Origin of the sequence: Mycobacterium sp. SM3041 (assembly GCF_039668335.1) — a bacterium.
In the GTDB taxonomy this organism is placed as follows: Bacteria; Actinomycetota; Actinomycetes; order Mycobacteriales; family Mycobacteriaceae; genus Mycobacterium.
Genome location: NZ_JAYXBQ010000076.1, coordinates 229,416 through 285,246, shown reverse-complemented (window position 1 = coordinate 285,246; position 55,831 = coordinate 229,416). Strand labels below are relative to the sequence as shown.

Annotated in this window: 56 protein-coding genes, 1 tRNA gene, 1 other RNA gene and 1 pseudogene (1 of these 59 running past the window's edge); 29 read left to right on the top strand and 30 right to left on the bottom strand. The window is 66.6% G+C overall.

The window, feature by feature from the left end; genetic code table 11:
- The 4 genes in view from ftsE to VXD91_RS26920 are tightly spaced (at most 2 nt apart) and all read left to right on the top strand, a layout consistent with a single transcriptional unit that may run on beyond the window.
- Positions 1–541: the 3' portion of a cell division ATP-binding protein FtsE gene (ftsE, locus tag VXD91_RS26935; protein WP_020102687.1), read on the top strand. 149 nt of this gene lie to the left of the window's left edge; the window shows 541 of its 690 coding nt (coding positions 150–690); its start codon lies off the left edge, out of view; the stop codon is at positions 539–541.
- Positions 542–1,438, top strand: coding sequence for a permease-like cell division protein FtsX (ftsX, locus tag VXD91_RS26930; protein WP_212813641.1), 897 nt, complete (start codon positions 542–544; stop codon positions 1,436–1,438).
- Positions 1,439–1,440: 2 nt separating this feature from the next.
- Entirely contained in the window at positions 1,441–1,938 is a 498-nt protein-coding gene (gene smpB, locus VXD91_RS26925) for an SsrA-binding protein SmpB (protein WP_212813643.1), read from the top strand.
- A complete protein-coding gene (locus VXD91_RS26920; RefSeq protein ID WP_346416874.1) occupies positions 1,935–2,780 on the top strand; it encodes a DMT family transporter in 846 nt (281 codons plus the stop codon). The genes smpB and VXD91_RS26920 overlap by 4 nt, the downstream gene beginning before the upstream one ends.
- 9 nt (positions 2,781–2,789) lie before the next feature.
- On the opposite strand, the gene VXD91_RS26915 is transcribed toward VXD91_RS26920, so the two are convergent.
- Both VXD91_RS26915 and VXD91_RS26910 read right to left on the bottom strand, forming a co-directional pair.
- Positions 2,790–3,197 (bottom strand): VOC family protein, encoded by a 408-nt coding sequence (locus tag VXD91_RS26915; protein ID WP_029119569.1) that lies wholly within the window; start codon positions 3,195–3,197, stop codon positions 2,790–2,792.
- Between the two features lie 20 nt (positions 3,198–3,217).
- Complete coding sequence (locus VXD91_RS26910; protein ID WP_020102682.1) at positions 3,218–3,652, bottom strand: helix-turn-helix transcriptional regulator; 435 nt, start codon at positions 3,650–3,652, stop codon at positions 3,218–3,220.
- 81 nt (positions 3,653–3,733) lie between these two features.
- On the opposite strand from VXD91_RS26910, the gene VXD91_RS26905 reads away from it, so the two are divergent.
- Together VXD91_RS26905 and ssrA are read left to right on the top strand one after the other, a co-directional pair.
- Positions 3,734–4,588: a maleylpyruvate isomerase family mycothiol-dependent enzyme gene (locus VXD91_RS26905; protein ID WP_346416829.1), complete on the top strand. Its 855-nt coding sequence runs from the start codon at positions 3,734–3,736 to the stop codon at positions 4,586–4,588.
- Between the two features lie 114 nt (positions 4,589–4,702).
- Positions 4,703–5,074: a transfer-messenger RNA gene (gene ssrA / locus VXD91_RS26900) on the top strand.
- 76 nt (positions 5,075–5,150) lie between these two features.
- Here the strand turns inward: ssrA and VXD91_RS26895 are convergent.
- Positions 5,151–5,576, bottom strand: coding sequence for a PPOX class F420-dependent oxidoreductase (locus VXD91_RS26895; RefSeq protein WP_346416828.1), 426 nt, complete (start codon positions 5,574–5,576; stop codon positions 5,151–5,153).
- A 140-nt stretch (positions 5,577–5,716) separates the two neighbouring features.
- Between VXD91_RS26895 and VXD91_RS26890 the strand changes: the two genes are divergently transcribed.
- Positions 5,717–6,187 (top strand): nuclear transport factor 2 family protein, encoded by a 471-nt coding sequence (locus tag VXD91_RS26890; protein WP_346416827.1) that lies wholly within the window; start codon positions 5,717–5,719, stop codon positions 6,185–6,187.
- A gap of 19 nt (positions 6,188–6,206) precedes the next feature.
- On the opposite strand, the gene VXD91_RS26885 is transcribed toward VXD91_RS26890, so the two are convergent.
- Positions 6,207–6,707 carry a hypothetical protein gene (locus VXD91_RS26885; RefSeq protein WP_346416826.1) on the bottom strand — a complete coding sequence of 167 codons (501 nt, stop codon included), beginning with the start codon at positions 6,705–6,707 and terminating at the stop codon, positions 6,207–6,209.
- A gap of 203 nt (positions 6,708–6,910) precedes the next feature.
- Between VXD91_RS26885 and VXD91_RS26880 the strand changes: the two genes are divergently transcribed.
- The 3 genes from VXD91_RS26880 (at position 6,911) to VXD91_RS26870 (ending at position 9,433) form a co-directional block, all read left to right on the top strand.
- Positions 6,911–7,933 (top strand): linear amide C-N hydrolase, encoded by a 1,023-nt coding sequence (locus VXD91_RS26880; protein WP_212813654.1) that lies wholly within the window; start codon positions 6,911–6,913, stop codon positions 7,931–7,933.
- Positions 7,934–7,988: 55 nt separating this feature from the next.
- On the top strand, positions 7,989–8,606 hold the full coding sequence (locus tag VXD91_RS26875) for a hypothetical protein (protein ID WP_346416825.1): 618 nt from the start codon (positions 7,989–7,991) through the stop codon (positions 8,604–8,606).
- A gap of 80 nt (positions 8,607–8,686) precedes the next feature.
- Complete coding sequence (locus VXD91_RS26870; protein ID WP_346416824.1) at positions 8,687–9,433, top strand: alpha/beta fold hydrolase; 747 nt, start codon at positions 8,687–8,689, stop codon at positions 9,431–9,433.
- Positions 9,434–9,452: 19 nt separating this feature from the next.
- Here the strand turns inward: VXD91_RS26870 and VXD91_RS26865 are convergent, their stop codons facing one another.
- Positions 9,453–10,949 carry a DUF4185 domain-containing protein gene (locus VXD91_RS26865; protein WP_318986041.1) on the bottom strand — a complete coding sequence of 499 codons (1,497 nt, stop codon included), beginning with the start codon at positions 10,947–10,949 and terminating at the stop codon, positions 9,453–9,455.
- A gap of 167 nt (positions 10,950–11,116) precedes the next feature.
- On the opposite strand from VXD91_RS26865, the gene VXD91_RS26860 reads away from it, so the two are divergent.
- Complete coding sequence (locus tag VXD91_RS26860) at positions 11,117–11,740, top strand: TIGR03085 family metal-binding protein (RefSeq protein ID WP_318986042.1); 624 nt, start codon at positions 11,117–11,119, stop codon at positions 11,738–11,740.
- Positions 11,741–11,809: 69 nt separating this feature from the next.
- Here VXD91_RS26860 and VXD91_RS26855 read toward each other — a convergent pair whose 3' ends face one another.
- On the bottom strand, positions 11,810–12,142 hold the full coding sequence (locus VXD91_RS26855; RefSeq protein WP_020102663.1) for a hemophore-related protein: 333 nt from the start codon (positions 12,140–12,142) through the stop codon (positions 11,810–11,812).
- Positions 12,143–12,381: 239 nt separating this feature from the next.
- Here VXD91_RS26855 and VXD91_RS26850 point away from each other — a divergent pair, with 239 nt between their 5' ends.
- Positions 12,382–12,990, top strand: coding sequence for a GNAT family N-acetyltransferase (locus VXD91_RS26850; protein WP_318986043.1), 609 nt, complete (start codon positions 12,382–12,384; stop codon positions 12,988–12,990).
- Between the two features lie 28 nt (positions 12,991–13,018).
- Entirely contained in the window at positions 13,019–13,711 is a 693-nt protein-coding gene (locus VXD91_RS26845) for a YceI family protein (RefSeq protein ID WP_318986044.1), read from the top strand.
- Here VXD91_RS26845 and mbtN read toward each other — a convergent pair.
- The 6 genes and pseudogenes from mbtN to crcB (VXD91_RS26815) all read right to left on the bottom strand — a co-directional run bounded on the left by mbtN (position 13,701) and on the right by crcB (VXD91_RS26815) (position 18,597).
- On the bottom strand, positions 13,701–14,870 hold the full coding sequence (gene mbtN / locus VXD91_RS26840) for a mycobactin biosynthesis acyl-ACP dehydrogenase MbtN (protein WP_318986045.1): 1,170 nt from the start codon (positions 14,868–14,870) through the stop codon (positions 13,701–13,703). The genes VXD91_RS26845 and mbtN overlap by 11 nt on opposite strands.
- Entirely contained in the window at positions 14,867–16,444 is a 1,578-nt protein-coding gene (gene mbtM, locus VXD91_RS26835) for a long-chain-fatty acid--ACP ligase MbtM (protein WP_318986046.1), read from the bottom strand. The genes mbtN and mbtM overlap by 4 nt, the downstream gene beginning before the upstream one ends.
- Positions 16,441–16,707, bottom strand: a pseudogene (locus VXD91_RS26830) (acyl carrier protein); the annotation flags it as partial. The pseudogene VXD91_RS26830 and the gene mbtM, both read right to left, overlap by 4 nt.
- 41 nt (positions 16,708–16,748) lie before the next feature.
- Positions 16,749–17,840, bottom strand: coding sequence for a DUF190 domain-containing protein (locus VXD91_RS26825; protein ID WP_318986047.1), 1,092 nt, complete (start codon positions 17,838–17,840; stop codon positions 16,749–16,751).
- On the bottom strand, positions 17,837–18,202 hold the full coding sequence (crcB, locus tag VXD91_RS26820) for a fluoride efflux transporter CrcB (protein WP_318986048.1): 366 nt from the start codon (positions 18,200–18,202) through the stop codon (positions 17,837–17,839). Before crcB (VXD91_RS26820) ends, VXD91_RS26825 begins: the two co-directional genes overlap by 4 nt.
- Positions 18,199–18,597: a fluoride efflux transporter CrcB gene (crcB, locus tag VXD91_RS26815; RefSeq protein WP_226518952.1), complete on the bottom strand. Its 399-nt coding sequence runs from the start codon at positions 18,595–18,597 to the stop codon at positions 18,199–18,201. Before crcB (VXD91_RS26815) ends, crcB (VXD91_RS26820) begins: the two co-directional genes overlap by 4 nt.
- A gap of 70 nt (positions 18,598–18,667) precedes the next feature.
- Here crcB (VXD91_RS26815) and pgm point away from each other — a divergent pair, with 70 nt between their 5' ends.
- The 6 genes from pgm (at position 18,668) to VXD91_RS26785 (ending at position 24,983) form a co-directional block, all read left to right on the top strand.
- Entirely contained in the window at positions 18,668–20,302 is a 1,635-nt protein-coding gene (pgm, locus tag VXD91_RS26810; RefSeq protein WP_318986049.1) for a phosphoglucomutase (alpha-D-glucose-1,6-bisphosphate-dependent), read from the top strand.
- Positions 20,299–21,561: an MFS transporter gene (locus VXD91_RS26805; protein WP_318986050.1), complete on the top strand. Its 1,263-nt coding sequence runs from the start codon at positions 20,299–20,301 to the stop codon at positions 21,559–21,561. Before pgm ends, VXD91_RS26805 begins: the two co-directional genes overlap by 4 nt.
- Before the next feature lie 56 nt (positions 21,562–21,617).
- A tRNA-Ala gene (locus tag VXD91_RS26800) sits at positions 21,618–21,690 on the top strand.
- A gap of 123 nt (positions 21,691–21,813) precedes the next feature.
- On the top strand, positions 21,814–22,269 hold the full coding sequence (cynS, locus tag VXD91_RS26795) for a cyanase (protein WP_318986051.1): 456 nt from the start codon (positions 21,814–21,816) through the stop codon (positions 22,267–22,269).
- 82 nt (positions 22,270–22,351) lie between these two features.
- A complete protein-coding gene (locus VXD91_RS26790; RefSeq protein ID WP_318986052.1) occupies positions 22,352–23,227 on the top strand; it encodes an alpha/beta hydrolase in 876 nt (291 codons plus the stop codon).
- 52 nt (positions 23,228–23,279) lie between these two features.
- Positions 23,280–24,983: a patatin-like phospholipase family protein gene (locus VXD91_RS26785; RefSeq protein ID WP_318986053.1), complete on the top strand. Its 1,704-nt coding sequence runs from the start codon at positions 23,280–23,282 to the stop codon at positions 24,981–24,983.
- Here VXD91_RS26785 and VXD91_RS26780 read toward each other — a convergent pair.
- Together VXD91_RS26780 and VXD91_RS26775 are read right to left on the bottom strand one after the other, a co-directional pair.
- Positions 24,925–25,656, bottom strand: coding sequence for a DUF998 domain-containing protein (locus tag VXD91_RS26780; protein WP_346416823.1), 732 nt, complete (start codon positions 25,654–25,656; stop codon positions 24,925–24,927). The genes VXD91_RS26785 and VXD91_RS26780 overlap by 59 nt on opposite strands.
- Positions 25,657–25,721: 65 nt before the next feature.
- Positions 25,722–26,420 (bottom strand): lycopene cyclase domain-containing protein, encoded by a 699-nt coding sequence (locus tag VXD91_RS26775; RefSeq protein ID WP_346416822.1) that lies wholly within the window; start codon positions 26,418–26,420, stop codon positions 25,722–25,724.
- A 131-nt stretch (positions 26,421–26,551) separates the two neighbouring features.
- Between VXD91_RS26775 and VXD91_RS26770 the strand changes: the two genes are divergently transcribed.
- Positions 26,552–26,854, top strand: coding sequence for a DUF4333 domain-containing protein (locus VXD91_RS26770; RefSeq protein WP_318986056.1), 303 nt, complete (start codon positions 26,552–26,554; stop codon positions 26,852–26,854).
- 58 nt (positions 26,855–26,912) lie between these two features.
- Here VXD91_RS26770 and VXD91_RS26765 read toward each other — a convergent pair whose 3' ends face one another.
- On the bottom strand, positions 26,913–27,647 hold the full coding sequence (locus VXD91_RS26765; protein ID WP_318986057.1) for a TetR/AcrR family transcriptional regulator C-terminal domain-containing protein: 735 nt from the start codon (positions 27,645–27,647) through the stop codon (positions 26,913–26,915).
- A 40-nt stretch (positions 27,648–27,687) separates the two neighbouring features.
- Entirely contained in the window at positions 27,688–28,341 is a 654-nt protein-coding gene (locus VXD91_RS26760; RefSeq protein ID WP_318986179.1) for a TetR/AcrR family transcriptional regulator, read from the bottom strand.
- 164 nt (positions 28,342–28,505) lie between these two features.
- Between VXD91_RS26760 and VXD91_RS26755 the strand changes: the two genes are divergently transcribed.
- Entirely contained in the window at positions 28,506–29,096 is a 591-nt protein-coding gene (locus tag VXD91_RS26755; protein WP_346416821.1) for a helix-turn-helix domain-containing protein, read from the top strand.
- Positions 29,097–29,109: 13 nt separating this feature from the next.
- Here VXD91_RS26755 and VXD91_RS26750 read toward each other — a convergent pair whose 3' ends face one another.
- The 3 genes from VXD91_RS26750 to VXD91_RS26740 all read right to left on the bottom strand — a co-directional run bounded on the left by VXD91_RS26750 (position 29,110) and on the right by VXD91_RS26740 (position 33,498).
- Positions 29,110–30,585: a mechanosensitive ion channel family protein gene (locus tag VXD91_RS26750; RefSeq protein ID WP_346416820.1), complete on the bottom strand. Its 1,476-nt coding sequence runs from the start codon at positions 30,583–30,585 to the stop codon at positions 29,110–29,112.
- A gap of 3 nt (positions 30,586–30,588) precedes the next feature.
- A complete protein-coding gene (locus VXD91_RS26745; RefSeq protein WP_346416819.1) occupies positions 30,589–32,787 on the bottom strand; it encodes an adenylate/guanylate cyclase domain-containing protein in 2,199 nt (732 codons plus the stop codon).
- Positions 32,788–32,913: 126 nt separating this feature from the next.
- Positions 32,914–33,498, bottom strand: coding sequence for a TetR/AcrR family transcriptional regulator (locus tag VXD91_RS26740; protein ID WP_318986061.1), 585 nt, complete (start codon positions 33,496–33,498; stop codon positions 32,914–32,916).
- A 112-nt stretch (positions 33,499–33,610) separates the two neighbouring features.
- Here VXD91_RS26740 and VXD91_RS26735 point away from each other — a divergent pair, with 112 nt between their 5' ends.
- Positions 33,611–35,386, top strand: a complete 1,776-nt coding sequence (locus VXD91_RS26735) for an acyl-CoA dehydrogenase (protein WP_346416818.1) — start codon at positions 33,611–33,613, stop codon at positions 35,384–35,386.
- 67 nt (positions 35,387–35,453) lie between these two features.
- On the opposite strand, the gene VXD91_RS26730 is transcribed toward VXD91_RS26735, so the two are convergent.
- From VXD91_RS26730 to VXD91_RS26710, 5 genes are all read right to left on the bottom strand, one after another.
- Positions 35,454–37,754, bottom strand: coding sequence for an alkaline phosphatase family protein (locus VXD91_RS26730; protein WP_346416817.1), 2,301 nt, complete (start codon positions 37,752–37,754; stop codon positions 35,454–35,456).
- Positions 37,755–37,953: 199 nt separating this feature from the next.
- Positions 37,954–38,367, bottom strand: a complete 414-nt coding sequence (locus VXD91_RS26725; protein ID WP_318986064.1) for a hypothetical protein — start codon at positions 38,365–38,367, stop codon at positions 37,954–37,956.
- 136 nt (positions 38,368–38,503) lie between these two features.
- Complete coding sequence (locus VXD91_RS26720; RefSeq protein ID WP_346416816.1) at positions 38,504–38,866, bottom strand: GerW family sporulation protein; 363 nt, start codon at positions 38,864–38,866, stop codon at positions 38,504–38,506.
- A 56-nt stretch (positions 38,867–38,922) separates the two neighbouring features.
- Positions 38,923–39,420, bottom strand: a complete 498-nt coding sequence (locus VXD91_RS26715) for a TspO/MBR family protein (protein ID WP_346416815.1) — start codon at positions 39,418–39,420, stop codon at positions 38,923–38,925.
- An 89-nt stretch (positions 39,421–39,509) separates the two neighbouring features.
- Positions 39,510–40,880: a deoxyribodipyrimidine photo-lyase gene (locus VXD91_RS26710; RefSeq protein WP_346416814.1), complete on the bottom strand. Its 1,371-nt coding sequence runs from the start codon at positions 40,878–40,880 to the stop codon at positions 39,510–39,512.
- Positions 40,881–40,962: 82 nt separating this feature from the next.
- Here VXD91_RS26710 and VXD91_RS26705 point away from each other — a divergent pair, with 82 nt between their 5' ends.
- A complete protein-coding gene (locus tag VXD91_RS26705; RefSeq protein ID WP_346416813.1) occupies positions 40,963–41,730 on the top strand; it encodes a DUF2127 domain-containing protein in 768 nt (255 codons plus the stop codon).
- An 11-nt stretch (positions 41,731–41,741) separates the two neighbouring features.
- On the opposite strand, the gene VXD91_RS26700 is transcribed toward VXD91_RS26705, so the two are convergent.
- Together VXD91_RS26700 and VXD91_RS26695 are read right to left on the bottom strand one after the other, a co-directional pair.
- A complete protein-coding gene (locus VXD91_RS26700) occupies positions 41,742–43,214 on the bottom strand; it encodes an AMP-binding protein (protein ID WP_346416812.1) in 1,473 nt (490 codons plus the stop codon).
- 93 nt (positions 43,215–43,307) lie between these two features.
- Positions 43,308–44,324 carry an NADP-dependent oxidoreductase gene (locus VXD91_RS26695; RefSeq protein WP_346416811.1) on the bottom strand — a complete coding sequence of 339 codons (1,017 nt, stop codon included), beginning with the start codon at positions 44,322–44,324 and terminating at the stop codon, positions 43,308–43,310.
- Positions 44,325–44,468: 144 nt separating this feature from the next.
- On the opposite strand from VXD91_RS26695, the gene VXD91_RS26690 reads away from it, so the two are divergent.
- From VXD91_RS26690 to VXD91_RS26670, 5 genes are all read left to right on the top strand, one after another.
- Positions 44,469–44,984, top strand: coding sequence for a WXG100 family type VII secretion target (locus VXD91_RS26690; protein ID WP_318986071.1), 516 nt, complete (start codon positions 44,469–44,471; stop codon positions 44,982–44,984).
- Positions 44,981–46,162, top strand: coding sequence for a type VII secretion target (locus VXD91_RS26685; RefSeq protein ID WP_346416810.1), 1,182 nt, complete (start codon positions 44,981–44,983; stop codon positions 46,160–46,162). The genes VXD91_RS26690 and VXD91_RS26685 overlap by 4 nt, the downstream gene beginning before the upstream one ends.
- Positions 46,159–47,166 carry a hypothetical protein gene (locus VXD91_RS26680; RefSeq protein ID WP_346416809.1) on the top strand — a complete coding sequence of 336 codons (1,008 nt, stop codon included), beginning with the start codon at positions 46,159–46,161 and terminating at the stop codon, positions 47,164–47,166. The genes VXD91_RS26685 and VXD91_RS26680 overlap by 4 nt, the downstream gene beginning before the upstream one ends.
- Positions 47,167–47,230: 64 nt before the next feature.
- Positions 47,231–47,881, top strand: coding sequence for a nucleoside/nucleotide kinase family protein (locus VXD91_RS26675; RefSeq protein ID WP_346416808.1), 651 nt, complete (start codon positions 47,231–47,233; stop codon positions 47,879–47,881).
- Positions 47,882–48,034: 153 nt separating this feature from the next.
- Positions 48,035–49,450, top strand: coding sequence for a DUF222 domain-containing protein (locus tag VXD91_RS26670; RefSeq protein WP_318986075.1), 1,416 nt, complete (start codon positions 48,035–48,037; stop codon positions 49,448–49,450).
- 56 nt (positions 49,451–49,506) lie between these two features.
- On the opposite strand, the gene VXD91_RS26665 is transcribed toward VXD91_RS26670, so the two are convergent.
- From VXD91_RS26665 to VXD91_RS26655, 3 genes are all read right to left on the bottom strand, one after another.
- On the bottom strand, positions 49,507–50,631 hold the full coding sequence (locus tag VXD91_RS26665) for an acyl-CoA dehydrogenase family protein (protein ID WP_318986076.1): 1,125 nt from the start codon (positions 50,629–50,631) through the stop codon (positions 49,507–49,509).
- Positions 50,632–51,864, bottom strand: a complete 1,233-nt coding sequence (locus tag VXD91_RS26660; protein ID WP_346416807.1) for an acyl-CoA dehydrogenase family protein — start codon at positions 51,862–51,864, stop codon at positions 50,632–50,634. It lies immediately after the preceding gene.
- Positions 51,865–51,935: 71 nt separating this feature from the next.
- Positions 51,936–52,604 (bottom strand): ScbR family autoregulator-binding transcription factor, encoded by a 669-nt coding sequence (locus VXD91_RS26655; RefSeq protein ID WP_346416806.1) that lies wholly within the window; start codon positions 52,602–52,604, stop codon positions 51,936–51,938.
- Positions 52,605–52,789: 185 nt separating this feature from the next.
- On the opposite strand from VXD91_RS26655, the gene VXD91_RS26650 reads away from it, so the two are divergent.
- Complete coding sequence (locus tag VXD91_RS26650) at positions 52,790–53,698, top strand: hypothetical protein (RefSeq protein ID WP_346416805.1); 909 nt, start codon at positions 52,790–52,792, stop codon at positions 53,696–53,698.
- 11 nt (positions 53,699–53,709) lie between these two features.
- Here the strand turns inward: VXD91_RS26650 and VXD91_RS26645 are convergent, their stop codons facing one another.
- Positions 53,710–55,596, bottom strand: a complete 1,887-nt coding sequence (locus VXD91_RS26645; protein ID WP_346416804.1) for an EAL domain-containing protein — start codon at positions 55,594–55,596, stop codon at positions 53,710–53,712.
- Positions 55,597–55,831: the final 235 nt, after the last annotated feature.

Sequence of the window (55,831 nt, the reverse complement as noted above, 5' to 3'; positions counted from 1 at the left end):
CGGTGCCGAGGTGCCGACCTCGGGCGACATCCGCGTCTCGAAGTTCCACGTCAACAAGCTGCCCAGCCGGCATATCCCGAGCCTGCGCCAGGTCCTCGGCTGCGTGTTCCAGGATTTCCGGCTGCTGCAGCAGAAGACGGTGTTCGAGAACGTGGCCTTCGCGCTGGAGGTGATCGGCAAGCGTCCGGACACCATCAACCGCATCGTGCCCGATGTGCTGGAGATGGTGGGCTTGTCGGGCAAGGCCAACCGGCTGCCCGGCGAGTTGTCCGGTGGCGAACAGCAGCGGGTCGCGATCGCCCGGGCCTTCGTCAACCGGCCGCTGGTGCTCCTGGCGGACGAACCCACCGGCAACTTGGACCCCGAGACGAGCAACGACATCATGGACCTGCTGGAGCGGATCAACCGCACCGGTACGACGGTCGTGATGGCCACCCACGACCATCACATCGTCGACTCGATGCGTCAGCGCGTCATCGAACTCGAACTCGGCCGCCTCATCCGTGATGAGCAGAGCGGCGTCTACGGAATGGATCGCTAAGTGCGCTTCGGCTTTCTCGTCAATGAAGTCCTGACTGGATTTCGTCGCAACGTCACCATGACGGTCGCCATGATCCTGACGACCGCCATCTCCATCGGCCTGTTCGGCGGTGGTCTGCTGATCGTCCGCCTGGCCGACCAGTCCAAGCAGATCTATCTGGACCGCGTGGAGAGCCAGGTCTTCCTGACCGACGACGTCTCGTCCAACGACCCCAACTGCGACGCCGACCCGTGCAAGTCGCTGCGGAAGCTGATCGACGACCGCAAGGACGTCAAGTCGGTGCGGTACATGAACCGGGACCAGGCGTACGACGACGCCGTCCGGCGCATCCCGGCGTTCAAGGACTACGCGAGCAAGAAGGCGTTCCCGGCGTCGTTCGTCGTCAAGCTCGACAATCCCGAGCAGCACAAGGGATTCGAGGACGCGCTGCGCGGCCGTCCGGGCGTGCGCCAGGTGACCGATCAGAAAGAACTGGTCGACCGGCTGTTCGGCATCCTCGACGGCATCAGTGCGACAGCCTTCGCGGTGGCGCTCGTGCAGGCCATCGCCGCGACCTTGTTGATCGCCAACACGGTGTTGATCGCCGCACGCACCCGCAGCACCGAGATCAGCATCATGAGGCTGGTGGGCGCCACCAGGTGGTACACCCAATTGCCGTTCTTCGTCGAAGCGTTGATCGCCGCGTTGGTCGGTGTGGTGCTCGCCGTCGTCGGGTTGATCATCGTGCGGGCGATGTTCCTCGAGGACGTGCTCAACCAGTTCTATCAAGCCGGCCTGATCGCCAAGGTCGACTACGCCGACGTCCTCGTGTTCTGCGCGCCGTGGATGCTGCTGCTGGGGCTCGGCATGGCGGGCCTCACCGCGTACGTCACGCTGCGCGCGTACATCCGGCGGTAGCGATGGCAAAGAAGAAGGACGACAAGGACAAGTCGGGCAACAACTCCGTCGTCGCCACCAACCGCAAAGCGCGACACAACTATTCGATCATCGACACCTACGAGGCCGGCATCGCGCTTGTCGGTACCGAGGTGAAGAGCCTGCGCGAGGGGCTGGCATCGCTGGCGGACGCGTTCGCCACGGTCGACGACGGCGAGGTGTGGCTGCGCAACCTGCACATCGCCGAGTACCACCACGGCACCTGGACCAACCATGCACCGCGGCGCAACCGAAAGTTGTTGTTGCACCGCAAGCAGATCGACACGCTGGTCGGCAAGCTGCGCGACGGCAACTTCACGCTGGTGCCGCTGAAGCTGTACTTCTCCGACGGCCGGGTCAAGGTGGAATTGGCGTTGGCCCGCGGTAAGGAAGCGCACGACAAGCGCCACGACATCGCCAAGCGCGATGCGCAGCGCGAGATCACCCGTGAGATGGGCCGTCGTTTCAAGGGCAAGATCTGACCGGGGTTCTGCTCGCGCTGCTGTCGGCGCTGGGCTATGGCATCAGCGATTTCGTCGGTGGTATCGCGGCGCGGCGCGTCGCGGCACTGCGGGTGGTGTTGGTGTCGTACCCCATCGCCGGGGTACTGCTGACGGTGATGGCATGCGTTGTCGGCGGCCAGGTTTCGTCGAATGCGGTGCTCTTGGGTGTGTCGTGCGGCGTGCTGCAGGCGTTCGGAATCTGGTGGTTCTACGCCGCGCTGGGTTCCGGACCGATATCCGTCGTCTCGCCGTTGACCGCGATCCTGGTATCGGCAGGGCCGATCGCCGTCGGCGTCGCCATGGGGGAGCGGCCCAGCGGGCTGGCGATCGCCGGGATCGCGCTGGCGTTGGTCGCCGTCGCGCTGGTGAGCGCGCAGGCCACCGATGAGGACGAGACGCCGCACCGGTTCACGGCCAAGGTCGCCTGGCTGACCGTCGGCTCGGGGTTGACCTTCGGGCTCAGCTTCGCGGTGATCCATCAGGTGCCGCACGACGCGAAGCTCTGGCCGTTGGTGTTCGCCCGCTTCGCGGCCACCGCGGTCGTGATGATCGCCGCGGTGGTGACCCGGAATTTCGCTCTGCCACGCGGACTTCCGCTGAAGCTCGCCCTCGTCGCGGCGGGACTCGACGTCATCGCGAACGTCGGGATGCTGCTGGCGCTGCAGGCCTCGATGCTGTCGTTGGCGAGTGTGCTGATCTCGCTGTATCCCGCGGCGACCGTCGCCCTGGCCATGGTGGTGCTCAAAGAGCGGGTTCGGGCCTGGCAAGCCGTCGGCATGGTGCTGGCGTTGGGCTCGGTCGCGATGATCGCCGCGGGATAGCCGACAGGACTACAGCTGATTGATTCGGATCAGGTTGCCGGACGGATCGCGAAATGCGCAGTCGCGCACGCCATAATCCTGGTCGGTGGGTTCCTGCAGCACGTCGGCCCCCGCCGCTTCCAGGCGCGCGAACAACGCGTCCAGGTCGTCGGTGGCCAGGGTGACGGCGCCGTAGGAGCCCTTTGCGATGAGCTCCAGGATGGTGCGACGCTCGTCGTCGGTGATGCCGGGGTCGGCGGCCGGCGGGTGCAGCACGATCGACGTGCCGGGCTGTCCGGGCGGGCCGACCGTGATCCACCGCATGTCTTGGTAGCCAACGTCTTTGCGCACCTCGAAACCGAGGTCGTCACGGTAGAACTTCAGCGCGGCCTCGGCGTCGGTGTGGGGCAGGAATGCGTAGTGAATCGAGATGTCCATGCCCGTCACGGTAGTGGCGGTCAGTGCGGCGGTGCTTCTTGATTCCTGATCGGTCTGGTGACCTGCCGGGCCAGACAGGCGGGAATGCCGTCGGCCGCCTGCGAATGGTCGCGGCGATACACGCTGGGCGCCACCCCGACGAGCTCGGTGAACCGCGTGCTGAACGTGCCCAGTGACGAAAAGCCAACGGCGAAGCAGACATCCGTCACGCTGAGGTCGCCGCGCCGCAGCAGCGTCATGGCCCGCTCGATGCGCCGTGTCATCAGGTACGAGTAGGGCGATTCCCCGTAGATGCGCCGGAACTCGCGGCTCAGGTGACCGGCCGACATGTGCGCGCCACGGGCCAGGTCTTCGACGTTGAGCGGCTTGGCGTACTCCCGATCGATCCGGTCGCGCACCTTGCGGATCACCGTGATGTCCCGCAGGCGCTGTGCCTCGGCCCGGTCGTCCCCCATATGGCCATCGTCGCATGACCGAATTGGGACGCATCGCGCAATTCCCGGTGCGGACGGGTCCGCTCGTCGTACGGTCAGCCGGTGAGCAGCTCAACGCGCCCCGTGACCGTCCTGGAAAAATCCGACGTCTTGCCCGCCCTCTTCGGGGTGTGGGACGACCTCGACAACCTGCTGGCCACCATCTCCGAAGCAGAGCTGCTGACCACGCAGACCGAGCTCCCCGGCTGGCATGTCCGTGATGTCGTCGCGCACATCATCGGCACCGAGCTCATGCTCAAGGGCGAACCGGTGCCGGAGGCCGACATGGACGTGTCCGAACTCGACCACGTGCACAACCCCATCGGTGTGATGAACGAATGCTGGAACCGGTCGATGGCCGCGCTCTCGAGCGCCGAGCTGTTGGAGAAGTTCCGCGCCGTCACCGACGAGCGGCGGGCCACCTTGACCGCGATGTCGGACGAAGAGTGGAACACCCCGACGATGACGCCGGCCGGACAGGACAGCGTCGGTCGCTTCATGCGGATTCGGACGTTCGACTCGTGGATGCATGAGCAGGACATCCGGGAATCCGTCGCCCGCCCGGCGCCGGACGCGGCATTGCAGAAGCCGGAAGCGCAGCTGTCGCTCGACGAGATCGAGACGATGATGGGCTTCGTCGTCGCCAAGCGCGGGGGAGCGCCGGCCGGATCGCGGATCGCCATCGAGCTGACCGGACCCATGGCGCGCACCATTCGGGTCGCTGTAGGTGAGCGGGCGGCCGTCGTCCAAGACTTCGGCGGCGCCGAGCCGACCACGGTGATCCGGATGGACGGCTGGCAGTTCACGCGGCTGTGTGGCGGGCGTCCGCTGGGCGCGGTGCGGCCGGTCGCCATCGAGTTCGAGGGCGACGCCGAGGTCGGCCGGCGCATCGTCGAGAACCTCGGTTACGTCATCTGACCTGGTCGGACGGCGGCACTCGGCCTCGTCCACGCGCTCGGAATAATGACTTGGCGTTCGCTGTTGGGTCTGGCGTAAGATTGTTGGTCCTGCCGAAAGTCGGCGGGGGTGCGAGGGGCTGAACGGTTTCGACTTCGCGCATCGAATCAAGGGAAGCGTGCCGGTGCAGGCAAGAGACCACCGTAAGCGTCGTTGTAACCAATTAAGCGCCGATTCTCATCAGCGCGACTACGCCCTCGCTGCCTAAGTAGCGACCGCGTGTCTGTCAGACCGGGAGCGCCCTCGGCCCGGACCCTGGCATCGACTAGAGGGACCCACCCACGGGGCCGGTCGCGGGGCCCGTGGGGACATCAAACAGCGACTGGGATCGTCATCTCGGCTTGTTCGCGTGACCGGGAGATCCAAGTAGAGGCATAGCGAACTGCGCACGGAGAAGTCTTGAGGGAATGCCGTAGGACCCGGGTTCAATTCCCGGCAGCTCCACCAGAAAGGCCCGGCTCGAATACGAGCCGGGCCTTTTCGTTTGGCTGCGTCGCTGGGGTCTTGCCGGCAAGCCCTGGGTTCAGACGTTACGGATATCGGGTTTGAGCAAGTGGGGTTCGGTATCGGTGTCGTCGATGCCGAAGCTGATGATGCGACGCGGCGTGATGCGGATGATCGCCGAATCGAGAGCATCTCCGGCGGGGCCATGCTGCCCTGACGCTGTCACGGCCTGCTCTGCGGTGCCGCGTATCTCGAGGCAACGCACACGCCACGGGTCGCGAGAGGCGATGTCGTCGACGACGAAGGCGACCTTGTCGTGGTGGGCGAGGTTGCGGAACTTCCGGCTCTTGGCCATGTTGTAGCCAGAGATGTCGATGGTGCCGAGTTCTTCGTTGTAGGTGAAGCCCACCGGGCTGACCTGCGGTGTGCCGTCGGGCTGGATGGTGGCGAGTCGCCCGAGGTCTGCCGCCTTCATGAATTCGATTTCGTGGCGTTTGAAGGACATGCATGCCACGCTAGAACCTCAACTTAGGTTCAGGTCAAGCCCCGCATCACCGCACGCTTCGTAGTTTCGATACCGCCATGTGGCGACCTGCATTCCGTATTTCCGTGACAGAAACTGAAACACGTTCTAGTCTCTGGGGCATGGGTAACCTGGAGGCGATCGCTGACATTCAACGGCTCAAGTACCGGTACTTCCGGTCCTTGGACCTCAAGGAGTGGGACACCTTCGGGGACTGCCTCACGGCAGATGTCGTCACCCGCTATGGCACACATGCGATGGGTGAGCCTGTGCACTACGAGGGACGCGACGCCGTCGTCGACTTCATGCGGACCAACCTCGACAACGGCATCGTCACGACCCATATCGCCAGCCACCCCGAGATCGACCTCGACTCCGACACCACGGCGCACGGGTCGTGGGTTTTCGAGGACACCGTGATTGTGCCGGGGCACGCGATGATCCGCGGCTCGGGCTACTACTCGGATACCTACCGCAAGGACGAGGACGGTGTGTGGCGGATCGCCAGCACTGGATACCAGCGCATCTACGAGGCGCTCACGTCGCTGGAAGATATGCCGAGTTTCAAGTTGTTGGCGAACCGCTGGGCCTAGTGCTCGCGCGCCTCGGCGCCTAGTTCGTCACCACGTTCAGCACGAAGTTGGCGTCGGTCTGATTGGGCACCTCGGGCGGCACTTGCGCGGTGCCGTCGCCGCGGGCCTTGCTGTACTTGCCGCTGCCTCCGACGATCGAGACAGGCAGGGTTTCGCCCTTGCTGAACACGGCGGCGCGGTCGGCCAGCATCTGGATCGAAATCTGACCACCCTCGAGGATGAAGGTCTCGGTGCACGAGACGTCACCTGCCGTGGCATCGCCGCTGACGGTTGTGCACACTCCTGCCGTCCGCCCGAGCTTCGTGCCACCCTGGCGATCGAAAACGTCGCCGGAGAAGATGAACTGGTCGCCGGGACCCTCGCCGGGGGTTCCGAGATCCACGCTGGTCTGCCCGGTGTCGTGCTCGTAGAAATGCAGCGTCGTGACCGCCGATGCCGGGTCCTTCCCATTTCCTCCGGAGGAACAGGACATCGTCAGCAGCAGGACCGGGATCAGCACGGCCGTCGTAGTACGCAACATGTTCATGTCGCTTCCGCTCGGAGGGGTGAATAGCTACCGATGTCCGCAAACCATCGGCTGACCGGCGAGACCTCCTCACCCATGCAATCAGCTGCGAGTTCCCTGTGAGGAACAGTTGCCTGCTGAGCATCCCACGCGCGGCGGGCAATTGATAGCAAACGATTCAGCATTCGACGCGCGCGGGCAAAGTTAGGCTTGCTCCGATGTGCACTCGAGTCATCTGGCCTGACGCAGGCGATGCGGTCCTGGTCGGCCGCAACATGGACTTCCACCGCGACCTCATGACCAACCTGTGGAAGCAGCCGCGCGGCGTGAGCCGTGACGACGGCGTCACCGGCAAGCTCACCTGGACCTCGAAGTTCGGCAGCGTGATCGCGACCGCCTTCGACATCATCTCGGTGGACGGCATCAACGAAGCCGGACTGGCCGGGCACGTGCTGTGGCTGGCCGAATCCACCTACGGCACACCGGATGACACCCGGACCCAGTTGAGCCAGGCGATCTGGCTGCAGTACTTCCTCGACAACTTCGCGACCGTGGCCGAGGCCGTCGCGTGGATCGACGAGACCGACGTGCAGGTGGTCCAACTGGACGACCCCACCGGTGGCGACCCGCCCACGATTCATCTGGCACTCGACGACGCCACCGGCGACTCGGCGATCATCGAGTACCTCGACGGCCGGCCGAAGGTCTACCACAGCAAGGATTTTCGGGTGATGACGAACTCGCCCACCTTTGATCAGCAGCTCGAGCTGGTGAAGAAGTTCGAGGGCCTGGGCGGTTCGGAGCCGCTGCCGGGTTCCACGTTGGCGTCCGACAGGTTCGCGCGCGCCAGCTATTACGTCGGCCGGCTGCCCACTCCGTCCGGTCAGGTCGAAGCGATCGCGAGCATGTTCTCGGTGATCCGCAACGCCGCCCAACCCTTCCGGATACCGGATCCGGGCAAGCCCGACGCGTCGCAGACCATCTGGCAGGTGGTCATGGACCTCACCAACCGGCGCTACGTCTACGAATCCACCACGCGTCCCAACATCGTGTGGGTCGACCTGGCGGACCTCGACTTCAGTGTGGGCAGCCCGCAGCTCAAACTCGATCTGATCGGCGACCTCGCCGTCGAGGGCGGTATCGCGGGAAACGTCAGCAGCAAGTTCAAGGACGTAGGGCCCATGACCTTCCTGTCGTTGCCACTACTGCGCGAACTCGAGAAGGCGAACACGGCGGATTGACCGGCACGTCCGCTATTGCCATGACGTGCCGTTGACGCTCTGACACGCTGTCCGGATGGACCTCGTGTGGGGTGTCGTCGCGCTGACCGTCGCGACGTTAACGGTGCTGCTGGCGGTGCGCCGCGTTGTGATGGCCGTCAGCGGCCTGGTGTTCGCGCGCTATGTCGCCGTCGGCGGGCTGGCGGCGTTCACCGTGCACCGCGACGCCGTGGCCGATGACACCTACCGCGTGCGGTTCGAGGTCGGTGGGCCCGCGGTGTTTCACAACGTGACGGTGCAGCTGTTCGGTAGGCCCGAAGGCGCGGCACCACCACCACCGGCGTTGCGCCACACCATGATTGCCGGCGACGATCCGATCGACTGGACCTTCCGGCTTCCCGACGCTGCGGCCGCGCAGACGTGGGTGGTTGTCACCTGGGTCCGGCCGTACCTGCAGGGCGTCGAATCCGAGGCGCTCGCGCACTGGCTGCAGGCCGGCCGGCTGTACGAATGGCGTTGGTACTCAGAGACGAACCGCTATGTGCGGACGGTCCTGCGATTCGTCGCTCGACGGTGGTCCGTGGGCGGGGAGTCGTTGCGCGAGTTACCGCTGTACGGGCGGTGGCGGCGTACCTCGTCGAACAACAGCGCCGATCTGTTGGGCCCGGCGGCCACCGCGCCACCGAGAACCTAGACATCGCGGCAACTGCTCGAGTACCGACGCCATTGACGAATTCGTGGCGATGACGATCGCGCCAGTGCCAGGATGGCCTCATGACCGTCGTTCTGGTGCATGGCAACCCGGAGACCGATGCGATCTGGGGACCGTTGGTCGATGCGATCGGTCGCGACGACGTGGTGCGCTTGTCGCCACCGGGATTCGGTGCTCCGCTGCCCGCCGACTTCTCGGCCACCTACCTCGCGTACCGGGACTGGCTCGAGGCCGAGCTGGACGCCATCGGGGAGTCGGTCGACCTCGTCGGCCACGACTGGGGCGGCGGCCACGTCCTGACTGCCGTCATGCACCGGCCCGAACTCGTCCGCAGTTGGGTGACAGACGTCGTCGGGATACTTGACCCGGACTACGTCTGGCACGACCTGGCCCAGGTGTGGCAGACGCCGGGGGAGGGCGAGCAGCTGGTCGAAACGATGCTCGGCGGCAGCGTCGAGGACCGTGCCTCCCAGATGGTCGCCCTGGGCATGCCGCTGGATGTCGCGACGGCCCTCGCCGCTGCGCAGGGCCCGGAGATGGGCCGGGCGATCCTGGCGCTGTACCGCTCGGCGCGCCAACCCGCGATGGCGGAGGCCGGGCGTCACATCGAGACGTTGCGGGCCAGGCCGGGCCTTGCGCTGCTGGCCACCGATGACCCGTACATCGGCTCCGACGAAATCCGTTACCGCGCAGCCGAACGCGCGGGCGCACGCACCACGGTGCTCAACGGGCTCGGGCACTGGTGGATGTTACAGGACCCGGCGCGCGGCGCGGCCGCGCTCACCGAATTCTGGGCCACGCTCGACTGAACGCCAAAACCCAACCGGCTCAGGGCAGTACGGTGTGCAGCAGCATCACGTTGTACGCCGACCACAGCGACAGCGTGAAGTACAGGTCCCGACCGGTGGACCACGGGTGCAGGTACGGCGCGTAGACCCCGCCCGGGAACTGCTGCGACGACACCACCAATTGCTCTGGGCCCCAAGGCCCTTGGGGTGTCGGGGCGGTACGGATCACCACGTCGGACAGGTTGTTGCAGTACATCACCAGGTATTGCTTGAGATAGGTGTTGTACTGCACCGACATCTCACCGACCGGGCCGGGAATGATCGGCGAGGCCGCAGCGGGGTTGTTGGGCACCCACGACTGGCTCTCGTTGTTCCAGTATTCGTACTTGCTCATGTCCGGCAACAGGTTCTGGGGCACCCGGGACACGTAGGCGTTTCCGACTCGGCCAGAAGGGGTTCCGTAGGAATAGATGTAGCCGTCGCTGCCCTTCAGGAAGGCGCCCTGCTGGAAGTTCTCATTCCCCGGCAGGTACGCCACGCGCGACACACTGTCGGGTGCCATCGGCCGGACGCTGCTGGGGTACACACCCCAGTTCTGGCCGTTGTCGTTGGAGACGGCGATCGCCGAGTAGTTCGTCGTCCACGCGCCGGCGCTGTCCCAGTTCTTGATCGACATGAAGCTGGCGTACTGCGTCTTGCCCACGGAGACACCGGAAGTCGGGATGATGCCCTTCTCGACAGGCGCCCACCGGATGGTCGGGATGGTCTGCTTGGCCAGATTCGGCTGCCACTCGGGTGAGCCCGAATAGGGGTTGGTCACCGAGCCGGGTGGGATGTGGATGCCGTGCGACAACGTGCGGTCGTTGGTGCGGAACATGGTGTTGTAGCGCCATTGCTGATTCGGGGTGGCGCAGTAGCCGTAGGTGTCCCCGAACATCATCAGCACCTGGTTGTTCACCGGGTCGCCGTTGTCCCACATGATGCCGAGGTCGGTGCCGGAGATGCCGAACCGCTGCAGGGTGTCGCCACCCGCGCTCTGGTCGCCGGTCACCCAGCCCACCAACGACGTGGTGCCCGCGTCGATGGCGGGCGCCGGCTCCGCTCCGGGCTGAGGTTGCGCCGCGGCGGGGGCGGGTTGTGCCGCGCGCGGTTGGACCGGCGGCTGCGGCACGCGGGGCTTGCCGGGCAGTACGCCGGCCTGCTGTTGCACGGTGCCCTGGGTGAAGGCGCTGAGCAGCGACCGGGACAACTTGCCCAGGGTCGGCAGCGGGGCCTTGTCGTTCGCGTTGCTCGGTCGGTGGCCGCCCGATGGCGGCCGCATGACGCCGCTCGAGGGCACGCCGTTCGGCGGCAGGACGCCCGCATTCGGGCCGGTGCACGGTTCGGCGGCTGCGCGCGGCGGCGCGATGCCGACTGCTCCACCGAGAACGACGGCAGCCGTCAAAGCCACCGATGCAATGCGAGGACGCGGCGACACGGTCACACCTTTCGGATGGCAGGCGGCGCTCGGACGCCAGCGAGGGGCTGTTGTGACCATAGTTAGCAATGAGGCTGTTGAGGCCCCCGCTGTGCGGATGGGTACCCATCTGTAACCACGTCGCGATCGTTCACCTGGCGTTTGCCTGGCGAAGGTGACCCGCGTCGCAGCCTGAACGCAGCGCTGGTGCCGCGCCGCCTGGGCACCGGCCGACCTAGACTCCAGCCATGACTGTCGCCCAACGGGAACGCGCCGCACTCGTCGAATCGCTCCGCGAGCACGGCCCCGATGCACCCACATTGTGCGAGGGCTGGACCGCTCGTGATCTGGCCGCGCACCTGGTGGTACGGGAACGTCGGCTCGACGCTGCGCCCGGAATTCTGGTGCCGCAACTGGCCGGCTACACCGAACGAGTACAGGCGCAGGTGGCCGCATCCACCGACTGGGAGAAGCTGGTCGACATGATTGCGGCGGGCCCGCCGCTGTACTCGCCGTTCAAGCTGCTCGACCCGTTCGTCAACGTGGCCGAGATGTTCATTCACAACGAGGACGTGCGCCGGGCCCAGCCGACGTGGGAGCCGCGGGAGCTCGACGACCGGCTGGTGTCCGCGTTGGCGGGGCAGGTCGCGACCATGGCGCGCATGGGGATCAAGAACGCCCCGGCGCGGATCGTGCTGGTGACACCGGACGGTCGCCGCCTGGCCGCGGCCGGCCGCGGCGCCGAGGTGACGGTGACCGGCGCGCCCGGCGAGCTGCTGCTCTTCGCGGCAGGCCGCGGCCCGGCTCAGGTGGCCTTCACCGGACCTGACGACGCCGTCGCCGCGGTCCGGGGTTCGAACCGCGGATTCTGACGTTCAGCGTCCAGAAAGCACAACGCGGCTCGATCCCGAAGGATCGAGCCGCGTCGAGTTGGCTTCTGCTCAGAAGTTGTTGCAGGTGTTGGCCACGTTCAGCACCAGGTCGGTGTACTGAGCGGCACCCGGGGTGTTGTACGCCCGCGTGATCAGGGCCTTGCGCTGCTGCGGACCGGAGGCGATCAGCTGGTGCAGGTAACCGACGCCGATCGGGTTCGCCTGCAGCTCGGCGGCCGCACCCGGGTCGAGGGCGGTCAGAGCGGCGATCACCTGCGGGTAGGTGCAGGTCGAGTACATGATCGGGGTGGGGTCCGGCTGAGCGGTGGCGACTGCGCCGCTGGCCATGACAGCGACCAGTGCCGAGCCCGCGCCGACCATCATCCGAGTGGTGAAAGACATTGTGTATTCCCCTCCCGCACCAGCTAACCGATGCGACCAAAGTGATTGATGACTACGTTAGCAGTTCTATCGACCGTCTGTGGCTGAGCGTTACAGCGTCCGAACAAGCAGTCCGCACGGGTTCTGGATGTGTCGGCGGCCGTAGCGGTGACGTCCGGTGGGCAGGTAATCGACCAGGTGCCGACACCCTGATGTAGGCAAACCTAACCTAAACAAAATCGGGTAGGCTCCCCGCTGAAATGACCGAGATTGATCAGGGGCCGGTGCTACCGCGCGAGTTGACCTCACTGTCCGCTGAAGTGCGAGCGGTGGGCGCACCACCCGTGCCGCGGCTGGCAAGCCCGTGGGCGGTGCGCCTTGTCGACGCCGATGCCGACGCCGAGATGCTGTCCGAATGGATGAACCGGCCGCATCTGGCGGAGGCCTGGGAGTACGACCGACCGCCCGAGTGGTGGCGGCGGCACCTGCAGGCGCAACTCGACGGTGAGTACTCGCGGCCGCTACTGGTCAGCTACCAGGACAAGGCCATGGGCTACCTGGAGCTGTATTGGGCCGCCAAGGATTCCATCGCGCCTCGATACGATGCCGATCCCTACGATCTGGGGCTGCACGCCGCGATCGCGGACGAGCGCTTCGTCAATCGTGGGCTGGGACCGCTGTTGATGCCCCAGGTGTTGGCGAGTCTGTTCGAACTGGTGCCGTCGTGCCGTCGGGTGATGTTCGATCCCGACCATCGCAACACCGGCGCGCGACGGCTCGTCGAGCATGGCGGCGCCGAATTCCTCGGCGAACATGACATGGCCAACCGCAGGATGGCGCTGTACGCGTTGGCGCGCCCATCCAGCTGACGCCGAACCCGCCCTGTATATAGAGGGAGTGGCAAAAAGGCTTCTGCTGTTGCTGGCAGTGCTCGCCGTTGTGGGGGTGTGCGCGGGACCGTGGTTCTACCGAACCCAGATGGAAGGCGCACCGGCGCCGGCCCTGAGCCTGCCGTCCACGCACCGTCCGGCCAGCACGAACCTCGACGGTAAATGGATCGTTGCCGCGGGCCCCGACGACGAGGCCAACCGTTCCCAGGCGGGTTACCGCGCCCGGCAACAACTGCTGTGGGAAACCGTGACCGTGACCGGACGGACCAACTCGGTCAGGGGTGACGCCACGGTTACCGGTGGCACGCTGCAGGCGGCGAGCTTCGTCGTCGACGTGGCAACCATGCAGTCGCCGCACCGCGGCCGCGACGACAGGTTCCGCGGCACCGACGTGATGGATGCCGCCAAGTTCCCGACGGCCAAACTCGCGGTCCTCGATCCGGTCGATCTGTCGTCGGTCTCCGGCGACGGCATGCCCACGACAATGGAGGTTTCGGCGCAGCTGACGCTCAAGGGCGTCGCCCGCCAGGTCGCGGTACGGCTGGATGTGCAGCGGTCGGGCAACGGGGTTGTGGCCGTGGGCCAAATCCCCGTCACCTTCGCCGACTACGGCATCGTCCCGCCGGCGCCACCGGTGGGACTGCTCGCCGTCGATCCCATCGTCACCATCGAGTTCCTGGTGAATCTGGTCAAGCGATGAACGGTGACGACGTCACCGCGTCGTATCCCTCGTAGTCGGGCCGCATTCCCGCCGCCACGAGCTCCCAGAGCACCTCGTCGGTGCCGCCGCCGACCCGGGCGAGCTTCATGTCGCGCCACCACCGGCCCAACGGTGTCTCGTCCACCAGATATCCGGCCCCGCCGAAGATGTGCATGCATTCGTCGACGACCTCGACACCGAGCCTCGCCGCGGTGACCTTGATGGCCGCGGCCGCACGCAGATCCATGCGCCCCTGCGCGGCCAGGCCCGCCAGGCCGTAGCGCAGCAGATCGACCCGCGCGTGCAGGTCGGCCAGTCGCATCCGCAATGCTTGATGCTCGTACAAGGTATGGCCGAACTGGCGCCGTTTCATCATGCGGGCCAACGTGATTCCGATGATCCTGCGGCAGTTGGCCTCGATCTGACCGGCGACGGAAAGCCGCTCCTGCGCCAGTCCCCAGGAGATGGCGGCCAGGCCGGTACCCGCCCGCGCCACCAAAGCGTCGGCCGGCACCCAGGTGTCGATGTGGACCGCCGCGGTATCGAGGGGCCCGGCGCCCACCTTGCGATAGGGCGTGCGTACCTCGACCTGCGCCGTCGGCACGGAGATCACGACGACGCTGCCGTGGCGGCTCTCCGGATCATGGTCGACGCTCCGGGCGACCACCATGATGTGATCGGCGATGGGCGACAGCGACACGAACTTCTTGGTGCCGCGGACCTCGAAACCGCCACGCGCGGAGACGACTTCGGTCTCGACGATCTGCAGATCGGAACCTCCGGACTCTTCCGACGCGCCGATGCACAATACGGCATCGCCCCGGATGGCCTGCTCGGTGATATCGCGCAGATAGTCGGACTTGCCGAACCTGCGCAGGATGGCGATGGCCGAGTCGTGCAGGCTCACCCCGACGCCGATTCCCGCGGATCCGAGCTTGCCCAACTCCCCGGCGAGGGCGAACACTTTTGCCACGTCCGGATGTTGGCTATCGCCCCACTTGGCGGCGAAAACCTCTGACCGGCCCAGGTATTCGATGAGCTTGCGCGGAAAGCGGTCGGTTTCTTCGGCTTCCGCGGTCCAGTCGCGGACCCGGTCGTCGAAGACCTCGCCCAGCAGTTCGCGATAGGCCTCGATGGTGCACGACTCGACCGTGGTCATGATCCCACCGTTTCCAGGGTGCGTCGGACCTCGAGGCGACGGAGTTTCCCCGACGAGGTTCGCGGCAGGGCGCCCGGTTTGAGGAACACCACGTCTGCCGGCACGATGCCGCACTCGGAGGCGACCAGGGACACCACTTGGCTGCGGGCGGTCGACTCGTCGTCGCCCTTGAACTCCGCGGCGATCACCAAACCCTGTCGGGCGCCGGAGCCTTCGGTGCCCACCGCCACGACGGCGCCCTCGCGCACGCCGTCGGCGCGGGCGGCCACCTGCTCGACCTCGGTGGGGAAGATGTTGCGTCCGGCCACGGTGATGAGTTCTTTGCGCCGGCCGCACACCACCAGGCCGTCGGCGGTGAAGTAGCCGAGATCGCCCGTGGCGAACCATTCTTCGCGATCGATGCGGTCCTGTCCGAGATAGCCCGCCATCATCGAGGTGCCGCGCACCTGTACTTCGCCCACTTCGCGTCCGGTGAGCTCGTGGGGCACGTCGGTGGGGGCAATGCGGACTTCCATGCCGTCGATGGGCCGGCCGAGCACCGCGTACCTGCGCACCGCGGTGTCGCCGTCGATCGACACGGTGACATCGTCGCACCGCAGTCCGCCACCCGGGGCGGGAACGGTTACCGCACAGGTTGATTCGGCGAGCCCGTACGACGGGCACAGGGCGTTCGCGTCGAAGCCGAACTTGGCCATCTCGGTCGCGAACCGATCGGTGCCGTAGCAGTCGACGGGTTCGCCGCCGTTGAGAGCGAATCTCAGTGCGCCCAGGTCGACATCGGTGACCAGGCGGGCGTACTTGCCGAGCAGCCCGAACGCCATGTTGGGCGCCGCGGTCATGGTTGCCTTGCTCTCGGTCAACCACTTGAGCCAGTTGAACGGCGACGCGGAGAACGCGGTGGTCGGCGCCTGCCACAGCTCGCCGCCGCCGAGTGTCATGGTGAGCATGAACGCCAGGCCCATGTCGTGGTAGATCGGCAGCCACGAATGTCCACGATCGGCGTCGGTGACATTGATCCGCGCGACCAGTCCACGCAGGTTCGCCAACGCCGCGTCCGCGGGGATCTGCGCCGTGCGGGGCGTGCCGGTCGATCCCGCCGTGCCCTGCAGGATGCCGAAGTCGGCGGTGCGAGAAGGTACGAAGGTTGTCGAACGACGTTCGTGGGCAACGGCATTGACGTCGTGCAGTTCCACATCGGTGGCGCCCGTGCGCAACAGGTCGAGATGCTTGCCGTGGCTCAGCACTGTGCCGATGCCGATACCGGCGAACCTGTTCAGGGTGGTGGCGGCCCAGGTGGCCGTGTCGGCGCCGCGTACCGGCCCGGGCAGGATGGACACTGCGGCGCCGGCGAAGATCGCGCCGTAGATGGCTGCCAGGAATTCCGCCGTGGGCTCGCCGACCAGCCCGATGCGGCTTTGTCCGTCGATGTGTGCGGCGACGTTCTCGGCCCGGGCGTGCACCTCCTGCCAGGGATGCCGTTGCCAGTCACCGGTTTTCGGATCGAGCGTCACCAGGTCGCGCGTGGACCGCGTCATCACCGCGGACAGGGCGGAGGCGAGGCTGGAGGCGCTCATGAGCGTTGGGCGGTAGGGAGTTTCGCGGCGATCGCGTCTTCGAGGTCGCCGACGGTTTCGCTGCTGAGCAGGTCTTCCTCGGACAGTGCGACGCCGAAGCGGTCTTCGATTGCGACCATGCCCACGGCGAATGCCACCGAGTCCAAACCGACATCGTTGATGAGCCGTGATTCGCGGGTGACGCGTTTGATGTCCACGCCCATGTCGTCCCGCATGATCTTGGCCAAGCCACTGCTTACCGATTCAGTTGTCTCCATGTCGAGGGACCGTAGTCGACCGAAGGTGTTTAGGCTAGGCTTACCTTCTAAGTGGGGAAGTGGCCCAGACTGGTACCGCCGTCCCGGTTTCCGTTGTCGATGGAGACCAACGCCGGCACGCGTTCGCAGGTGACCACTCCGTGCTCGGCGGTCACTTCATCGATGAGATCGAAAGCGGTAGAGATGTTTTCCGGAGTATCGACCACGATGGTCGTGACGGGAACCTGACGGCCGAGCTGAAACAATCTGTCGCCATGCGGCTTGCGTCGGTCATGGAAGCCCCAGATACCGCGCAGGACGGTGACGCCGCGGCTGGCCTCGATGCCGCGCAGGCGGCGCACGATCTCGCGGTGCACCGGCTCGCCGCCGTGCAGCGTGTCCTCGGTGGTGTACACCATGAGCTTCTGCCACAGCGGAGTTCCGGCGGCGTCGTACGCCGGAAGCGCACCCGGGCGGGCCAGTAGCGCCCCCGCCTGCTTGCAGAGCTCGGCCCGCTCGACCGTCACCAACGGGTCGGGCAGCAGCCGCTCCAGCTCCGGCAGGACCGCGGCGGCGCGGTCGCCGTCGCCGACCGCGATGATCATGACAAGAACGTCCAGGTTGCGGTTCAGGAAGCGGGCGCGCTCACGGCGGCCACGGACCGTGCCGTCGACTCCGAGAAAGACCGAGGCGCAGGCGAATCCGTTCCGGTGGAGCAGGTCGCACACCGCGATGTGGGCCGGCCGGCCAGCGATCCGGTGCTGGCGGCCGACATAGACGGTGAGCTTGGTGTGGTGGGGCGAGCGAAGCGACGGGAATGAGCTCGCGCCGGACTTTGCGGTGGTGAGCAGGCGAGCGCGTTCGAGCGTGACCAGTCCGCGCGTCGTCAGTTCCGCTGTTTGCTCGGCCAGTGCGGCGATCTTGTCGGCGGTGTCCACCGCGGCGATGGCGACCGGCAGGTCCTCGGACTGACTCAAGGTCTGGTCGGTGCGCAGCTGGTGCCGCGGCCCGAATCCCGCGATGCCGCGCAGCACCACGCTGGTGGCGACGTTCTCGGCGGCGTACAGGTCGAGCAGCTCCTCGGCCAGGAACCGGCCGGAAATACGTTGCCGCTCACCGAAATACGTCGTGAGTTTCAGGTAGTCCGCAGCTTCGCTCACAGCAGGCCACCCATCCAGATTCCCAGCGCCGCGGCGGCCAGGCCCAGCACCACGCTCGCCACGATGTTGGCCAGGGCGAACCAGACCTGTCGCTCCTCGCCGAGGCGCTGGGTTTCCAGCATCCACGTCGAGAACGTCGTGTAGGCGCCGACGAACGCGGTGCCGGCCAGCAGTGCGACATTGGGACTCAACGCCAGGCCACCGAAGAAGCCGAGCAGCCAGGCGCCACTGAGGTTCACCACGAAGGTGCCGAACGGGAAACTGCTGCTCTTGCGTTTCGACACCGCGCGGTCCACGAGGAACCGCGACACGGCTCCCACGCCACCGATCAGCGCGACGCCCAGCCAGATGACCGCCGTCATGCCCGCACCCGAACCCGTCGCACCAGGACCGTGGCCAGGTACACCGCGGCCAGTCCGGCGACGATGCTGGCCACCGTGTAGCCCGCGGCCAGTCCGTAGGCGCCGTGCTGGAGCATCCGCACCGTCTCGACCTGCATGGTGCTGAATGTGGTCAGGCCACCGCACACGCCCGTGCCGAGCAGGGGGCGCTGGTAACTCGACACCGGCAACCGCTCCAGCAGCCGGGTGGTGAAGTAGCCGAGCAGGAAAGCGCCGACGATGTTGACGACGAACGTCGGCCAGGGCCAGTGCGCGGGATGGGGTGCAGCGAAGACGGCGAGTGCGGCGCGCGCGACGGTGCCGATGGCGCCCCCGACGAAGACGGCGGCCAATTCTCGGTTGTCGTGGCCGAACATAGGGCAAAAGTATGGTGGCCGAACGCCGACCGGTGCACACCGGGGGAGAAGCGGTAGCAGAATCGAGGCCATGACGGCCAACCCGCGCGCCGGCCAACCGGCCCAGCCAGATGACCTGATCGACGTGGCCCACGTGGTCACCGCCTACTACACCGTGGCGCCCGATCCTGAGAACGTCGACCAGCAGGTGGTCTTCGGTACGTCGGGCCACCGCGGTTCGAGCCTGGACGCGGCGTTCAACGAGCCGCACATCCTGGCCACCACACAGGCGATCGTCGAGTATCGCGCCGCGCAGGGCATCACCGGACCGTTGTTCATCGGACGTGACACGCACGCCCTGTCCGAGCCGGCCTGGGTCACGGCGCTCGAGGTGCTGGCCGGCAACGAGGTCGTCGCGATGATCGACGCGGCCGACCGCTACACGCCGACGCCGGCGGTCAGTCACGCGATCCTGACCTTCAACCGCGGCCGTGAAGGCGACCTCGCCGACGGCATCGTCGTCACCCCGTCGCACAACCCGCCGCGCGACGGTGGCTTCAAATACAACCCGCCCAACGGCGGTCCGGCAGACACCGATGCCACGAGTGTGATTGCCAAGCGCGCCAACGAGATTCTGCGCGACGGGCTGCGCGACGTGAAGCGGATACCGCTGGCCCGTGCGCTGGGCTCCACGGAGCGGCACGACTACCTCAATGCCTATGTCGAGGACCTGCCGAATGTGGTCGACCTGCACGCCATTCGCACCGAGGGCGTGCGCATCGGCGCGGACCCGCTCGGTGGCGCGAGCGTCGACTACTGGGCTGCCATCGCCGAGCGGCATCAGTTGGACCTCACGGTCGTGAACCCTCTGGTCGACGCGACGTGGCGGTTCATGACGCTCGACACCGACGGCAAGATCCGGATGGACTGCAGCTCGCCGAACGCCATGGCGTCACTGATCGCGAATCGGGACCGCTACCAGATCGCCACCGGCAACGACGCGGACTCCGACCGGCACGGCATCGTCACGCCCGACGGGGGCCTGCTCAACCCGAACCACTATCTCGCCGTGGCCATCGACTACCTCTACACGCATCGAGCGGGGTGGCCGGGTTCCACCGCGGTCGGCAAGACCGCGGTCAGCTCGTCGATCATCGACCGGGTGGTCGCCGGACTGGGGCGAAAGCTCGTGGAGGTGCCGGTCGGCTTCAAGTGGTTCGTCGACGGATTGCTCAGCGGCACAATCGGATTCGGCGGCGAGGAGAGTGCCGGGGCGTCGTTCCTGCGCACGGACGGGACCGTCTGGACCACCGACAAGGACGGCATCATCCTGGCGCTGCTGGCCTCGGAGATCCTGGCGGTCACCGGTAAGTCGCCGTCGCAGCGCTACGCCGAGCTGACGGAAAAGTACGGTGCTCCGACCTACGCTCGCATCGACGCGCCGGCCAGCCGCGAACAGAAGGCCCGCTTGGCGAAGCTGTCGGCCGAGCAGGTCACCGCGACCGAGTTGGCGGGCGAGCCGATCGTCGCCAAGCTGACCACTGCGCCGGGCAACGGCGCGCCGCTGGGCGGGCTCAAGGTGACCACCGAGAACGCCTGGTTCGCCGCGCGGCCCTCGGGGACCGAGGACGTCTACAAGATCTACGCCGAGTCGTTCAAGGGTCCGGAGCATCTGGCGCAGGTTCAGGCCGCGGCGCGGGAAGTGGTGAATACAGTCATAGCGTGAGCGCTGTCACGGAGGGCGACTGTCCGACCCCGACCCGACTGCCGGCCGAGATCTGGGTGCTGGCCGGCGCCAACATCGTCATCGCACTCGGCTACGGCGTGGTGGCCCCGGTACTGCCGGCGTACGCCCGCAATTTCGGTGTCAGTATCAGCGCGGCGACCTTCGTCATCACCGCGTTCGCCGCGATGCGGCTGATCTTCGCGCCGCCCAGCGGCCTGTTGGTGCAGAAGCTCGGTGAGCGGCGCGTCTATCTCACCGGCCTGCTGATCGTCGCGTTGTCGACGCTGGCCTGCGCGTTTGCGGAGACCTACTGGCAGCTGTTGGTGTTCCGATCCCTCGGTGGTGCGGGCTCGGCGATGTTCACGGTGTCGTCGCTGGCGCTGATGATCCGGCTGTCGCCGTTCGACGCCCGTGGCCGGGTGGCCGGGTTGTTCTCGAGCGCATTCATGATCGGTGGCGTGGCCGGGCCGGTGGTCGGCAGCCTGACTGCGGGGCTGGGTCTGTCCGTACCGTTCGCCATCTACGGCATGGCGCTTGTGGTCGCCGCGGTCGTCGTGTTCGTCAGCCTGCGGAACTCGACGCTGGCCGCTCGCGACGAGGAGGTGATCGGGCCGACGGTGTCGGTGCGAACCGTGCTGCGTAACCGTGCCTATCAGGCCGCCCTGCTGTCGAACCTGGCGGCCGGATGGGCGGCGCTGGGCCTGCGGGTGGCGCTGGTGCCGCTGTTCGTCGTCGATGTGCTGCACCGCAGCGCGGGCATGGCCGGCCTGGTGCTGGCGATGTTCGCGATCGGCAACGTCTGTGCCGTGATTCCCAGCGGGCACTTGTCCGACCGGGTGGGCCGCCGCAAATTGATGATCGTCGGCTTGACGGTGTCGGCCGCCTCGACGGCGCTGCTCGGCTGGACCACGTCGCTGCCGGTGTTCCTCGTGATCGCGTTCGTGACGGGTGCGGCGAGTGGCGTCTTCGTCTCGCCACAGCAGGCGGCTGTCGCGGACATCATCGGCAACCGGGCGCGCGGCGGCACCGCCGTGGCGACCTTTCAGATGATGTCGGACCTCGGCACGATCGTCGGCTCCCTGGCCGCCGGACAGATCGCCCAGCACGTGTCGTTCACCGCCGCCTTCGGCGTCGGCGGGGTGATCCTGCTGGCGGCTGCGGTGTGTTGGTCGCTGGCCCCGGAAACGCGTCATTCCGGTGACGAAGAGGAGACCCCGATCTGTCCACTGGGCCACGAGCCGGTGGAAGGGTCCCTCTGACCAGCCGTTTTGTCGACCGTGGTGCCAGTGGTGTAGCTTCATCAGGCACCACTTAAGGGGCTATGGCGCAGCTGGTAGCGCACCACACTGGCAGTGTGGGGGTCAGGGGTTCGAGTCCCCTTAGCTCCACAAGTAAAACCCGTTCTGACTTCGGTCAGGGCGGGTTTTCTCGTTTCCGGAGGCGGGCATTGCTGGTGCGGCAGCGCCGAACTCGTAATTCCTCAGTAACACCGGTCCACGAAGCTGTACCGCATGACACGAGATCAAGTAACCGAAGCGATCGTCGCCGCGCGCCTGGCGAAAGGCCTGACGTGGCAACAGTTGGCGGATGCGGTCGAGCGTCCGCTGGTGTGGACGATCGCGGCACTGCTCGGCCAGCACCCGGTGCCGGCCGAACTGGGCGCCAAGGTCGTGGCACTGCTCGGTCTCGACGAGTCCGTCGTTCCCGTGCTGGCCGCCGTTCCGATGCGCGGCGGGTTGCCGACCGCGGTGCCCACCGACCCGACCATCTACCGGCTCTACGAAGCGCTCTCGGTGTACGGTCCAGCGCTCAAGGAGGTCATCCACGAGCAGTTCGGTGACGGCATCATGAGCGCCATCAACTTCAGCCTCGACCTGCAACGCAAGCCCCACCCGGGCGGTGACCGCGTGGTGATCACGTTCGACGGGAAGTTCCTGCCCTATGAGTGGAACGCGGCGACGAACTGATCGCTGCGGACCGCGTCAGCGTCCCGATCGAAGAATCCGCCACCTCTCGATCATCGAACTTACCGCGCGGTAAGATGCGCGCATGACTCAGCGCAGCATGCCGACCGTCGATGGCGTGACCCATGAATACGTGCAGGCCGGCGACGTGAAGATTCACGTCGCCGTGGCCGGGCCGGAGGCGGGGCGCCCGGTCGTCCTGCTGCACGGTTGGCCGGAGAACTGGTTCATGTGGCACAAGGTCATCCCGGCGCTGGCCGATGCCGGCTACCGGGTGCACGCCATGGACCTGCGCGGCGCCGGCTGGAGCGAGGTCACGCCGAAGGGCTACGAGAAGGAGCAGTTCGCCTCCGACGTGCTCGCCGCGGCGACGGCGCTGGGGCTGGACACCTTCGACCTGGTGGGTCATGACTGGGGCGGCTGGACCGCGCAGCTGGTGGCGTTGAAGGCGCCGACGCGCGTCACGCGGCTGGCGATCCTGAACATCCCGCCGGTGTGGCAGGAGCCGGGCCGGGTCGCACGGCATGCCCACAAACTCGCGTACCAACTTGTCGTGGGCGCTCCGGTGGTCGGGCCGCTGTCGCACCTGTCGCCGACGCTGTGGTGGTTCATCCGCCGCAGTGGCATGCCCCAGGAGTCGGTGGACTTCTTCCGCAGCTGCTTCCGTGATCGGGACCGTCGTGTCGCGGGCTCCAAGATCTACCGCGCCATGGTCGGCAAGGAGTTCGCGAAACTGGCGCGTGGTCCCTACGACGATCAGAAGCTCGCGATGCCGGTGCGGGTGCTGTTCGGTCTCGACGATGTGGCGGTGCATCCGTCGCTGCTGGAGGGCTTCAAGGACCACGCCGACGATCTGAACATCACCGAGGTGCCCAACTGCGGTCACTTCATCATCGACGAGCAGCCCGATCTGGTGATCAAGTGGCTCTCGGACGTGCTGGCCGAGTCGCGGCAGAGTTGACGTTGTCGGGCAGTTCTGGCAATCCGACCCAACCGCCGCGGCCGGATGCCCGGTGGCGAACAATGATCTGATGGTGAATCCCGAGCTCGTACCGTTCGGCGACGTGTCCACCGAGCTGGCGGTGATAGAAGCCGCGGAACCCCCTGGCCTTCCGGGCAGCAATCCGACTCTCGCACTGCAGCACATGGAAGCCGCGCTGGTTCGGGCCGACCTCGAATGCCCCGACGTGCTCAGCCCCGAGCAGTTCCGGCGCCTGCGCTACCTCTTGAGCTTCGCGCGGTTGACGGTGTTCGAACCGGGTGCCGCCGGGCCGGGCGGCACCCGCGGCCGTGGCGATGTGACGGTCGGTGACGAGATCGCCGGCTTCCGTGCCCGGGTGATTGACGCGCTCTACCACGCACTGCGCGGGCGAACCACCGCACAGGAACGGCTGGATGCCGCGAAGGCGATCCTCGAGACTTTCGCCGAAGACGTCGACTACGAGCGGTCGGTGCTGCTGGAGCGTCACGGCAATGACTTCTCCGCGGCCGAACTCGACGCCGAACTCGGTTACAAGACCTACGTCGCGGTGCTGGGCGGCGGGGGCGGCGCCGGCTACGTCTACCTCGGCGGCATGCAGCGCATGCTCGCGGCGGGGCTGCCGCCCGCGTACATGTTGACCAACTCGTTCGGCGCCATCGTCGGCAGCGTCATGGCGCGCGTGCTGCCGGTGCCCATCGAGGACTACGTCGCCTGGGCGAAGACCGTCACCTACCGCGGCGTCCTGGCCCCGGCCCGGACCCGTCGTCGCCACGGACTCAACGGACTGTTCTCGTTGCAGTTCAACGAGTTCGCCAAGGAGATGTTCACGCGCGAGGACGGTGAACCGATGCGGATGACCGATCTCTCGATCCCGTACGAGACCGTCGTCGCCGGGGTCCGGAAGCAGTCTTTCGACCGGCTGCCCGGCCAGTTCCATCCGTCGCATTTCACGATGATGGGGGTGCGCGCGCTCGAGCACCTCAAGCTTGGCTACGCGCCCGGCGTCGTCAACCGGCTGTGGCAGGTCGCTGCGTTCATCGATTCGCGCGTCGTCAAGCCGATCGTGCTCGGCGGCGACGATCTGACGGCCGACTTCAATGTCGTTGACGCCGCGAGCTTTTCGTCGGCGATCCCGGGGATTCTGCATCATGAGTCGAGTGATCCGCGGATGTGGGGCCTGCTCGATCAGCTGCTCGTGGAGAAGGATGTCGCCGCATTGGTCGACGGGGGAGCGGCGAGTAACGTCCCGATCGAGCTGGCGTGGAAGCGAATTCAGGACGGTCGGCTCGGCACCCGCAACGCGTGCTACATCGGCTGGGACTGCTTCCACCCGCAATGGAACCCGAGACACCTTTGGCTGCAACCGATCACCCAGGCGCTGCAGTTGCAGATGGTCCGCAACGCGCCGTTCGCCGACCGCGTCATCCGGTTCAGTCCCACGCTGTCTCCCGTCACGTTGGCCGCCGCGCCGGAAGCCATCGATCGCGCGATCGAGTGGGGCAACGCCTCGGTGGAGAGTTCGGTGCCGTTCGTGCAGCGGCTCACCGAACCGGTGTGGTGGCAGGGAAATCAGCGGCCGCAGGTCGATCGGACGCCGATTCGCGTCTCCGCACCGCTGCAGCCGATGACCACGATTCTGGACGGTGCCCGGCGCGCGGCCGAGTACGTACCACGGGTCACTCGGGTACGGCGCCGGGTTGCGGCCGTGGGGGACCGCATCCGTCGATCACAGTGACGCCGTCACGTGCCGCGCGGATTACCAGAGCAGCCAGCCACGCAGATATGACGCCGATCTGTAGCCGCTCCACCAGCCCGGCCCAGGCCGTCGAGGACGTCAGGCACATGGCGACGTCGACACCGCCGAGGAGGGCAGCCGCGGCTGCAGCAGAGAGTCCGGCGGCGCCGAGCCTGCCGTAGCCCGGGTGACGTGTCAGCACTGCCCCGTAGAGGCCGATGGCACAGACGAGTGCGGTGAACCCGATGAGGCTGGAAGCGGTATGGGGTTGGACGACCTGCGTGGTGTGAATCGCTTCTTCCTTTGCGCGGCAGCTCATGTCGATCGATGGCGCGCACGGCATGGGCCACAGGCCATCGGCCATCGACGAGATTCCGGCGACCATCGCGCACAGATGCGCGACCGACGCCTGCGTTGTCGGCGGCCAACGCATCAGCAGATTGGCAACGGCGATCAAGCCGACTCCGGCCACGACGTCACTCACCCGGAAGAACGAACGCGCCGGTTGGCCTGCGACGGCCAGCTCGCTGACGTACGAGCGCAGGGGGCTGAGCTGGGAGTTGACCAGCCACTCCACTGGGAAGTCGCAGTAAGCCAAGACGCCCACGAGCGCGGTGAGCGCGACGACGAACGACAGCGACGCGCGGCGATCTTGGATCATCTCGGCATTCATGTCTGGCTGATACCCACTTCTGCCGGTGCCCACCGCAAACGCGAGCCCGCGGCGCCGTCGTGCCGTCACGCCGATGGGTCGACCGTCGCCCACACGACGTACTCGGCGACGCTGGACCACATCAGGCCGAAGACGAAGCCGAACGACAACTCCTCGACAGGTACGCCCGCGATGACGGCCCCGGACAGTGCCGGCAGATTCCAGACGCTGTCGATGTAGCCGGGAAATGCGATGTTGAACAGCGCGAAGAAGACGAAGTAGAGGCCGAAGAACAGCAAACCGCACGTCAACATCCGGGCGATCAGATCCGGCCGGCAGGCCGCGCTGACTGCCACGCCCGCGCTCAGCGCCGCGATGGTCGTGATGATCGGGTTGAGGCTCGTCAGGAGGGTGAGCAGGACGAGCACCGGTATCGGGACCGCGATGGCGACGGCGTGGAGGAGCTGACGAGGCCCACGCGGTGCGGCTGCGCTGCGGCGCAGCTGTCGGTTCGTACGCAAGGCGCCGTACACCGCGGTGGCGATTCCCCCGATGGCGAACGAGAACAACACGCTCTCGATATCGAAACCCGTCTTGAGATTCAGGTCGAAAAGCGTTGGTGGGTGCCAGTATTCGGGAACGTAGAGCGGTTCGGTGAGTCCCAGCAGCGCGGTTGCCGCGCTGACCCGCAGCATCAGCATGCGGCGCAGCCGGCTCGAACGCCACCACAGCGCCAGCCAGATGAGGAGGAACGCCAAGCTTCCGGCCAGATATGCAAACCTCATCGTCGCGATTACCTCGGCAGGTGAAAGGGCAACTGTCGTGATACCCACTGACCGTGCGGCTAATCGCCCGCGGCCGGACGCTGCGACCGTTTTCCAACACGTTTCCAACTGCCTGCCACTACGTTCCCGTCATGACCCGATCCACCGGCTTCATCGGCACGACCGTCATCGTCGGGGTGCTCACGCTGCAGTTGGGCGCGTGTACCTCGACCATCAAACCGGAAGGCGCCGCGCAGTCGGTGACCGACATGGTGACCAGCAAGACCGGATTCCACCCGACCGATGTCAAGTGCCCGTCGGGCATCGACGCCAAGGTCGGCGGCGAATTCGACTGCACCTTCACGGGACCGGAAGGGCCATACAAGGCGCACCTGAAGATCACCAGCGTCGATGGCGAGAAGGTCGGCTTCGACATCAGGACGAACCGGAGCTAGATCCCACGCGAGCGGTGTTCTCCGTGCGGCAGCATCGGCCGGCGTGGTGTCCGCTGGCTCACGGGCGCACCGGTCTGCGCACTCGTGCCGGCTTCGTGTTGACCGTGATCAGGCGCTCAGCATGGTCGAGAATGCACTCGAGACCGAAGTCGAAATTCGCCTCGTCCAGAGTGTGGAGTTGCTGACCGTCCTGAAGCGCCTGCGCGAGCAGTGGTGTGGTAGCGGGATCGGCATGGAGAGTGTCGCGGCGCCCACCTCGCCCCTCGTTGAGCGCCGCCTTGTCCCGAAGTCGTTGCAGCACAACCGATCCGCGCACGTGGACTGATACCGCCGCATAGACATCCAACGCGGCCTCCGGCGTCAGCCCGGCTTCGACCAAGCTGGAGATGGCTTGCTCGACGGCTTGTAGGCCCAAGCGATCGGCGTGTTGGGCATGTGGGGAGCGAATGAGGATCAGGTCGCACATGACTGTGTTGTCCAGGAACAGTTGTCGCATCGTGCGGGCGTGGCTGCGTAGTGCAGACCGCCAGTTTTCGCCAACGGCATAGGGCGTGGAAAGCGCATACCGCTGTACGGCGAGGTTGGTCATGGCGTCCAGCAGGTCGTCTTTCTTGCGGAAGTACCAGTAGATGCTCGTGACACCGACGTCGAGATGCTTTCCCAGCATCGGCATGCTGAGATGGTCGATCGAAACCCGTTCGGCGAGTTCGAATGCACCGCTGACGATGTCGTCGGGATTGATGGAACCGCGTTCGCGCCGCCGGCGCTTATCTGCTGCCGCCACTTTTGTCACTGCGGGCAACCTCCTCTCGGAAATCGGTATCCAATTCTCATTACGGCGCGACGAAGCCGTTGGCCAAGAAATCCCAGAGTTCCTCGGTGGTGATGGGATCCGTGTCTGAGTCGCCGGTGATTCCGGTGGGTTCGGCGACGGACATCACCGTCTGCATGGTTATGACTGCCATCCGTGCCGGGTTGACGTTTGAGCGCAATTCCCCAGCCGCACTGGCATTTTCCATCAATTCGGTAAGCAATGACAGTAGCGGCGCATGGGCAATTTTCACCTCAGCTGGGTGAGTGGCCATGAGAAGTGGAGCGAAGTCGGTGAACAGCGGTCGCCCGGGTGCCGGGCCGGGACGACACAATTCGAGCAGTAGCGCGATGGCGTTCTTGAGCTGCTTCAGTGGGTCGATCTCGGCGTCGATCGCGGACCGGATCTGGTCGGCCAGGCGGGCCAGCGCATCTTCGAACAGCGCCAGCAGTAGTTCATGCTTGCCATCGAACTGCAGGTAGAAGCTGCGCAGCGACTGGCCGGAGCGGTCGACGACCTCCTGGACCGTGAAATCCGTGCTGCCCTTCTCGGCGATGATCGACTGAGCGGCGTCCATGAATCGTTGTACTCGTTGGGCTGCCCGTAGTTTCGCCGTCTTGAGGGAGCGCTCGACCGCGCGTTGTTTCCAGATCGGATCGTCTGTCGGGCCGGTCACCACACGCCCATGTCATCGGCGGAAAACACTCATGAACTGTACCCGAGGGCAGGCTGGTGGCCGCTTGTGCCGAGCACATGCTTAGCATCGTGGCGTCGCCACGCTTCCGTGGTGTGCATCGAGATCGACGCGGCGCGCCGCGACCGAGATTGGACGGTGACGCTATGGCAGCGGAACGCAGGATCGCTGGTCCCGAGTCCAAGAACCGCGGCGCCCTGCTCGATGCTGCTGAGGCGCTGATGCTCGAGGAGGGTTACGCCGCGGTGACCTCGCGGCGGCTGGCTGAAAGAGCTGGACTGAAGCCGCAGCTGGTCCACTACTACTTCCGCACCATGGACGATCTGTTCTTGGCTGCTATCCGGCGCAAGACCGAGCTCGGATTGGCCGCGCAGGCGCATATCCTGCTGGCGCCGAACCCGTTGCGGGCGTTGTGGAATTACCTCATCGACAACCGTGAGTCTCGACTGCTCACAGAGTACGTCGCACTCGCCAATCATCGTAAAGCGCTGCAATCTGAGGTCGCGGGCGCGGCGCAGCAGATTCTGGACGCGCAGGTCGAGACCATCAGGTCCGTCCTCGTGCGGCATGGCATCGCCGCCGAGGACCTATCGCCGGCGGTAGCGACGTTCTTGATCGTCGGGACGTCGCAACTGCTGTCCATGCATGCGTCGCTTGGGGTGTCAGGCGGTCGTGACGACATCATCGAGTTCTTCGAGCGACACATCAGCAAGCTCGACGGGATGGCTGAAACGTGATGCCTGTGATGAGCTAAGGGGTATCCAACGCCTTGGCTCCACCGGCAGTGCCGAGCTGTGCTGCCGCATCTCGAATCACCTTGGCGCGGTCCGTTTTCCCCGCTGACTTGATGGTGGCCCTGGCCTCGCTGCGCCGTTCGTCGATGACGCGGCCGAACTCCCGCGACAGCTGCGGCCGGTCGGCCAGCAGGCGCTGGATTTCGTCGTGTTCGATCTGCAGCAGGGTGACCTCGTCGATGGCGTGGACGTAAGCGAGGTTCGCCTGGTGGGTGAAGGCCGCAACGCCGAGGAGAGCCCCCTTGTCGAGGGTACGCACGCCGGCGACTGAACCGTCGGCCGTCGGCACGGTCAATCGGACCCGCCCGGACACCACCACCGTGATGGTTTTCGGGACCTCGCCGGGTGCCTGGATGAGCTCGCCGGTGCCGTACCGGATCAGGCGCGCATACGGCGCGAGAGCCTGCTGGTCGGCTTTGTTCAGGCGGAGCGCGGGTGCCGCCGCCTCCTCGAGCGCCTCGTCGACACGTTTGGGGGTGGAGTAGTCGTCGGCCACACCGTCGAGATGCAGCTTGTCGCGCCGAGCCGCATACCAGGCCCAGCGTAGGAAGGTGGCCTGCACGGCGTCGTCGTCCCCGGGCGATTTCAGCCCGATGGTGGTGCGGTACTTGTGATCGCCGATCGGCACGGCGGTGGGCTCGACGTCGTCGCCGCGGTTCGGCAGGGCGGCCGCGATCCTGGTGAGCATCGCGCACACCTGGTCGGGTGGGTCGGTGGCGGCGAACGTCGTGGTGATGGTGGTGTGCGAGGTGGCCAGCCGGCTCAGGTTGGTGAAGGACGTGCCGGCCAGCACCGAGTTGGGCGTGATCTGTACGCCGGTGCTGGACTCGATGTGGACGGCGCGCCAGTTGACTTCGACGACGCGGCCACGCGCGGCGGCGGTGTCCAGCCAGTCGCCCATCCGGAACGGCTGCTCGAACAGCATGAACAACCCGGACACGATCTGCCCGACGGAGTGCTGCAGCATGAGGCCGAGGACCACGGAGCTGACACCGACTGCGGTGAAGACGCCCTTGACGTTGCTGCCCCAGATGTACCGGGAGATCACCGCCAAGCCCAGGATGATGAGCACCATCCGCGCGACGTCGAGGAAGATGCGGGGGATGCGGCTGCGCCACGAGGTCTCCGGGGCGTTCGCGAACATCGTGTTGCTCAAGCCGGACAACACCAGCAGCAGCACCAGGAACACCAGGACGGTCGCCACGATGCGGATGGGAACGTCGCGGGCGGGGACGACCGCCACCTTGAGCATCAGCAGCAGGACGGCGATCACGGGGAGCACATACGTGCGCAGGAGCCCGACGGGCGCGGCGAGCGGGCTGCGCCGGCGGATCAGGGCGCGCCGCCACTCGGTCAGGACGATCAGGCCGACAGGTAGCCCGATGGCGATCGCTGCGACCCACAGGAACCATGACGAACCGGAGGAGTACACGGCCTACCGCCGCCCCGCCAGCCGCCAGATGGGCTCTTCGACATCGTCGACGATGTGCTGCCCGGCGGGCGTGAACCGGTGGGTGTCGTGCACGGCGTCGTACACCCGCCCGGTGATGTAGATCCCGGGCTCGGCGCCGCCGGCCTGAATCTGATAGGCCAAATCGACTGCGCTGCCCCACATGTCGTACATCATGGTGGCTCCGCCCACCAGGCCGCTGGTGACGGTGCCGGTGTCGATGCCGGCCCGGAAACCGAGCTGCAGATTGTCCTCGTCGTTGAGACGGGCCACGATGCGCTGCAATTCGATGGCGAAGTTGACGATGCGCTCGACGTTGTCCAGCCGGGGCACGTTCAAACCGCAGCTCGCCGTGTAGCCGTTGCGCAGGATGCGCACCGGTTCGACTCCGCTGCGTTCGGCGGCGTCGTCGAACTGGCGCACCAATTCGTTGACCACCGCGAGGAATTGGTCGGCCGGTAGCGCGCTGGAGAGGGCGTCGAGACCGTCGATGTCGGCGAAGAGCACCGCGACGTCCTGGTGGTTCTCACTGATCGTCTCCTCGCCGCTGCGATAGCGCTCGATGACCGATTCGGGCATCAGCGAGCGCAGCAACTGGGCGTTCTCGCGGCGTTCGCGCCGCAGCAGGTCGTCCTTGATGCCGAGCAGCCGGCTCATGTCGTTGAATGTTTTGGTCAGATCCCCGAATTCGTCGCGCGTCCGCACCGGGATCATCGCGTCGTAGTCGCCCCGGCTGACCTTCTGGGCCCCGGCCTCGAGCCGTCGGATGGGCCGCACGAACAGTTGCGCGAGTGCCATGGCGGCCAGGCAGTCCAGGATGACGATCGCGGTCACCGCCACGCCCATGGTTCTGGTGAAGACGCGTTCGGGCGCAAAGGCTTCCGCGGTGTCGATCTTCGCGACGATCGACCAGTTGACGTCGGGGCCGACGGTCACCGGCGCATACGACTGCAGCGTTTCCTGACCGAGGTAGTCGGTGGCGATCAGCACCCCCGACTGGCCGCGCTGCGCCGCGCGGGTGGCGGGGCCACCGACGGGCTGTATCAGCGTGGTACCGCCGAGCCGGACGGCCCGCTCAGCCAACTCGGCCGGTGTCCCGGCCGCGACGACATCGTGTTGATAGGTCTGCCGATTCTCCTCGAAGAGGCGGGAATTCGACCGCATGAGGTCGTCGGTGCCGGCGAGGTAGGTCTCGCCGGTCGAGCCCAGACCGTTCGCCTGCCACTTGCCGCTGAACGTCATCAGCGCGTTCAGCCCGGAGATGGGGAATTGCAGCGCCACGACTCCCACCGTGCGTCCCGCCGTCACGACCGGCGCGGCCATCCAGGCGATCGGGTGGTCGGCGGCCGGGTGATAGGTCTGGTAGTCGGTGACGGCGACGTACCCGACGCGGTCGGCGCCCATCGCCTTGGCGTAGGCCTGGTGCAGGTTGCCCTGTTGGTACGGACCGGACAGGACGTTCGTACCGAGGTCCGCCCGTTTCTTGGCCGAGTACACGACATTGCCGGCGGCATCGATCAACAGGGCATCGCCGTAGCCGAACAACCGCACGATCTCTTGGAAGAACGGGTTGTAGCGGGCCGAGGCGGCGCCCCAGGCGGTGGGATCGGGCGGCGGCGGTGGGCCGTTCGGCCGAGCCGCGGCGACGGTGTACCGGCCCTGCAGGTACTTGGCCGCGTTGGACGACGGCAACAGCACGTCGAGGTTCAGCTTGGCCCCCGTCGCCCGCTCGACGGGGTTGATCAGTTCCTGGTTGTAGTAGTTGACGATCGCCTGCTGCTCGGCGGGATCGATTGTGGCATTGGCCAATTCGTTGAATCCGGTGCTGAAGGCCTGCACGGCTTCGGCCATCGCCGGCCCGCTGGTATAGATGAGCAGGGCGTTCTTCAGGTTGGTGACCTGCGCGGCGAACTGCCGGGACTGTGTCTCACGGACCTGCGTCAGCCGATCGAAAGCGGCGTTGCGCAACGAGGCCTGTCCGGTCTGGTACCCGATGAAACCCACGATGGCGGCCGAGACGATGCTCGCGCCCAGCAGCATCGTGATGAGCTTCGACTGGATGCTGAATCTGCCGCGCACCCGGCGCAACCGGACCTCGGTCGTTGGCGCGTCGCCCGTGATGGACGGGCTGTCGTCGGCCGCCGTCGCGACCTGTTCGCGATCCTCCGGTGGAGGGTTGACCATCGGGCCTCCTGTCGTCGGCAGCAAGTACATCACGACCGCCGACGGTTCACTGGCCGGTTATGGCAGGTAGAGCCCGAAAAATCGGGGGCGCGACGGGGCCGCCGAAGGAACTTCCGCAGAGTGCGGTCAGCGCACCAGGCGGGCGGCGACCTGGGCGTAGATCTCGCCCAATTTGTGGGGATCGCGGTGCGTCCGCGAGGGGAACCAGCGGCAGACGTCGACGCACAGCGACGAGATGGCCATCACGACGTCGTCGAGGTTGTCGACGTGGAATTCGCCTGTCGCCATGCCGGATTCGATGATGTTGGCGATCACGGCGGTGACCTGGTGCCGCAGCGGGGCGATGGTGCGGTAGTGGGCCGGGGTCAGACCGTGGAGCTCGTACTGCACGACCCTGGCCTGCTTGCTGTTCTCCGCATGCCAGGTGGCGAAGGCCGCGACGACCGTGTGGAAGCGTTCCGCGCTCGGCGCGCCGGCATCGTCGGTGGCCCGCAGCGTCGCCAGCAGGCTGCCGTGCCCTTCCAAGGCGATGGCGTAGAGCAGCTCTTCCTTCGACCGGTAATGCGGGTACATGGCCGTCGCGCTCATGTTGAGGCGTTTGGCGATCTGACGGGTCGAGGTGCCGCCGTAGCCGGATTCCGCGAACGCCTCGATGGCCGCCCGCCGGATGCGCTCGGCGGCGGCCGAGTCGGTGGTCCGGTCGGTCTTCATGTGCTGGTGATCGTACACACAGTTGACACAGACCCGGCCGATAGGCGATATTAGCAATCGCTTAGGAAATGAGCGACTGCTAATGTCTGGCTGCATTGGAAGGTAGAACCCAGTGACTGATTTCATGTCTCGGCGCGACCTGGACTTCTTGCTGTACGAGTGGCTTGACGTCGTCGAGCTCACCAAGCACGAGCACTTCGCGGAGCACTCGCGGGACACCTTCGATGCCGTCCTCGACCTCAGCGCCGACATCGCGACCAAGCGCTTCGCGCCGCACAACAAGAAGGCCGACCACAACCCGCCGTTCGTGGACGAGACCGGCAAGGTCGTGCTGATCGACGAGATCAAGCAGGCGCTGGACGACTTCAACGGCGCGGGCCTGATGGCCAGCTCGTTCGACGAGCGTGTCGGCGGCATGCAGCTGCCCAACGTGGTTGCACAGTCGTCGGCCGCGTTCTTCCGTGCCGCGAACCCCGCCACCTTCTCGTACGCGTTTCTCACCGTCGGCAACGCCAACCTGCTGACCGAGTACGGCACCGAAGAGCAGATCGACACCTGGGTCCGCCCGATGCTCGAGGGCCGCTACTTCGGCACCATGTGCCTCTCCGAGCCCGACGCCGGCTCGTCGCTCGCCGACATCAGCACCAAGGCCACCAAGGCCGCCGACGGCACCTACCGGGTCACCGGCACCAAGATGTGGATCACCGGCGGTGACCACGAGCTGTCCGAGAACATCGTGCACCTGGTCCTGGCCAAGGTCCCGGGCGGCGGCCCCGGCGTGAAGGGCATCTCGCTTTTCATCGTGCCGAAGTACCTGACCGACGGCACCCGCAACGACGTCGCGCTCGTCAGCCTCAACCACAAGATGGGCAATCACGGCACCACCAACGCCCTGCTGAACTTCGGTGACGGTAGCCACCAGCCCACCGACGAGCCCGGCGCTGTCGGCTACCTCGTGGGCGAGGAGCACCGCGGCCTGGCCTACATGTTCCACATGATGAACGAGGCCCGCGTGGCCGTCGGCTCCATGGCCACCGCCATCGGCTACGCCGGATACCTCACGTCGCTGGAGTACGCCAAGGTGCGCACCCAGGGCCGTCCGGTCGGCGACAAGGATCCGTCGCGCGCGCAGGTCGCGATCATCGAGCACGCCGACGTCAAGCGCATGCTGCTGGCCCAGAAGTCTTACGTGGAAGGCGCTTTGGCGCTCGGTCTGTACTGCGCCCGGCTGGTCGACCAGATCAAGATCTTCACCGGCGCCGAACGCGACGAGGCCGAGCTGATGCTCGAGGTCCTCACCCCGATCGCCAAGAGCTGGCCGTCGCAGTGGTGCCTGGAAGCCAACAACCTCGGCATCCAGATTCACGGCGGCTACGGCTACACCACCGAGTACGACGTCGAGCAGCAGTACCGCGACAACCGCCTCAACGCCATTCACGAAGGCACACATGGCATTCACGGCATCGACCTGCTCGGCCGCAAGGTCGTCATGCAGGGCGGCGCCGGCCTGAAGCTGCTGCAGCGCCGGATCGGGGACACCGTCCAGACCGCGCTGCAGTCGGAGGCGACGGCCGGCTACGCGCGGGAGCTGCAGGCGCAGACCGACCGGCTCGCCGAGGTCACCGCGACGCTGTGGGCCGCAGGCGATCCCGAGACCACCCTGGCCAACTCGACCGCATACCTGGAAGCCGCCGGCCACATCGTGATGGCCTGGATCTGGCTGGAGCAGCTGGTTGCCGCCGGCGGCAACACCGGCAACTTCTACGACGGGAAACGTGCTGCCGCACAGTACTTCTTCCGTTACGAGCTGCCGAAGGTGACGACCCAGCTGGACCTGCTGGACAGCCTGGACCGCACCACCGTCGAAGCGCAGGTCGACTGGTTCTGATCCACCGACCCAACCGGAAGTAGACGTCGGACCCGAGGTTTTCCTCGGGTCCGACTCTCGTTTTGGGCTACGGCATGACCGGCGGCGTGCCCCAGAAGTCGTTGAGCGGCGCGGCGTAGGCGTCGTTGTTGGTCAACGGCGCCAATTGCAGTGAATCCTCGATGGTGCGCAGCAGGCTGTAGTGGTTGGCGTAGCTGGTGCTGGTGAAGTTGCCCGAACGCATCCCGGCGTCGACGGCTCCCTGTGACGGAATCACCACGGTGACAACACGATTGCCGCCGTTCCCGAAACCGAGCGACAGGTTGTCGCTGTCTTCGTCGAATGTGACGACGATGGCCGACCGCTGTGTCGGGTCGTTCCAGACGGCCGAATTCAGAATGGTCGGGATGGTCTGCTGAGCGAACTGATCGGCCGCCTTCACGTTGTACTGGTGGTTGGTGAGCAGCGCCCCGATGTAGTTGAGGACGCCCTGGACGGAGTCGATGGGACCTTCGCCGTTGTTGGCTTCATTGGCCGCGAACCAGGCGAAGTTGGGCGTCGTGGCCGACGATGAGAGGTCGGTCGCCAGCTGGGTCAATGGGTGGAGATGCGCGGCGGCGCGGGCCTGATTGTTGTAGATGTCGCTGTACGCCAGGAACGGCAACTGGTCGGGCGCATAATCGCTTGTCGACACGTAGGGCCCGGCGGCGGACATGCCCTGCGCGTACCCGGCCCAGGTCTTGCCCGCCGATTCGATTCGGTCGGCGAGGTTGGTGGCATCGATGCAGTTGGTCGCGCAGTTGTAGCTGAGGCCGAAGTCGGAGCCGCCGAGGATCGGGTAGTAGTTCGGGTCACTCGGATGCGTCAGCGCGTAATAGTCGGTCGCGACGCCGTAAGTGTCGATCAGGCTGTTGAGATACGGCGCGTTGGCGCTGCCGACGATGTCCTTGTAGCCCTTGTTCTCCAGGTAGACCATGAAGATGTGGTCGAGCGCGCCGACCGTCGACTTCGGCGGGGTGGGCGGCGGCGGTGCCGGCAGTGACGCCCCGACGGTGAAGGAGAGATCGTCGGCGAAGGCGTTGTTGTAGCCGCCGGTCAGCGGGTTCGAGTCCTTGAGCGTGACGACCACCTGCGCGGTGCGGGTGTTGACGGGGATGGTGCCTTCGGTGCTGCGTTCGAGCAATCCGGTCTGGAACCAGCGCTCGAGGGGACCGACGGGTGCCACTTTGCCGACGCCGAGCTGCGTCCCGCCGGCGTCGAGGAACGTGACCTTGATCGACGCGGCCGAAGGATCGATCATGGCGCCGCCCAGGAATCCGCTCAGCTTGAACGGTGTCGTGCCGGCGTCGATGCCCGCCGCGGCGTCACTGAGATCGATCGTCTGGGTCAACGTGGAGGTCGCGACGTTGCCGCCGCCGAAGAACTGGGTGTCGGCCGGGGTGGGTCGATCGCTCGGAAAATTGAAGATGGGCGGAAGCGTCGGCCCCGGTGTCGGCAGACCCAACGGGATCTGGCGCACGGTGCCGTACTTGATGACGGTCGGCGTGCCGGTGACGGTCCAGCCGGGGATGGACACCGTGCTGCCGCCGGACAGTGACGGATCACCGAGCTCTGCGCCGGGGTTGGTCAGGAGATTCGGGCTGGTCACATTCCAGGCCGAAACCACATGGGGTGGAAGGATATTCGTCTCGATCTGCCTGCGCACCCACGCGAGTACCGTCCACAACGCGGGTGAATTGGCGGGCACGTTCGAGGGCAGGACCGACACGAGCGGTTTCAGTGCGATGCTGAGGAGTTGCTTTGCCGCGGTGACGATCTGGTTGATCGGGTTGGGGACGATCGGAGCCGGCACGGTGGGCGTGACGAGCGCTGCCAGTGGTGCCGCGGTGCGGGCAGTTGATGCGGTGGCCGGCACGGCCGCGGTCGCGACGATCGACGGTGCGGGGGAGCGTTTGACCGTGGCGGCGGGCTGCGGCCGACTGATTTTTGTTGTGGTGCTGGTGGATTCGCTCGAGGTCGAGGTCGGCGCTGCCTTGATGGCGCTGTGCGCGTGCCGATTGGGGTCCGCGTCACGGTGCTTGTCGGCCGCGTCCGTGCTTCTGCCTTCGCCGCCCTTGTTTTTGGGCTGTCGCTTGGGTTTGTGGGCCGACGGCGCCGGTACGTCTGACGTGGACGCCGGCGCGGGGCCCGGTTGTGCCGCTGTCGCCGGGGCGGGCGCGTGCTTGGGCGCCGGTTTGCCTGAGGCTGCCGCCTCCGCGGCGTGCGCGGTGTCCGGCGTCGTTGATGACGGCTCGGCGTAGGCGATCGCCTGCCCAGTCGTGAGCGATATGCCGACCCCGAAAAACACTGCCAGGGCACCGACCCGGCCGATGTACCGTGAGCAACCCATGGTCGTTCCCTCCGCCCGTGCGCTGTTGGCTGTCAGCGGTAACGGTAGAAAGAATTGACGCCTGAGTTAGCATTTCTGCCTGGGATGCGGCTGGGAGTATCCGTAGAGTTTCCCGGGATTTGAGCGATGACGGCCGTCGCCGGTGCCGAACGTGGGCCGCCACCCCGTCGGAATGACGGAGTGGCGGCCACGTCTTCGGTTAGAGGCGGATGAACGCGCTTCCCTGCGCGTCCCACACGCCCCAGGCGCCGAGGTCAGGGTTCCACACCACCTGCAGGCCGGTTGCCCAGTCAGGCAGCGGCGGTGCCGGCGGCGTGCCCATCGGCGGCACCACCGGGACCAGGACCCACGACGGCGTCGCGGTGAACGGAATGCGGTCCTGCGGCATCGGGCCGCCGTGTCCAGGAGGCGGCAGGAAGCCGTGTCCCGGCGGGAGCGGATTGCCGGGTGTCCCGGCGTTTACGCCGGGCCCGGGGACGGTCGGCGACGGAAATGGCGGTGTCGGCTTCGGGCCGACCGGGTCTGCCTGCGCGAGACCGGCCCCGACGCCGAGGCCTGCCAGGCCAAGCATGCTGGTCGCGACTGCACGCGCTGCGGTCTTCTTCAAGGTCATGGGTTGATCTCCTTGCGTGTGCTCGTGATGAAAGAGGAATCGCTCTTCCGCGCTGTCCCGCGGTCGAACAACTCCACGACCCCCGCAACACCAGATACCCGGGTGCGGCGTGACGAAACCACGCAATGTGGAGAAGCTATGAATGGAATCGGCGCCGATGCGGCGCCAGATGACCCTGATTGGACAGGTCAGGCCACGGTGGGCGCCGCAGCAGCGTGAGGCAGCCGATCGTCGCGGCCACCAGGCCTGTCACCACGCCGATCAACGCGATCCGGTCGGCGTCCACGGCAGGCACCCAGGTCGTTCCGTCGTCACGGATCACGAAGACGCCCAGCGGTTTCGCTGTCGTTCCGGTGCCAGAGTGGCTGACCTTGGCGACGGGAATCACAGTCGAACCGTCGGGTGTGTGGTACGGCTCGGCGAACACCCGCCCGGCCGCGTCATCGGCGAACTGGTCGAGAAAAGCTTCCGGATTCTGCAACCTGGCCTCCACGTGCATCGAGCGATGGTCGCCAGCGTAGGTCGATTGCCCCGTGATGTGCCAGACTTCGGCCGCTATGCCGGGCCGACTCGGCGGTTCAGCTGCCGGATGTGCCCGCACAACACGGTGGCGAAAGCGCACCACAGGGGGTACAGCGCCAGCGGGGCGGCCCGTCCGCCGATCGCCTCGACAGCCCGCCGCGTCAGATCGGCGCTGCTCACCGTGAGCGCGGCGCTGACCGCCGTCGCGGTGCCGAAACGGCGGCGGTTGAAGAACAGCCAGGACCACGCGGCGTTGAGTGCGAGGTTGAGCGCGAGTCCGTTCCGGTAGGCGCGTCGTTCGGTGTCGCGGCCCGTTGCCCCCAGTTCGTCGATCGCGGCTGCCGACACCACGGCGATATCGGCGTAGAGCGCCGGCCAGACGATCGGAAACACCTGCCGTGGCGGCTGGTAGGCCGGCTTGCGCAGCTGCGCGTACCAGGGCGACCGGACCGCCGGCGCCGTGGCCGCTCCGCCGATCGCCGCGGTGGCGGCGGTCGCAACTCCCGTGATCAGCAAGGTGGTGACACGCATGGAAATCCTTCCCCCGGTACAGAAAATCGAGACGGCCCTGGGCAATTGGCAGTGACTCACTTTCGATGCTGCCATACGCCGCGATGCGGCTATCTTTTCCGTGCAGCGGCGCTGTGAGCGCCGAGCGCTTGATACCGGCGAAGGGCCTCGGCGCGTTCCTCGCCATGGTCGACGACGGCTGCCGGGTAGCTCGACGGACGCGATCCCGATTTGAGGTGCGGATCAGTCACGTCGGCCAACTCGGGAACCCAGCGGCGGATGTAGTCGCCGGTGGGGTCGAACTTCTGCCCTTGCGCTGTCGGATTGAACACGCGGAAGTACGGCGCGGCATCGGTGCCGCTGCCCGCGCACCATTGCCAGCCATGCTGATTGTTGGCGATGTCGCCGTCCACCAACTGCTCCAGGAACCAGCGGGCGCCCCATTGCCACGGCAGGTGCAGGTCTTTGACCAGAAATGATGCGGTGATCATCCGCACCCGGTTGGGCATGAAACCGGTCTGGCTCAATTGCCGCATACCGGCGTCGACGAACGGGAACCCGGTCTGACCGGCCTTCCAGGCTTCGAACAGCCGCTCCGCCTCATCGTCGGTATCGGTTTCGATGGCGTCGAAATCGCGATTCCAGTTGTGCCACGCGCTGTCCGGCCAGTGGTGCAGCACCGCGGCATAGAAGTCACGAAAAGCGAGCTGGCGCAAGTACGCAACGTGGCTGCTGTCATTCAGGTCGAGACCGGCGGCCATGGTGCGCGGGTGGATGGTGCCGAACTTCAGGTGCACCGACATCTGACTGGTGCCGTCGATGCCGGGCAGATCGCGATGTTCGGCATAGTTGCCGAGGCCCGCGTCGACGAATCGTCGCCACTGGCGTAGTGCGGCCTCCTCGCCGGCGGCGAAGCCGGACGACGTACCGGTGTCCGGGATGTCCACTGGTTCGGCGACCCCGGCGGCCAGACTGCCCGGATCGATCCACTGTGCCGAGTCCGCACCGGTGCCCGCCGGCTGCCGCCAACCGTGGTCACGCCAGCGCCGGAAGAACGGCGTGAAGACCCGGTACGGGCTGTCGTCGTCTTTGGTGACCCGCCCGGGCGAGACCAGGTAGGGCGAGCCGGTGGGAATCAGTGGAATGCCATCGAGAGCGTCCCGGACCCGGTCATCGCGACGACGGCCGAACGGCGAGAAGTCCGCGGAGATGTGCACGGCACTGGCACCGATGTCCTTGGCGATCAGCGGAATTCGCTCCTCCGGGTGCCCGCGGGTGATGAGCAGCCGGCCGTCCAGCTCGGTGCGAAGGTGCCTCAGGCAGTCGCCCAGGAACGCCAGGCGGCGCGCACCCGACGCCGCCTCGAGGCGCGGGTCGAGCACAAAGCATCCGAGTACGTCACGGTCCTGATCTATCGCAGCTGCCAGGGCCGGCAGGTCTTGGAGCCGCAGATCGCGACGGAACCACAGTAAGGACGGCATCGGTCCATCTTCGTATGAACCGGCCGAGCCGCGACGCCCGGATTCGGGTGCTCCGCTCAGCTCATCTCGATACGGTACGGGCATGGTGGATTTCGCCCTCCGGTCCTGTGGCCTACGCGGTCATGCAACATTCGCACCGGATGAACCGGAGCTGGCCGCCCGATTGCACGTACAGACGCCGGTCGGTGAGGCATGGCGCTGCCTGCGGTGTGAGACGTTCGTCGTCGGCCCGCCGCGCGGGAAGGGGCCGGCGGAGTCAGCACCCGAAGTACCGCGCGGCCGTCTGCTGCGCGACCGGGTGCTGATGCGAGTGCTGGCCGTCGAGCGGGTCTTCCGATTCCTGCTACTGGCGGCGATGTCCTACGGCGTTTTCCGGGTACGGGCGGCACGCGTGCATCTGCGGGACATGTTCGAGAAGGACCTGCCCCTGCTGCGCCCGCTGGCCGACCAGATCGGCTGGAACATCGACGGCTCCAAGATAATTCGGCACATCAACGACGCGTTCACCATGTCGGGTACGACGCTGTTGTGGATCGGCATCGGCATCGCGGTATATGCGTTGCTCGAGTTGGTGGAGGCCGTTGGGCTGTGGGGGATGTGGCGCTGGGGAGAGTACTTCGCGGTGGTGGCCACCGGCATCTTCCTGCCGCTGGAAATATACGAGCTGACCGAGAAGGTCACGACGCTACGGGTGGCGATGCTGCTGGTGAACATCGTCGCGGTGCTGTGGTTGTTGTGGAGCAAGCGGCTTTTCGGCCTCAACGGCGGCGGCGCGGCGTACCGGCGGGAGCACGAGACCGAGAGCTTGATGAGCGTCGAGCGGGCGGGCCTGGCGGCGGCCACGCCCTGAGCCGGCCTGACCTATCCGGTGAACTGGGCGCGGAGTTGTTGGCGCAGTAGCTGTTTCGCGATCTTGCCAGTTGTCGTGAGAGGTAGGGCGTCGACGAACACGACGTGCCGGGGGCGCTTGAAGGCCGCGATGCGTTCGCGAACATACGCGGTGAGGGCCTCCGCGTCAGGGTGAGCCCCGCCGCTGGGCACGACCACCGCGCAGATGGCCTCGCCCCAATACGGATCGGGGACCCCCACGACCGCAACCTGATCCACGTCGGGGTGGGACGACAGCGCGTCCTCGACTTCCCGCGACGACACGTTCTCGCCGCCGGTGATGATGATGTCCTTCAGCCGGTCGGACACCACGAGACGGCCCTGGTCGTCGAGGTATCCGACGTCGCCGGTGGATAACCAGCCGTCGTCGTCGGTCGTGGGTGTGTCGGGCCAGTACCGCACCGCTACCTGGTCGCCGCGAACCAGGATTTCGCCGTTCGGCGCGAAGCGGATCTGCACGTCGGCGTGGGGGCGGCCGGCGGTGGCGAGCACGGCGGTGTCGCCGGCGGCGCCGGCGCGATGGTCCTCGGGGCCGAGAAACGTGACGTTGCCGCCGGTTTCAGTCATGCCGTAGCCCTGGTGGAAGCCCACGTCGAGGCGGTCGAGGGCACGCCGCAGCAGGTCGGCCGGGATGGCCGACGAGCCATAGGCGATGTCGCGCAACGACGGCAGGTCGGTGCGGGTCTCGTCGAGATGGGCCAGCAGGCTGTGCAGCATGGTCGGGGCCAGTGAACACGAGGTGACCCGGTACCGGTTCACCGCGGTGGTGAAGGCCTCGGGCCGGAACGCCGCGACCGGCAGCACCGTCGATTGCGCGGCGTGGTGCACCAGCATGTTGTACCCGGCGATGTGGCACATGGGAAAGGGCAGCAGATACACGCCGCCGGGACGCACCGACCTGCCGGCGATGCTGCCCCGGACCGCCGCGATGATCGAACGATGGGTGTGGACAACACCTTTCGGCGTTCCCGTCGACCCGCTGGTGAACAGCAGCCAGACGGGGTCGTCGGTATCCGGCTCATCGGCCTCGGGCCACTGCACCGATTGCGTTGCCGCAGTCCATTGTTCACTGTCGAAAGGGATTGCGTCCGGCCGGCCCAGAGGCTCCAGATAGCGGCTGTCGCCGAGGACCAGGACAGGAGTTGCGGTCGCCAGTTGCGCGACATGCTCGTCGGCGCTGAGCCGCTGATTGATCAGGACGAGGATGCGTCCGGCGCGCGGCACGGCGTAGTAGAGCGTGGCGTAGTGCGGGCTGTTGTCGGCGATCACGGCGACGCGGTCGCCGCGGGTGGTCCGGGATGCGATCCAGCCGGCGACAGCCGCGATGGACCGGTCGAAGTGCGCGAACGTCGTGACGGTGCCATCTTCGGCGATGAGGGCAGGACGATCAGGTGCCGCGGCCGCGGCGTCGGACACCAGGTGATGGAGCAATTCGCCGTGCCCCACAACGCCTCCCGTGCCTCGGCCTGAACGTCCGCATCACGCTACCAGCCCCGTGGTCGGATACATCTCCGTCCCAAGGGCTTTGGCCGGGCGAGCTCAGTCGGTGTGCGCGGCGAGGATGACCTTCCCGCGGACATGTCCGGCCTCGACGAGGCGGTGCGCGTCGGCGACCTGTGCCAGCGGCACTACCTCGGTCTCCGGCGGCCGGATCGCGCCCTTGGCGCAGAGTGCGGCCAACTCCGCCAGGTGCTGCGGCTGGCGCTGCACCGCGATCATGTTGGAGACGATCCGCACCCCGCGCTCGGCGGCACGCGCCACGCGCTCCTCGTCGGCGCGCGAAATGAGGGTCTCGATCTCGACGTAGCTGCCGCCCGGTGCCACCAGCTCCTCGGCGTGCGGCAGCAGGGTATCCAGACCGACGGCATCGAGCACCTGATCGACGCCCGACGGGGCCCAGGCCCGCAGCTGTGCCACGACGTCGCCGCCTCGGTAGTCGATGGCCAGGTCGGCGCCGAGTTCGGTGACGTAGTCGAAGTTCCTCGGGCTGCAGGTCACCGCGACCCGCGCACCCAGCGCGCGGGCGATCTGGATCGCGATGCTGCCGACACCGCCGGCACCGCCGTTGATCAGCACGGTCTGGCCGCTCTGCAGCTCGCCGGCGTCGACCATGCCCCCGTAGGCCGTGCTGCCGGCGACCGGCAGACCGGCGGCGTCGGCGTAGCTCCAGCCCTCGGGCAGCGGCGCGAGCAGTTCGGAAGAGGCCAGGCAGTACTCGGCGTAGGTGCCGTCTGCGCCGTTGCGCTGATTGGACATCCCGAAGACCTGGTCACCCACCCGCCAGCGCGTCATGTCGGGCCCGACGGCAGCGATGACGCCGGCCAGATCGAAGCCCAGCACGAACGGGAAGTGGTAGTCGATGTAGGCGGACAGCTTGCCCTCGCGGGTTTTCCAGTCCGCCGGGTTGACACTGGCGCAGGCGATCTCGACCAGCACCTCGTCTGTTCGGGGTACCGGGGTGGGCAGCTCGGCGGCATGCAGGACATCGGGGCCGCCGAATTCGGTCAGCACCATCGCCTGCATCGTGTTCGGCGGGGGAGCGATGTGGGAGGTCATCATTCGGTCTTAGTCGGCCCGCAGGGTCTGCGGAAGGCAGGTTCCCACTCGGTGACACCCTCGCTTCGGGATTCGATTTTGGCGACCGGTGGCCTGCGGCCCGTGGGGGACAATGGAGGGACCGATGGGAACGGGGGACGGTCCATGCCGTACACGGTGTCGCAGGTGCTGAATTCCGATCCGGAAGCCCTGCTGACGGCATCCCTCGACGCGCGCGCCGCGGCGCAGCGCGTCGACGCTCAGATCGACCGGGCACGAACGCAATTCGCCCACCTTGCCGAGGGCTGGACCGGCGCCGCCGCCGATGCCGCGCAGAAGCAGGGCCGCGAATCACTCGACGAGCAGACCGCATACCGGAACCACCTCGATGCCGTGGCCGGACCGTTGGCGACAGGTGGTGCGCAGCTCACCGAGCTCCGCGCCGGCCTGAAGAAGGCGGTCGACGCCGCCGAGGCACAGTGGGACGTCGCCGACGACGGTGGGGTCACCCCGGGTTTCTGGCTCCGCTGGTACGCGCGGGTGTCGCCGGTCCAGGCGCTGCAGATCGCGGCCAAGCGAATCGAGGTCGAGAACGAGATCAAACTCCTGCTCGCGAAATTCGAGGCGGCCGACCGGGACACCGGCCATCAGATCCGCAAGGTCGGCTGGGAACTGGCATGACCGCGCCGCTGACCGTCGTCGTGGCCGCGCTGCGGGAAACCGCGGCGACGTTGGCGGAGGTGGCCGGCGGGCTGTGCAACGACGGTGGCGGTCCCGAGCTCTCGGCCGCCGCGGGTCCGGTCGCCGGACTCGACAGCGGCCAGGCGTGCCGCGAGGCGGGGGACGCGTTCCGCCGTCGTGCGCAGGTGCTCGGACAGGGCATGTCCGCTTTCGCGGGGAAGCTCGAATCGGCGGCGCTCCGCTACGAGCACGGCGACCGCGCGGCCGCCGAACGTATTCCGTTCGACGTGCCGGAAGCCAAAGACGCCCGCATCGGCGACGATCCCGGGGAACCGGGATACGACCCCGTCAACAAATACGAGGACGCGCTGCGCGACGCGGGCCTGCTGAGCGGACCGAGTGACGGGTACTACCGCGAGTGGCTGCAGAATGCGGCGAAAAAGGGAGTGCCGCCGCAGGTCATCGTCGACATCGCGCGGCAGCAGCACATCACGCCGGCGAGTTTCGACATCTTCAACGGTATGGAGCGCGTCGTCGACAACAACCGGACGAGCATCGATCCCGGCGACGACAACACCTACTTCCTGATCCCCGCGGGGACCAGTGCCGCCGACGCCCGTCGGGCTGTGCTGATGACGTACATCCTGAACGCCGGCACCGGATACAAGAAGGGAAACCCGAACACCGATTTCGCCGAGACGCCCTACACCGCGAACGAGGTGCAGCGCATAGTCGACCGGCAGGCAGCGAATTCCTGGAGTTACGAACAGGTTCCGCGACTGGCGGGCAGCGGCGGACGGTTCGCGACGACGCCCAACGGCATGCTGATGGGCCTGGGCGGTGGCTTCATCCAGAACCAGCTGAGCCAGCAGGCCGGATCGACCTACGGTGACGTGTTCCTGATCAACATCGACCACCCGACCGATGCGCGCGACCAACTCCGGATGATCATCGGGTCGGGGCAGATGTGGTACGACGGACCCGGCGGCGCCCGCCAACGCGACGTGGACATCGATCCCATCCTGCATCACGAGGAGCGGCATTCGGCGCAGTGGGCCGCCTTGGGGCCGGTCGAATTCGTCAAGCAGTACGCGATCAGTCTGGGCGCCGAAAGACTGACCGGCCGCCGGAATCCGTTCGAGACCAACGCCGGTGCTTCCGACGGGGGCTATTCGTGATTCGCCGAATCCTCTGCCTGGGTGCGGCTCTGGTAACGCTGACCGCCTTGGTCGGCTGTGATCCGCTGGGTAAGCCTTCGCTGCAAGTTCATTTCGGTGTCCGGGTGACGGACGGACACCTGCGGCTGTGGACCGGCTCGCCGTGCCGCGGCACGACGGCGGTCGACGTCACCTTCAACATGGATGGCCGCGACAAGGCGGAGTTGAAGCTCGAGGCGACCCCACTGCCGGAAGCTGTTGGCGCACAGAAGGCCCCGCCGAATCCCGGTTCCGAAGTCGAGTACGTCACGGTCGGCGGACCCTATCCGGGGTTCGACGTGATGACGCCGCTGCCCACCGGATTCGATTGGCGTACCGCGGACACCGTGTACGTCTTCCCGCAGTCCCCGGGCGCATTCGGCTCCGTCAGCAAGCTCGGCCGGGCGATCGAGGAGTCGAACCGGCATCCGCCCGATACCTACTGGTTCGAGGGAATCGGTTGGCTCAACCCGCAGGATCTCGCCGCGCAGGACGGCACGAAGTTCCTGGCGCTGTGTTCACGTGATCCTGCTCGAGGCCCGCAGCTGCCAAGGGTTTTCGGAGTTCGCGTCACCGACGGGACATTGCGGGTCTGGCCCGGCCGGTACTGCGGTCCGGTGGACGACGTGATTCTGACGTTCCAGCCCGGCCAGGCGGATTTGGTGCTGGCCGCCGACCCCGGCAATGTGGTTCCGTTCGATTCCTTGACGGCCACCGGACCGTATCCGGGCTTCGCCGTGGTGCGGCCGCTGCCCGGCGGATTCGACTGGCGGACCCAGAAAACGGTGGTATTGCGGGTCTACCGCACAGCAGGGGAGCCGTGGACCACGACCACCGACCTCGGTCCGGCCGTGAACGAGTCGGGCCGACATGCGCCAGATACCTATTGGTTTCAGGGATTCGGCTGGTTGGGTCCCGCTGATGTCGCCGGCAAGGACGGTAAGGAGCTGTTGACCGCGTGCGCGCCCGAGCCTCAGCGTCGGTGACACCGTCGGCGTCGTGTGCTGCACGTCTTCGACTTGGACGCGCTGAGCGGCTAGTGTCCGCGCCATGGCCCCGTTGACCGCCGATGTCGCCCGACTGCTCGAGGAGCGGTCGGGCCGCGTGGTCGTCGGTCTGACGGGGCCGCCGGGTGTCGGCAAGTCGACGGCAGCCGAGCGCCTGGTCGACGAATTCAATTCCACTCAGCGTGATTTCGCGGCCCTGGTGCCGATGGATGGGTTTCATCTCTCCAACCGGCAGCTGGTGCGGCTGGGGCGGAAAGGCCGTAAGGGCGCCCCGGACACCTTCGATGCCGCCGGCTTCCTGGTGTCGCTGGCTCGGGTGCGGGAGGCCTACCAGTCCGCGGATGTCTATGTGCCACAGTTCGATCGGGCACTCGAGGAGTCTGTCGCGGCCGGTCTGGTCGTGCCGGCGGCGGCCCGGCTTGTGGTCACGGAGGGCAATTACCTGGCCCTGCCGTCCCGCGGTTTCTCCGGTGCGCGGCAGCTGATCGACCGGCTCTACTATCTGGGGTGCGCTGACGATGTGCGGCGGAAGCGACTGCTTGCGCGCCACATCGCCGGCGGGCGGAGCCTGATCGCCGCCGAGCATTGGGTGCGTGCGGTCGACGAGCCGAATGCGCGGTTGATCGCCGAGACCGAGGGCTTCTGTGACGTGACGTGGGATGTCGACGAAGGTGCGGCCAGCTGGCCGACCTAGCGGCCGCGTCGTACATTCGGTCCAATTGCCTTGCTAGGCATGCCCATTGCCGCTGTCGAGAAACTTTGGTCACTTTGTTTTCGCTGGTCACGGTAGGCAACTAGCGTCACATCGCCACGGTTTCTTGTCGGTACTTCGAACTAGTGTTCGAGTATGAGATTGACCGATCCGGCCGCTGTCGAGGAGGCGTACGCCGCCTACGAGGCTGCGCAGGCTCGGCTCGCTGCCGTGGATTACACCGGGCTCAGTGTGCCTGAACTGCTGGCGTTACAGTCGCGCCGGGAAACCCTGAAATGTGCGGCCGAGGCGGTCGATCACCAGATCCTGGTTGCCGCGCAGTCTCAGGTGACGGCCCGGGAGTTGGGGGCGAAGAATTGGGCCGAGGTGCTGCGTATCCGGTTGCGCGTGGATACCACCGAAGCCAACCGCCGGGTCCGCGATGCCCAGCATTTGGCGCGGCGCACCGGGCTGACCGGCGAGCTGTTGGCGCCGTTGTTCGAGTTCGTCGCCGCAGCCCAGGCCGAAGGGGCGATCAACGCCGAGCACGTCAAAGTGATCACCGGGTTCATCAACAAACTCCCCGGCTGGATCGACCTCGGCACCCGCGGGCAGTTCGAACAGTCGCTGGTTGCCGGGGCGCGGCACCAAACCCCCGAGGAACTGCGCGCCGCCGCCGAGGCGCTGCTCTACCTACTCGATCAGGACGGACCGCTGCCTGATGATGCCGAACGCGCCCGCAAGCGCGGCCTGACCGTGTCCAAACAACGGCCTGACGGGATGTCGGATCTGCAGGGCACCTTGACCCCGGAAGCGCGGGCCTACCTCGACGCCCTGTTGGACAAATACGCCGCCCCGGGCATGTGCAACCCCGCCGATCCGCAGCCCTGCCTGTCGGGTACTCCGTCGGCCGAGCAGATCGCCGCCGACACCCGCACCCCGGCCCAGCGCCGCCATGACGCCTGCACCGCGGTGTTCCGGATGCTGCTGGCCTCCGGGACGCTGGGGGAGCACAACGGCGTGCCGGTTGGTGTCGTGGCCACCTGCACCGTGACCGATTTGGAGCAGCGCACCGGGGTCGCGCTCACCCACACCGGCAGCACGCTGCCCATCAAGGATCTGCTGCAGATGGCCGCCACCAACGGAGCCGACCACTACCTCGCTGTGTTCGACCGGCACAGTGAACAGCTGCTGTATATGGGTCGAGCGCGGCGCACGGCCACCGTCGCTCAACGTTTCGCGCTGTTCGCCCGGGACCGCGGCTGCACCAAACCCAACTGCACCGCCCCCGCCTCACGCTGCCAAGCCCACCATGTCGACACCGACTGGCGCGACGGCGGCCTCACCAACATCACCACCCTTGCCCTCGCGTGCGGCTGCGACAATCGCCTCGCCGACACCGGCGGCTGGCACACCACCATGGGGCCCAGCGGCCGCGCCCACTGGACCCCACCACCACTACTGGACGTCGGCCAACCACGCACCAACCACTACTGGCACCCCACGCTCTACCCGCCCGAGGGCGGAGACGACGAGGGTGGCGACGGTGAAAGTGACAGTCCACCAAAGTAATAGAGCAATCGTGCATCCGCGTGACCGCGTGACCGCGGCCGACCGGCGGCGCGAGCTCAGCCGCGGGTCAGTTCGGCGTAGCGGGTCACGTGGTGGTCGGTGGAGCCGTATTCGTATTGCACGGCGGTCAGCCTCTTGAAGTAGTGGCCGATGGCGAGCTCTTCGGTCATGCCCATGCCGCCGTGCAGCTGGACGGCGTTCTGGCCGATGAAGCGCGCGGCGCGGCCGACGGTGGCCTTGGCCGCGGAAACCGCGCGTGCTCGGGTCTGCGCGTCAGCGCCCAGGTTCAGCACGGCCAGGTAGACCGCCGACACGGACTGTTCGAGCTCCATGTGCATGTCCACCATGCGATGCTGCAGTGCCTGGAAGCTGCCGATCGGCTGGCCGAACTGCTGGCGCTGCTTGGCGTATTCGACGGTGTCGGCCAACACCTTTCGCATGTTGCCGACGGCTTCGGCGCACACGGCGGCGGCGCCCTCGTCGCGCGCCTGGGCGATGGACGGCCAGGCGTCGCCTTCGGTGCCGAGGAGTGCGTCGCCCGGCAGTCGTAGTTCGCGCAGTTCCAGGTCGGCCGCGCGCCGGTCGTCGACGGTGCGGTAGCTGTGCATCGTCAGCCCGGCGCGGGGCTCGGACACGTCGACCAGGAACAGCGAGATGCCGCCGGCGGTCTGCGCGGTGACGAGCAGATGCGTGGCCAACGGCGCGTTGACCACCACGATCTTGTCGCCGCTCAGTACCCAGGCGTCGCCGTCGCGGGTGGCGGTGGTCTGGACGTCCTGCCAGCGGTCGCCACTGTGCGCCTCGGCTGCAGCGAGTGCGACAACCGCTGTGCCGGAGGCGATTTCCTCCAACACCGGGCCTGCCACCGGGCTACCGGATCGCAGCAGCAGGCCGCCGGCGACCACCGCGGTGTCCACGTACGGTTCGATGACCAGGGCGTGACCCAGCGCTTCGGCGATCAACATGACCTCGACGGGCCCGCCGCCGATGCCGCCGACGTCCTCGGGCAGCGCGGCGCCGAGGATGCCGAGTTCCTCGGCGAACGACCGCCAGATGTCGGGCTGCCAGCCCGGCCCGGATTTCGCTGCCGCACGGCTGGATTCGAGGTCGTACCGGCCGGCCAGGAACTTGGACAGGCCGTCCCGGAGAAGTTCCTGTTCCGCGGAGAAGGTGAAGTCCATTTACAGCCCCAATTCTGCTTTGGCGAGGATGTTGCGCTGAATTTCGTTGCTGCCGGCGTAGATCGACCCGGCGCGGTCGTTGAAGTAGCGCAGTGGCGCCACGGCCTGCCATGCCTCACCACTGACGTAACCGTCTGCGGGAGGGGTGAATTCGGCCACCGGACCACCGGGACGGGTGGCATGCGGCTGGTACGCCCGACCTCTGGGCCCGGCGGCCTCCATGGCCAGTTCGGTCAGGGTCTGGCTCAACTCCGTGGAGAGGACCTTGAGCATCGACGACGCTGCGCCCGGATGGCCGCCGCCGGCCAGCGCGGCCAGCACGCGGTATTCGAGTATCTCGAGCACTTCGGTACGAATCCGTGCATCGGCGAGCTTGCGCGAGAACGCGGCATCGTCGAGCAGCCGGCCGCCGTCGGGGCCCGGCGCCTTCGCCGCCGCCGCGGCGATGTCGTCGGCCAGCACCTGCAGGCCCGGGGCGGCTGCGCCGCCGCCGCGCTCGAACTCGAGCAGGTACTTCGCGACGGTCCAGCCGTCGTCGATCTGTCCGATGACATTGCTCTTGGGCACCCGGACCGCGTCGAAGAACACCTGGTTCTGGACCTCTTCGCCGGACGTCATCACCAGCGGCCGGATCTCGATGCCCGGTGTGCTCATGTCCATCAGCACGAAGGTGATGCCGTGTTGCTTCTTGGCGCTGCGGGTGGTGCGCACGAGCGCGAACATCCAGTTGGCCTCGGTGGCGTGGGTGGTCCAGATCTTGCTGCCGGTGCACACCAGGTCGTCGCCGTCGGAAACGGCGGCCATGGTCAGTGCGGCCAGGTCGGATCCGGCTTCGGGCTCGGAGTAGCCCTGGCAGAAGAAGACCTCGCCGGTCAGGATGCGGGGCAGAAAGTAGTCCTTCTGTTCCGGGGTGCCGAAGCGGATGATCGCATGCGCCACCATGCGGATACCCATGGGGGACAGGGACGGCGCCCCGGCCAGGGTCGACTCCCGGCTGAAGATGTAGTGCTGCGTCAAGCTCCAATCGCAGCCGCCGTATTCGACGGGCCAGGCCGGCGCTGCCCAACCGCGCTCGTGGAGGATGCGCTGCCAGGCGAGGCTCGCGTCGTGATCGCTGTACACGCTCGTCATCAGCCGCCCGGCTTCTCGGATGTCCGGTGTCAGATTTTCCTGCAGAAACGTGCGTACTTCATCGCGGAATGCCAGATCGCTGGCCGACCAATTGAGGTCCATGCAGACTCCTCTGTCGCTTGGGCTGATGGCAGCCTAGCAACAAAGAAGTGAACTTAGTTAGCGATGTGGACTCAGGGCGTGGCGGTGTGCTCCGTGATGTCGGTCTGTCGCGCGGATGCGGCCACCATGAAGTCGAGATGACGGTCGAGCGATTCCGCCGTCACGATCGCGGGCATCAGAACGCGCCACTGCTTGGTGAACCGGTCGCGGAGGTCGTCACCGTCGGAGGCGGCGCTGGACATCAACTCCGCGCCGAGGATCCACGCCACCAGCGTGTTGGCGACATCGGCCGGGTCCGCGCCGGGGCGCAGGTCGCCGTCCGTTTCGGCGCGTTTGATGTCCGAGGTGAACTGGTCGACGAAGTTGACGTAGCTGTGTCGCGCGGTCGGGTTGAACCCCGCGAACGTCCGCAGCAGTTTGGTTCCGGCCTGGGCCGTGCGGTTGGTCGCCAGCAGATCGCTGGTGATGAAGGTGCCGACGATCAGTGACTTCATCGCGCTGTGCTCCGAATCCCGTGCGGACTGGAACACGTTGTGCAGCAGGACCATTGCCTCTTCGATGATGACAGTGGCCAGTGCCTCTTTGGAATCGAAGTGGTAGTACAGCGCGCCCTTGGTCAGCTCGGCGCGTTCGATGATGTCAGCCAATCCAGCGGCGGGATAACCGATCTCGTTGATCAAATCGACAGCAGAGTCAATGATCTTGCGTCGGGTCACTTCGGATCGCGGCTGGCGCCCCATTCGTCGATCACCTTCCGTCAGCGCGCGTTCTGTGGCTAGCCCCCCGAATCATCCTAAGGGTGCCATAACGTAGGCCGTTGTTGGTGTCGTTCATTCCGAGAGTATGTAAAGTAGCCGAACGGCGAAATCGATCCCTGGCTGTCGGATTGTTGCAATTCGCTGCCGCTTAACTCAGGGATTTCAGGTTGGATTGGGACGCAGAAGTTGACGTGCTGTGTGTCGGCGCCGGTATCGGTGGCCTGGCGACAGCCATTGCCGCGGTCGACGCCGCCGCAGATGTGATGGTTGCCGGAGTGCTCCACGCCGATGATGGGCGTTGGCTGCGCGGCAACGATGTGCACTGCGTCACTCTGGGCGCCGCGCTCGACGCGCGGATCGACGAGTTCGGCGTACCGCGAGGGTTTCCCGACGACGAGCCGCCCGAGCCGGAAGCCGATGGGCCCAGCGAGGCCGAACCGGCCGAGCCGGACACCGACGAGCAGCTCGATGCGACCGCCGTCTATTTCGCCGCGGTCACCGCCGAAGTCGATGTCGACGCGAGCGCACCGCCGCCGCACGGCAGGTCGGTGCCCGCGCGTGCCGTACGCGAGCTGACGGAGTCCGAAACGCACACTCGCACCATCGAGACGTTCTTCGGCGCGGAACTGCTCGACTGGGCGCGGGTCTGCCTGGATTCGGCCACCGGCGCGCTCTACAGCACGGTTCGTGGCTGGTCCTCGGAAACCCTGCGCGATTCGGCGGGCAAGACGCTTCGAGTGGCTTCCCTCGGCGGCATCGAATGGCGCGCGGGTGACGGGCCGGACGAACTGTTCGACTGGCTGGCCGCGGCTGCTGCCGAACGCGACATCGCGGTGAGTGCGGCGAGCACGCTGCAGACGCTGCTCTTCGAAGACCGCCGAATCGTGGGAGCGGAACTGAACACGCCCGACGGACCGTACTTCGTCCGTGCGCGCCACGGCGTCGTGATCTCGCCCGACTTCACCGGCGGGGGCATACCCGCGGAGACCGATGCCCTGCCGGCCGGTGCCCTCGAGGTCTGTATCGTGGCACGGCCCGCCAGCAGATTCGCCCGCGTGGAACTGGTTGCGCGCTAGCGCTGTTCGCGTCACATCTCGCTGGTGAACCGGACCGGCACTCGTCCCTTGCGGTACAGCGTCGCCATCTGATCGCTCGGCAGTGGCCGCGACAGCAGGAACCCCTGCGCCCGGTGGCAGCCATGGCGCAGCAACGTGGTTGCGGCAGCTTTGGTTTCGACGCCCTCGGCGACGATCTGGAGGCCGAAGGAGTCGGCCAGCGCGATGATCGCCCGGACGATCGCCAGATCACCCGGGTTGGAGCCGAGGTCGGTCACGAAGCTGCGATCGATCTTGAGGATGTCGACCGGCAGCGACTTGAGGTGGGACAGCACGCTGTACCCGGTACCGAAGTCGTCGATCGCCAACCGAACCCCGGTTCTGCGGAGGTCGGCCAAAGTGGCGCGGGAGGATTCGCTGTCCTGCACGACGACGTTCTCGGTGATCTCCAGGCACACCGAGCCGCGGTCGAGCCCGAACTCGTCGAGGATGTCGGCCACCGACTCGGCGAAGCCGTCGGTGACCAGCTGGACCGGAGAGACGTTGACGCGCAACTCGAAATCGTCGCGGTCATCGGAATCGTCGCCGGATTTCGAGGCTCGGAAGTCCTCGCGCCACCGGGCGAACTCGCGACATGCCGTCCGCAGTACCCACCGGCCCAATTCGCCTGCCAGGTTGATCGATTCGGCGATACCGATGAATGCCGCCGGCGGCAGCAGCCCGCGGGTGGGGTGGTCCCAGCGCACGAGCGCTTCGGTGGCGAGCAGCTTGCCGGTGCGCATGTCGATTTCCGGTAGGTAGTTGAGCAGCAGCGCGCCGTTCTCGATGACGTCCTGCAGATGCAGCTCGATATCGTTGCGGTAGGCCGTTTCCAGCGACATCGCGGTGGTGAACACCGCAACGCGGTCCCCGCCGGCGGACTTCGCGCTCAAGACGGCCTGGTCGGCCCGGCGCAACAGGTCGGACGAGGTGTCGGAGCCCGGAATGCCCGAAGCGACGCCGACACTCACTGCTCGCGTGAGCCGTTCACCGTCGATCCAGACACGGCGCCGCAAGGAGTCCTGCAGCTGGTAGGCGAGTGCTTCGGCCTTGTCCGCGGATATCGGGTCTGCCGGGACGACGACGAACTCGTCACCGCCGAGCCGGGCGATCACGGTCTTGGCGTCGACCCCCTCGGTGAGGCGCTGGGCGAAGACGCGGATGAACGAATCACCCGCACTGTGCCCCAGGTAGTCGTTGATGGCCTTGAGCCGGTCGAGGTCGAAGAAGAGCGCGGTCACCGGGCCGGGTTGCCCCGGCTGCAACCGGGCATCGAGGTGGGCGATGAGAGCGCGCCGGTTGTTCAGGCCGGTCAGGTCATCGTGTTCGGCCAGATAACGGAGCTGCTCCTCGGCGAGTACCCGGGATTGGGCCTGGGTCAACAGCGAGGCGATGGCCTGCAGCGCGTTGATCTCCTCGGTGACCCATTCGCGGTTGCCGTACTTGACGAAGCCCAGTGCGCCGGTGGTGCGGTCGCCGGACACCAAAGGCGTTGCCGCGAGTGATATCTGGGGGACGTTGCGGTCCGCCGCGATGCGGCGCTGGTAGTCGTCCGAGTCCGGGTCGGGGCGCACGATGAGCGGTGTCTTGCGATGCTCGGTTTCGGCGAAGACCGGGTCGGCGTCGGCGAAGTACACCACGCGCAGGGGATCGGGGTCCGGAATCTCCGGCCGCACTGGCCATTCCGCGACGAGTATCGAGGCGCCGATCTCATGGTCATTGCGGCGCAGGAAGCTGACGTCGACCCCGAAGTGGTCGACGAGGATCTCCAGAACGTCCGTGTACACCTTGGTGGAGTTGCTGGAGTCCGCCGCCATCAGCCGCGTCGCAACCTCTGTGACCACACGATCCAGTGAAGGGGGAGACTCGTCGATGGACATGAGACGATCAGCTTAACCTGCGCTGACCTCAAGGCGGTGCTCCTGCGGTTCGGTACCGAAGCCGGTGGCGCGTCCGATATTCGGTGTACCAGGACCACCGTCTCGTCCCGGACTTTGCTGGTCGACGCGTGGAAGGTGTCCTGTAGTCGGCGGAGTTCGTCGGCGTACTTGCGAGAGAGTTCGCCGGGTGCGATCCGGCGGATGGCTGCCAAAACGGTTGCCGCTCCGACGGTTA

Bases quoted from the DNA above. Each gene is read 5' to 3' on its own strand.
- smpB (WP_212813643.1), top strand. From the start codon at position 1,441: ATGGCAAAGAAGAAGGACGACAAGGACAAGTCGGGCAACAACTCCGTC.
- VXD91_RS26915 (WP_029119569.1), bottom strand. From the start codon at position 3,197: ATGGACATCTCGATTCACTACGCATTCCTGCCCCACACCGACGCCGAG.
- VXD91_RS26910 (WP_020102682.1), bottom strand. From the start codon at position 3,652: ATGGGGGACGACCGGGCCGAGGCACAGCGCCTGCGGGACATCACGGTG.
- VXD91_RS26895 (WP_346416828.1), bottom strand. From the start codon at position 5,576: ATGTCCTTCAAACGCCACGAAATCGAATTCATGAAGGCGGCAGACCTC.
- VXD91_RS26890 (WP_346416827.1), top strand. From the start codon at position 5,717: ATGGGTAACCTGGAGGCGATCGCTGACATTCAACGGCTCAAGTACCGG.
- VXD91_RS26885 (WP_346416826.1), bottom strand. From the start codon at position 6,707: ATGTTGCGTACTACGACGGCCGTGCTGATCCCGGTCCTGCTGCTGACG.
- VXD91_RS26880 (WP_212813654.1), top strand. From the start codon at position 6,911: ATGTGCACTCGAGTCATCTGGCCTGACGCAGGCGATGCGGTCCTGGTC.
- VXD91_RS26875 (WP_346416825.1), top strand. From the start codon at position 7,989: ATGGACCTCGTGTGGGGTGTCGTCGCGCTGACCGTCGCGACGTTAACG.
- VXD91_RS26870 (WP_346416824.1), top strand. From the start codon at position 8,687: ATGACCGTCGTTCTGGTGCATGGCAACCCGGAGACCGATGCGATCTGG.
- VXD91_RS26865 (WP_318986041.1), bottom strand. From the start codon at position 10,949: ATGGTCACAACAGCCCCTCGCTGGCGTCCGAGCGCCGCCTGCCATCCG.
- VXD91_RS26860 (WP_318986042.1), top strand. From the start codon at position 11,117: ATGACTGTCGCCCAACGGGAACGCGCCGCACTCGTCGAATCGCTCCGC.
- VXD91_RS26855 (WP_020102663.1), bottom strand. From the start codon at position 12,142: ATGTCTTTCACCACTCGGATGATGGTCGGCGCGGGCTCGGCACTGGTC.
- VXD91_RS26850 (WP_318986043.1), top strand. From the start codon at position 12,382: ATGACCGAGATTGATCAGGGGCCGGTGCTACCGCGCGAGTTGACCTCA.
- mbtN (WP_318986045.1), bottom strand. From the start codon at position 14,870: ATGACCACGGTCGAGTCGTGCACCATCGAGGCCTATCGCGAACTGCTG.
- mbtM (WP_318986046.1), bottom strand. From the start codon at position 16,444: ATGAGCGCCTCCAGCCTCGCCTCCGCCCTGTCCGCGGTGATGACGCGG.
- crcB (WP_318986048.1), bottom strand. From the start codon at position 18,202: ATGACGGCGGTCATCTGGCTGGGCGTCGCGCTGATCGGTGGCGTGGGA.
- crcB (WP_226518952.1), bottom strand. From the start codon at position 18,597: ATGTTCGGCCACGACAACCGAGAATTGGCCGCCGTCTTCGTCGGGGGC.
- pgm (WP_318986049.1), top strand. From the start codon at position 18,668: ATGACGGCCAACCCGCGCGCCGGCCAACCGGCCCAGCCAGATGACCTG.
- cynS (WP_318986051.1), top strand. From the start codon at position 21,814: ATGACACGAGATCAAGTAACCGAAGCGATCGTCGCCGCGCGCCTGGCG.
- VXD91_RS26790 (WP_318986052.1), top strand. From the start codon at position 22,352: ATGACTCAGCGCAGCATGCCGACCGTCGATGGCGTGACCCATGAATAC.
- VXD91_RS26780 (WP_346416823.1), bottom strand. From the start codon at position 25,656: ATGAATGCCGAGATGATCCAAGATCGCCGCGCGTCGCTGTCGTTCGTC.
- VXD91_RS26775 (WP_346416822.1), bottom strand. From the start codon at position 26,420: ATGAGGTTTGCATATCTGGCCGGAAGCTTGGCGTTCCTCCTCATCTGG.
- VXD91_RS26770 (WP_318986056.1), top strand. From the start codon at position 26,552: ATGACCCGATCCACCGGCTTCATCGGCACGACCGTCATCGTCGGGGTG.
- VXD91_RS26755 (WP_346416821.1), top strand. From the start codon at position 28,506: ATGGCAGCGGAACGCAGGATCGCTGGTCCCGAGTCCAAGAACCGCGGC.
- VXD91_RS26745 (WP_346416819.1), bottom strand. From the start codon at position 32,787: ATGGTCAACCCTCCACCGGAGGATCGCGAACAGGTCGCGACGGCGGCC.
- VXD91_RS26740 (WP_318986061.1), bottom strand. From the start codon at position 33,498: ATGAAGACCGACCGGACCACCGACTCGGCCGCCGCCGAGCGCATCCGG.
- VXD91_RS26730 (WP_346416817.1), bottom strand. From the start codon at position 37,754: ATGGGTTGCTCACGGTACATCGGCCGGGTCGGTGCCCTGGCAGTGTTT.
- VXD91_RS26725 (WP_318986064.1), bottom strand. From the start codon at position 38,367: ATGACCTTGAAGAAGACCGCAGCGCGTGCAGTCGCGACCAGCATGCTT.
- VXD91_RS26720 (WP_346416816.1), bottom strand. From the start codon at position 38,866: ATGCACGTGGAGGCCAGGTTGCAGAATCCGGAAGCTTTTCTCGACCAG.
- VXD91_RS26715 (WP_346416815.1), bottom strand. From the start codon at position 39,420: ATGCGTGTCACCACCTTGCTGATCACGGGAGTTGCGACCGCCGCCACC.
- VXD91_RS26710 (WP_346416814.1), bottom strand. From the start codon at position 40,880: ATGCCGTCCTTACTGTGGTTCCGTCGCGATCTGCGGCTCCAAGACCTG.
- VXD91_RS26705 (WP_346416813.1), top strand. From the start codon at position 40,963: ATGGTGGATTTCGCCCTCCGGTCCTGTGGCCTACGCGGTCATGCAACA.
- VXD91_RS26695 (WP_346416811.1), bottom strand. From the start codon at position 44,324: ATGACCTCCCACATCGCTCCCCCGCCGAACACGATGCAGGCGATGGTG.
- VXD91_RS26690 (WP_318986071.1), top strand. From the start codon at position 44,469: ATGCCGTACACGGTGTCGCAGGTGCTGAATTCCGATCCGGAAGCCCTG.
- VXD91_RS26685 (WP_346416810.1), top strand. From the start codon at position 44,981: ATGACCGCGCCGCTGACCGTCGTCGTGGCCGCGCTGCGGGAAACCGCG.
- VXD91_RS26675 (WP_346416808.1), top strand. From the start codon at position 47,231: ATGGCCCCGTTGACCGCCGATGTCGCCCGACTGCTCGAGGAGCGGTCG.
- VXD91_RS26670 (WP_318986075.1), top strand. From the start codon at position 48,035: ATGAGATTGACCGATCCGGCCGCTGTCGAGGAGGCGTACGCCGCCTAC.
- VXD91_RS26665 (WP_318986076.1), bottom strand. From the start codon at position 50,631: ATGGACTTCACCTTCTCCGCGGAACAGGAACTTCTCCGGGACGGCCTG.
- VXD91_RS26660 (WP_346416807.1), bottom strand. From the start codon at position 51,864: ATGGACCTCAATTGGTCGGCCAGCGATCTGGCATTCCGCGATGAAGTA.
- VXD91_RS26655 (WP_346416806.1), bottom strand. From the start codon at position 52,604: ATGGGGCGCCAGCCGCGATCCGAAGTGACCCGACGCAAGATCATTGAC.
- VXD91_RS26645 (WP_346416804.1), bottom strand. From the start codon at position 55,596: ATGTCCATCGACGAGTCTCCCCCTTCACTGGATCGTGTGGTCACAGAG.